Genomic DNA, 57,671 nt, shown 5'->3' on the forward strand with positions numbered 1-57,671 from the left:
CCTGCCACCCTACTCGAATTGGCTGGCGGTCAGTTTAATAAACTAGACTGGTCAAACTGTGCTGTAGTATTGATCGATTTTCAGAATGAATATGTTGACGGTGCTATGCCTCTAGGGGAGCTAGGCGCTGCCGCTACTGCTAATGCACGTTTGCTACTAGACAAAGCTAGAGAGCGTGCTGTGCCTATTTTTCATATTGCCCATCACGGCGCAGCTAATGGCAATGTCTTTGACCCCTTATCAGCTAACGTAGCTATTGTTGATAGTTTGCAGCCACTAGATAGCGAAAAAACTATTACTAAGCAGCACCCTAATGCTTTTTATGATACTGCGCTACAGAGCCTTATTAAAGCTACGGGTAAGCAACAGCTTATCTTTGCCGGCTTTATGAGTCATATGTGCATTAGCTCTAGTGTAAGAGCCGCTTTTGACTTAGGTTTTGAAAGTTTTGTTTGTCATGATGCTTGTGCCACTCGTGACTTGCCTAATGTTACAGGAAAAACCATCGCTGCCAATATCGTCCACGATACCGCCATGGCGGCGCTACATGACCGATTTGCAGAGTTATTAGCGACTGATGATTTAGTTAATAGCTAGGGTTTGACTCACTATAATGGTCGCAGTGTGCAACAGAGATGCTTAAAATTATTACCTAACCCTTGCTGACTGCGCACTGCTGTTTTGATATGCTACACTGCCGTAATTGCTTAATTAGTATAAAAACCAAACATTCTAATAAGGACAATAATAGATGAATATTAAACTAACTGATTATTTACCAAAAACTCATACCCAAAAAATACTAAAAAAAGAAGCCAATGATAAAGACTCAGCTTGCTTAGTAGTATTAGTTGACGATAAGAAAAATATCTTAGCCCAATCTGCGCTAAGTGACTATCAACAACGTATTGAGCAACTGATCGAAGTGTCTCATTTCACTGGTAAAGCTTGTGAAACAGTCGCTGATTATGCTTTAGCTGGTGATAAAAAAACCACTAAACAAAACCCATTACAGTTGCTATTAGTAGGCGTAGGTAATGTTGATAAGCTTGACAACGCGGCGCTACAAAAAATCGCTAACACTATCTATCAAAGCACGCAAAAGCGAGTAACTTCTATTACTGTGGCTTTGGCTGATAGCTTACAAGATAGTGAGTTCGGTCAATTTGCTCTTAATCTATTAGCTGCTACTTACCGTTTTGATAAGTACAAGTCAGAAAAAGCAACGCCCGTATTAACTGATATCTATCTATTGGCTGATGCTAATTTGCAGCCTGCGCTAGACTTTGCACAAGCCGTATTCGCCGGTCAAACTTTGACTCGTGATGTGGCTAATGAGCCGGGTAATATTTGTTTCCCAGCTTATATGGCAGAGCAAGCACAAGCCTTAGCCAAAGAGCATTCTGATGTGTTAAAGGTGACGGTATTAGGTGAAGCTGAGATGGAAGCCTTAGGTATGGGCTGCTTTTTGTCAGTGTCACGAGGCTCTACTAAAGAGGGCCAGCTGGTCATCATGGAGTATCAAGGCAAGTCAAAATTCAGTGCAAAAGCTACTCCTAACAGTGCCGCAAAAGTTAGCGGTAGCCTCAAAGCTATTGCTGATAAGCTACCACTTAAAGGCGCTGGCAAAAAAGCTAATAAAGCTGCCAGCCAAGATAGCCAAGTGGTCAACGATGATGCCCCGATCGTCCTAGTCGGTAAAGGCGTCACATTTGACTCAGGTGGTATCTCCATCAAGCCAGGTGCGGCTATGGATGAGATGAAATTCGATATGGGCGGTTCTGCTGCAGTATTAGGTACTCTAAAAGCCTTGTGTGAATCTCGTCTGCCTATCAACGTTGTCGGCGCCCTAGCTTGTGCTGAGAACATGCCTTCAGGTGATGCCACCCGTCCTGGTGATATCGTCACAGCCATGAATGGCAAAACAGTCGAAATCCTTAATACTGACGCTGAAGGCCGTTTAGTACTAGCGGATACTTTATGCTATGTACAACGCTATCAGCCCAAAGCTATTATCGATGTGGCTACTTTGACTGGGGCTTGTGTAGTGGCGCTTGGTCATGTGCGTTCAGCCGTATTCAGTAACGATGAAGATGTACTGTTTGCATTAGAAAACGCTAGCAATCAGTCTGGTGATTTGGTCTGGCACATGCCGATGGATGACGCTTATCAGTCGCTAATTGACTCGCCTATCGCTGATGTGCAAAACATCGGTGGCAAAAGTGCTGGGGCAACAACAGCTGCTTGCTTTTTATTGCGTTTCATTGAAGAAGGTCAAGCATGGGCGCATTTAGACATCGCTGGTACTGCTTGGATTTCTGGTGCACAAAAAGCAGCTACTGGTCGTCCAGTGCCACTATTTATGCAGTATCTAAAGAACGCTGCGGATATGGCATAACGGTTTATGTCGACCCATCAAACTACTGTAAATAATGCGACTAATGGCAATAAGCTACCGGTTAGCTTTTATGTCCTGAGCGACCATAAGGCAGAAGATTTTTTAGGCTTTATCAGTCAGCTGGTCCAAACAGCGCTGAATAAAAGCAATCAGTCCTTATTGTTACTAATCGATAATGAGTCTTTGCTTAATGAGCTTGATGAGGCGTTATGGTCGCAACAAGCCGTTAGCTTTATTCCGCATCAGTTATTAATAGCTAGCGCTACTGCACCTGCCACTGATGATTTGCTGGCGCCAGTGCTCTTAGGCGATTACTTGCCGAGTCAGTTTAAGGGCATTGTCCTTAATACCACTACTCGTGCGGTGAACGACTTTATGAGCACTACTAGCAACACTTTACCGACTCGTATTTTGGAGATTATCAAACCTGATACTACCAGCATGCAACAAGGTCGAGAAAAGTATAAGCGCTATCAACAGTTGGACTATGAGCTTACTCACTTTAAAGTTTGATTTTTAGCTTTTATTTTTAATGTTAATTATAAAACGCCAGTCATGGCGTTTTTTTATGGCTGAATAAAACCTCGCTAGCGCTTTTATTTACCTAAATATTAAGCGATCAAATAATTGTTTTTAGTTGAAGCGGCGATAGTGATTAGAAATTTTTATCGCTTAAACCTAACTTACGCAATGCAGTCGATCAGCCTTTATCAGTCACAGAATTGATTTCTTTATTTTTCTACTTTTCTATTGTTATAGTCATGGAGTCTAACGTTAGGCTAATATCATAAAAAATGCTAATATCTTCCGCTTATTACTAATGTCTGTTATTAACTGAGTTATAGGGGTAAAAATGCGTTCATTGATTGCGATGTACCAGCGAATAGGGCTAGTACCACTAATTGTTATTGGCTTAATATTAGGTGTTTTAATTGGTTGGTTGGCACCTAGTGCTGGTATTGCCTTAGGAATATTAGGTACACTGTTCGTGGGTGCGCTAAAAGCAGTTGCACCGATATTGGTATTTATCTTAGTGATGGCAGCTATCTGTCAGCATCGTAGTGAGAGCGAAGTCTACGTCAAACCAGTGCTAGTGATGTATCTTTTCGGCACTTTTTTGGCAGCTCTAATCGCTGTAGGTGCAAGCTTCTTATTCCCCACAGAATTGGTGTTTATCAGTGGGGATGCTGTTGAGCAAATTCCACCAGCCAACCTAAAGGAAGTGTTAGGCAACTTATTACTTAGCCTCGTAGCCAATCCTGTTAATGCCATCGCCAATGCCAACTACATCGGCATCTTAGCTTGGGCAATCATTATAGGCTTTGCCTTACGTCAGGCCAGCGAAACCACCCGTACTGCCGTGGTTGATTTCTCTGAAGCTATTTCACAAGTTGTAAAATGGGTCATTGCTCTAGCACCTTTCGGTATCTTAGGCTTAGTCGCTAATACTGTAGCAGAAACTGGCTTTGCTGCCTTAGCTGGTTATGGGCGAATTTTACTAGTAATGATTGGTTGTATGCTATTTATAGCTTTAGTGGTCAACCCCATTATCGTATTCGTAAAAACGGGCAAAAACCCTTACCCCTTGGTGTTTACTTGCTTAAGTGAGTCTGGAATTACGGCCTTCTTTACTCGCAGCTCTGCGGCTAATATCCCTGTAAACATGAACCTTGCCCAGAAGCTAGGCCTGCACGAAGAAACTTATTCGGTGACGATTCCACTTGGTGCCACCATTAATATGGCCGGTGCAGCGATTACTATTAATGTGCTCACCCTAGCAGCGGCTCATACTTTAGGTATTGAAGTTAGCTTTGCCTCCGCTTTATTATTAAGCTTAGTGGCAACGATTAGTGCTTGTGGTGCCTCTGGTGTGCCCGGTGGTTCGCTACTTCTAATTCCGCTTGCTGCTAGCTTATTTAGTATCCCAAATGACATTGCCATCCAAGTGGTTGCTATAGGCTTTATCATCGGCGTAGTACAAGACTCAGCTGAGACCGCATTGAACTCATCAACAGACGTGTTATTTACTGCTGCTGCTGATCCAAAATATGCGCGCTGATCCCTGTTGAAAAATAGTGACTAGATTGCGAAAGTTATGGTAATAATAAAAGAGCATTTGATGCTCTTTTTTTTATCTAAATTTTGTACAACGCTTTCTATCGTCCAGCTTAATACTGTTGTTATAAATAAAAAACATCATATGCAGTAAGGGTTTTACACTTAACAAAACGGTACATGGCAGAATGAGTGAGTGGCAAAAACGCAGTTATACTGCAGCTGCTTAGCTCTGCATCTTAGATTTTCTAAGCCTGTTAATAGCACTTACTTATAGCGCTTATTTATAAGAGACCATAATGTCTTGCTACCCTAACCAGTTATGGAAAGGGGTTTTACCTATTATTAAAAGAAGTTAACATGAGCATTACTAGAAAAATGAACATTGCCAGCTTCACCTTAGCTACATCTTATATTACTCGTACTACTCCAATTACTCATATAACTGCCGTAGCGATAGGAGGGCTGATTATATGAGTATCAACGATCATACTCTACCCGAGCCTGTAGTCTCAGGCTTACCTATCTGGAAGCTACTGGCTTTCACTTTGGCAGGCTTCCTCGCTATCATGACCGAAACCATGCCAGCAGGCCTACTACCACAAATAAGTGAGTCGTTAGGCGTGTCTAAAGCGCTAGCGGGTCAGCTGATAACTTTCTATGCCTTGGGCTCAGTGCTAGCGGCTATTCCGGTCATCGCTGCTACTCGCAGCTGGAACCGCAGACGGCTGTTTATGTTGGCTGTTGGTGCTTTATTAATATTTAATATTGTCACCACGTTATCTAGCAACTATATCATTATCATAGTGGCCCGCTTCGCTGCAGGTATGGCAGCTGGGGTGATATGGGGTCTATTACCCGGTTACGTATTACGTATGGTGGCAAGTGATATGCGTGGCCGTGCCTTAGCCATTACTGGTGTAGGTCAACCTATTGCACTAGCCCTCGGCATTCCATTAGGCACTTGGTTGGGTATGTTATTTGACTGGCGCGGGGTGTTCTGGATCATGTCAGCGCTCACCTTGTTATTATTATTGTGGATACGCTTAGCGATACCAGACTTTGCTGGTCAATCGGTTAAACAGCGCTTGCCTATTAAGCAGATTTTTTTGATGCCAGGTATCCGTCCTGTATTAGTTACGGTGTTTGTATGGATATCGGCCCATAATCTACTCTACACTTACATCGAGCCTTTCTTGGCTTCAGTCGGGCTAGAACAGAGAGTTGACGCTGTTCTATTGCTATTTGGCATCACTGCCATGCTGGGTATTTGGCTCACTGGATTGCTGGTCGATCACTGGCTACGTGCTATGGCATTGATAGGTCTGAGCGGGTTTGCAGTAGCTGCACTAATACTGGGCTTCTCTGGCGGCTCGGCGGCAATCGTACTAATAGGTATAGCGCTATGGGGCATTACTTTTGGCGGCGCACCGATAATGCTACAAACGGCACTAGCAGGCGCAGCGGGTAAGAATGCAGATGTGGCACAGTCTATGTTTGTGACTATATTTAATTTAGCAGTTGCTGGTGGTGGTATCGCTGGGGCCTTACTATTGCAACATATTGGCGCCGTATCCTTCCCTTGGGCAGTGCTTGCTCTCGCCTTGATAGGCTTGTGTATAGTATGGAGCGCTAGAGTGAATGGCTTTCGAGCTAAGTAGTCATACAGGCAGGGTAGTTTTGCTGTAATTGCATAGCTAGCTTGAGTTTCATAGCTATTTAAAGCCGTTATTTATAAAATAAGAAAGGGCCAATAAGGCCCTTTTGCTTTGGGTAAAAATAACAAACCTAGGGCAAGCTTAGCCGCCGGCTTACTTTAAACTAGTCACTTCTATTTCAATCATCGTCGTATCGTTATTCCATTGACGCTTATACTGACGCAGCTGCTCGACTTCCTCTAACAGCTCTAGTATCAAACCAATCGCTGGTACGCTAGCTTCAAAGTCGCGACTAAGTCGTGAAGCACGGCGCACAGTACTGAGCTGATAACCGCTAAACTGCTGACTTTCAGGAATGTCATATTCAATGATGCTTTCTTCGATTAGAGCGACTACCCACTGTGGCTCTTGACCACAAGCAGATACTAGCTCATCAAAGCTCATAATAATGTCGGTTAATTCAGGCGAGTGTTTCATATTATTATCCTCGTTGCTTTTGATATTAACGTTTTGCACTAATTTTATTGTATGCTCGTTATAGTCACTGCCAGCGACTTCTAACGGCTGATGCTAGTCTCAGAAAAGGCTTGTTTTAACTGCTCATAAGCCTGTTTATCAGCATCGCTACTGACTTCTGGATTAACAATATTCAAGGTTAAAAATAGATCACCAGCTTGTTTAGCAGGAATACCTTTGCCTTTTAGGCGCAGATTGCTACCTGACTTGCTGTTGCTAGGGATAGTGACACCTAGAGTTCCGCTCGGAGTAGTGAGGTTTATCTTTTCACCAAGCGCGGCTTCCCACGGAGTAATATTGACCGTTTGATAGACATTAGCGCCTTCTAAGCGAATATTATCCGCATGAGTGATTTTTACCTTTAAGAATAAATCACCGTTTTTGCCTTTTCCACTACCTGCGGCCCCTTGCCCGCCTAAACGGATTTGCTTACCATCAGTAATGCCTTTAGGTATTTTAATCTTTAAGGTTTTGTTATCGTAATTTACGCTGCCATCAGGTTGGCGTACTGGCACATTTAGTTTAATACTATAGTCGTCACCGTTATAAACTGAAGCCAAGTCAACATTGATCTCTGCATGTTGGTCTTGGCCTTTGCTATCTTGGCTACCAAAGCCCGCACCGAACTGATCAAAGCCGCCGCGCTGCTGCCCCCCTGTTTGACCACGCGCACCATGACCAAACGCTGAAAAGATATCATCAAAGCGAAAGCTGCCTTCGCCAAAAGCTTGCCCTTCACCGAACTGACCTTTCATATCGTCCCAACGGAAACCGCCCGGTTGTCCAGCACCTGACTGACCACCGAATCCACCGCCTTGGCCTGCAAATGGATTATTTAGCATGGCGTCATATTCAGCCCGCTTATCTTTATCTCTGATGGTTTCATAAGCGTTATTAATAACCGCAATCTTACTATCAGCATCTGGATCTTTGCTGACATCAGGGTGGTACTCACGCACTAGCTTGCGATATCTTTTCTTAATATCAGCATCTGTAGCATCTTTTTTGACCCCTAAGATTTCATAATAATTCTTTTCTGCCATGATGATTTTCCTTTTATTTTTATGCTTATGTCGATAGTTTTGAGTTGAGCGTTTTTAGGGTGATGACTCTCATGTTTTGCATGGGCTATGTTTATATCTATAGCTATAGCATACCGCAATGCACCCTTAGTTTATGTTGATAAAAATTAAACGCTAAAAATTAATTTTAAGTATGGCCGCTATATAAATAATAGTAATTATATTTGGCACTCTATCTAATTTTACAATCAGCATGACTATAAAATTCTCTATAAATAGCTAATTCAATTGCCAACCCTCTATTTATAGAGAAATAATATTAGCAAATACCTTATATCTCAAAATTATTTTTATAAAATATTTATCTTTAAATGCATTTTACAAACTCGTAAGGATATAGCAGGCTTTCTCTAGTAAAATAGTTATATTATTCAGGCTCATAGGGAGTGTGAATATTGTAGGCAAGAACATCTGTCTATTTCGTTAATTGTAAAAAGGTATTAAATGTCTTATTTAATCAAGTCTCTAGTTATTACTTTATCACTGTTGTTAACGACTACTGTTTTTGCCGCTAATACTAGTTATTATGGTAAAAAGTTCCATGGTAAACGCACAGCTAGTGGTAGCATCTTCAATATGAACTCTTTAACGGCTGCGCACAAAACGCTGCCGTTTGGTACGAAGGTACAAGTAACTAATAACAAGACGAAGCAGAGCGTGATAGTAAAAATCACTGATAGAGGCCCTTATGCTCGGGGACGAATTCTCGATTTGTCTAAAGCGGCTGCTGGTAAAATAAACTGCGAGCTTTGTACGACTAGTATGAAGATACTATCTTACGGTGATGGTAAATACCGTAGGCAATAACGTAGAAAAGGGGGAGAGCTGACGCTCTCCCCCTTTTTATTTATTAAGCAAAAAACCCTTACTCAAATTCAGCTTCCATTTCTTCAAGAGTAGTCATCGCCATTAGCAAGCTCTCTTCGTGATCACTATGCTGCTGTTGCAATGCTGTCTGCTCATCAAGCAATTTTAATAAATCTGCTTTGCGACCTTCTTCATACAGCTCAGTATCAGCCAGTTGCGTCTCCAAATTAACTAGCTTTTGCTCAATCTTAGCTAGCGACTTTTCAGTATCCTCAATATTACGACGAATAGGGGCAGTAAGTTTGCGCTGATCAGCAGCCAATTTGCGCTGCTCCTCTTTAGTCAACGAAGAAACTGCGGTATTTTCAGCTAATTTAGAATTCGCGAATTTTTTTTTAGACGATTTAGATTTATCAGGGTTGCCATTGCCCGATTCATTATCTGTTTCACGTGAAACACTATCTTTATCGATGAATTTTTTGTTAGCTTTTTTGTTTTTGCCTTTTTTATTAGCGCCTTTATCTGAAGAATTTTCTTGCTTGCGCTTTTCAGACAGCCACTTGCCGTAGTCGCTGATATCGCCATCAAACTCATCGATCTGACCGTCATGCACTAGATATAACTCATCGCAGACATTAGCGATTAGCTCACGATCATGCGAGACTAATACTACTGCCCCTTGAAAACCTTGCAAAGCTACCGTTAGTGCCTGACGCATTTGTAAATCTAAATGGTTGGTTGGCTCATCGAGAACTAGGACGTTAGGACGTTGCCAGACAATCAATGCCAAAGTTAGACGGGCGCGTTCACCTCCTGAGAATAGCTTGCTAGGGGTGTCAATACGTTCACCGCGAAAATCAAAGCTGCCTAAGAATGAGCGCAATTGGGCATCAGAGGTCTTACCAGCCAGACGGCGTAACATTTCTATAGGCGTAGCTTCAGCATCTAGAGCATCCATTTGATGCTGATTGAAGTAGCCGAGCTTTAGAGTATCAGAAACTTGATACGTCCCTGTCAACACCCCTAACTCACCAACCAAAGCTTTAATCAATGTTGACTTACCAGCACCGTTCATCCCCAGCAAGCCGAGACGAGTATCAGGAGTCACTTGCACATTAGCGTTATACAATAGTGGCGTTGTGCTATAGCCAATGTCTGCTTTGCTTAATTCAATCAACGGCGAACTCATGTGAGCAGGCTCGTAGAATTGAAAAGAGAATGGGTTATCGGCCATCATAGGTGATAGCTCAGCCATACGCTCCAGCTGCTTAATACGGCTCTGTGCTTGTTTGGCTTTACTAGCTTTGGCACGGAAACGGCGAATAAAGTCATCCAAATGTGCTTTAGTCGCTTCTTGCTTCTCAAAGGCTTGCTGCTGCTGCGCCATACGCTCATGACGAGTACGAATAAACTGCTGATAGTTACCGGTATACAGAGTGATCTGCTGTTGTTCTACATGCAGGATGTGACCAACTGTAGCATCCAAGAACGCCTGATCATGTGAGATTACGATCACCAAACCGGTAAACGAATTGATCCAAGTCTCAAGCCATAGAATCGCATCTAAGTCCAAATGGTTAGTTGGCTCATCGAGTAACATCAAGTCAGCACGACTCATTAGGGTTTTCGCTAGGTTTAAGCGCATACGCCAGCCCCCAGAGAAGCCTTCTACTGGCAAATCATGCTGAGCCGTATTAAAGCCAAGCCCCGCCATAATTTGCGCCGCTTTAGTAGGAGTGCGATAGCCATCAATCTCATCAAACTGCTGATGCAACACCCCAATTTGATCATCACTAACACTACTCAAGTCACTCAAAGCTTCGTTGAGCGTATACCACTGCTCATCACCACCTAGTACGTAATCGATCGCGGTTTGGCTACTAGCGCCTACTTCCTGCGCCATATGTGCCACATGCCAGCTATCAGGAATACTAACTTCACCCTTATCAAGCGTCACTTCTGTATCGCCAGTGCCCATCTGCGTTAGTAATAAGGCAAACAAGGTTGATTTGCCAGTACCGTTATTGCCGGTTAAACCAATTTTGTGATTGGGGTGCAGCTGAAAACTGGCACCTGAAAATAATTCACGGCCATCACGGCGAACACTAACGTCTTTAAATTCGATCATAGGGGTTTTTATCTCAAGGGTATTAGAAAAAGCAGTTACTAAAGGTAAAAGCAGGTTTAAGAGCCTCTTTACTAAGCAGCTCTTAAAGGTAAAAGACATAAAATCAGATAATTACTGACTATTATTTCAAACGCCCGCCCTATAGGCAAACAATTAAACAACTATTTCAATTTTAAGCCATTAATGAAGGCGAACTAGACGGTTTTCAACGCTAATGACTGATAATTGGTTGCTAATACTGCCTATTAACGACCGTTATTAGATCTAGTGATTAGCAATCATTGTTAGCTCTAGCTACTCGTAACCGTTATTAACCGCTATTAACTATGTCTAATAGACTTGACAAATTAACCACAGCCCCAATTATGATATACTAGGCGATGTTGAATAATCATAGCAAGGCACTACTAATAGCTATTGATTTATCAAAGCTGTGCTGTAGTCTAAATAAAAATTATAGATAAGGCAGATGCCTTGGCCAGCTATTATCAGATAAAAATAGGGGCAGGACTATTTGTTGCCGCAACTTTATTAAAGGTGCCCTTAGAAGACTCGTATAGAGAGTTCTAACTTGCAGCTATTGTAGAATCAGCATCTTAGAAACACTGTGTACTAAAAAGGTCTAAGTACCCTAGTCGAGTGTTCAATATGCCTAATAAGAGTTTATTAATAGCAATATATTATTGATTAGATCTGCTTTACTAAATTTTATTGCTCCATCAAATACTATCTAACCGAATTATTTGCGCCGTTAGGATCTACTAGGTACCAATAGCTGTTATTTATTGATAATGGCTAAATACATACTATAGTTTCCTAAGCGTCTTTTACGGTAGCTACTGAGGTAATCATGACCGAAACAATCAGCCAGTACGACCCAAGCTCAAATCAGCCTATCGATCCGACCATATTAAGCTTGACCAATAGTGCTGCCCAAAAAGTGCGTCGTTTGCGTGAAGAGGAAGGCGATGCTGACCTGATGCTACGAGTCTATGTTACCGGTGGTGGCTGTTCGGGCTTCTCATATGGCTTTAACTTTGCCAATGATGTTAATGAAGACGACGCTAATTTTGATAATGGTGACGTGACTTTAGTGGTGGACTCGCTAAGCTATCAGTATTTACAAGGCTCCACGGTAGATTATACCGAAGGCTTAGAGGGGGCACGATTTGTAGTGCAAAACCCTAATGCTACTACTACTTGTGGCTGTGGCTCTTCATTCTCTATATAGAGCGATAATTACTGATTAGCTTTGAGAAACTGGTCATATACTGTGATAAATAATCAGCCTAGTTGCTATACCCTTTAAGCATCTACTTTTAGCATCTATTTTAGGTATTTGCTTAGCAAGTAGATGCTTTTTTTATAACTCTTATTAGCATAGCTTTTAATTGCTAGCTACTGGCTTATATACCTCGGCTATTGGCTGATTGAATAACCATTATTTATGATATAAATACAGTCAACATAGCATAACTAAAGCTTACTGGATTTGTAATTTCGCATAGTGTTTAGTTGTGCTTTGGGCTAAACTGACTGCATTATTTCACCTTAATAACTCCTCTTTTTGAGTAACTTTTTATTAGCCTTTACGCTGATATAACCTATAACAATAGATGAATACTATGAGTAATTTCGCAAGTACTTTTGTTGATTTCAAAATCCCTGATTGGTTCGATAGCGAGCACTTAGTAGGTATGCTGCGTGGTATCGAGAAAGAAGGGTTGCGAGTTAGGCCTGATGGTTATTTGGCACAGACTCCTCACCCAGCCAAACTTGGCTCAAAATTAACTCACCCATTCATTACTACTGATTACTCAGAAAGTTTACTTGAGCTAATTACTGACCCCAAAGATACGCCAAAAGATACTTTAGCGATGTTACGTCAGCTCCACGTTTTGGTCTATCAAGCACTACCTGAAGGTGAGCTGATGTGGCCGTTATCTATGCCTTGCATGCTGTCCTCTAACGATGAAGATATCCCGTTAGCAGACTACGGTAGCTCGAATACTGGCAAGCTAAAGACTTTGTATCGCAGCGGACTAGGTATTCGTTATGGTCGCCGCATGCAGACTATTGCTGGCCTGCATTACAATTTATCTTTTGGTGATGGGCTGTTTAAATACTGGCAAGAACACACTCAGGAACAACCCTCTCAGTCATTTTTAGAGTTCAAAAACGATAAGTATTTAGGCCTAATTCGCAATTTTAAGCGCCTAACTAGCTTATTGTTATACTTATTAGGTGCTAGCCCTAGCGTCTGTCCGTGTTTTATTGCTGGCCGCGAACATGATTTAGAATTGCTCAATGACTCCACTTACTATAAGCCCACGGCTACTAGCTTACGTATGGGCAAGCTTGGCTATACCAATAGCGTGCAGGAACATCTAGATATTCGTTATAACCATTTACCTGAGTATGTCGAAGGCTTACGCCGTGCCATTCAAACTCCGCATGAGAGCTTTAAAAAATTGGGCTTAAATGATGCTGATGGTAATCCTATTCAGATCAATGATCATATTCTACAAATAGAGAATGAATACTACAGTCCTATTCGCCCCAAACAAATCACTGATCGCGGCGAGACGCCTACTGAAGCACTAGAACGTCGTGGCATTGCGTATGTTGAGTTCCGGGCAATCGATTTAGATCCTTATAGTGATGTCGGTATTCGCCTCTCGAGTGCATGTTTCTTAGAAGTAATGGCCCTGTATTGCTTACTAAATAACTCTCCTGATCTTATGCCTGCAGAGGAAGAAGAGCTAGCAATCAACCTTGAACGGGTGGTCAATGAAGGTCGTCTTGAAGGTTTGCATGTGCTAAATAATGGCTCAGAGCAGTTACTACAAAGCTGGATGTTGACGCATTTAACTAATATGCAACCGCTAGCAGCATTACTTGATGCTCATTATGGTGGTAACGATTACCGTGCTGCTGTGGCACTAATGCAAGGCAAAGCTGGTAATTCTGAGTCGACTATCTCCGCACAAGTGAATGCTGATAGCAAACGCTTAGGTAGCCTATGGCAACTAGGCTTTACTTTAGCCAATCAGCATCGTGACTCTCTATTGCAGCAAACGCTTAGCCCGCATACCCAAGCTAAGTACGAAGTCCTAGCCGAAAAATCAGTACTGCAACAAGCTGAGCTTGAGTCCTCTGAGAGCGAAGACTTTATGGAATTTTTGCAGCAGTATCGCTAGACTATGAATAGTTGCTAGATTATTAGTAATGACTAGACTATTAATACTAGTTAACCTACTAATAATTAAAGCTCAAAACCCACTTTATTTTATAAGAGTATTGACTAAATGCATCGTCTGACCACTTATCGCAGTTTGCAAGTATTTTTAGTGTTAATGACGATAGTAGGCATGAGCTTTGCGCTGTTTTTTTTACAAAGTCACTTAGGTCTGACCCCTTGTCCGCTGTGTATTTTTCAGCGTATTGGTCTGATGGTAATGGGTGGTTTTGCATTGATTGCCGCCCTATTTAATCCTAAGTCTAAAGCGATTAGATTGATATTATGGCTGGGAAGTTTAGCGGGTATTGTGTGGGCAACAGTGATAGCGGGGCGTCATGTTTGGCTACAACATCTGCCACCTGATCAAGTGCCCTCTTGTGGTCCTGGTCTTGATTACTGGCTTGATACTTTGCCTATGAAGCAAGTGCTTAATGAGGTTCTAGCTGGTTCTGGCGAGTGTGCTTTAGTTGACTGGTCGTTCTTAGGGCTGAGTATTCCTGAACTGTCTTTAATTTTATTCAGCTTTTTGTTAATCGCTCATATACTAATTTTTTGGCGCATTATTAAACCTCGTTAGTAATAGTTATGGCGCTAGATCTTATTGATAGCAATAACTAACCATTCATCAATAAGCGCTCGTTAATGGGCACTTATTCATAAGCTTTTTATCTAAACCTCTGTTTAAGACAACTATCCATCCAATTAGCAGCTACGTTAGAACTCGCTGGCGAATATTTTTGCTTAGCGAGTATTTTTGCTTAGCCAAATTAGATTACATAGCAAGATTGAGCGGCAATAGAGACAACAAAAACAACACAGAAACCACAGTGGTATTTGTTACCTTATAATGATTTATTATTGTCTAAAATGCTTAAATAAAAACGTCTGTTGTTCATCTACTTTGTAATTATAAAGTGATATGAATTTGAGCGATTTTAACTCGATATAGTGATGTTGATTACTAGAATTATGCGGTAATACTCAGCTAATAACTGCAAAGTATGGACTGCTAATTGCCTACTACTGGTGTGATAATGAAACATTATTATTGTTCTCAAAGGGTCACGACTAGGCTTGCTCCTATTAATAAGAGCTTTGGTCGCCTAGCGTTGTCTCTATCTTTTTGTGTAGTGCTGTTTGGCTGCGATAGTCAATCGACCTCTACGGCTGCTGCAGAAGACAAAATAGCGGCTAAGGCCAATCAGGAAATTACTGCAGAAATAGCCATTCAAGCCCCAATATCTACTAGCCAAACTGATGACCACGAAGGTACTTCGCTTTTAGATGCCGCTAGCAATGATAGAAAACCTGTAAAAAGAAGCGCGCCGATGATTTCAGAAAAACGCGCTGACAGTGCCTTGCAAGCGGTATTAATCGGTGATTACATGGGGATGTTATCTTGTAAAAATTGTGAAGGGATTAGTTTAACGCTTAATCTGCGTGCAGATGGAACTATGCAAAAGACCAGCTTTTATAGAAGTCCTCAGCAGATCAGGCCACCGGTGGTTGAGTCTGGTATCTATCGCCAAGATGATAATATGATTACTGTGGTCTATGATGAAGAGAACGTTGAGAATTATGTTATTCAAGATAATCATCTAGTGCTATTAGATGCTGATAAACAACCTGATCCTGATTACACTTTATCGCGTAAATAATAAGCTGCTTTAAGCGCTCGCTAGTTAGCACCTTTATTTAAATTATGTTTTATAATAATTTTTACTGGTTTTGCTGCTAGGGTTCAAAAAAACTCTATTCTCATTAACGCCTTACTGACGCTTTGTTACTAGGCGTTTTTTATTGGCTAGCTATTAGAGAAGTTATTAATGAGTTACAATAACTCGGCGGTGTTGCCGTGTCGATTAGAGCAGTGTGTACTAATGACTATTCAACACGCCCTAAAATATTTTATCGTACTACAATCTCATTGCTATACCCTTATCCCATACATCCATTTCATTTAGCGCGGTACATCAATGCATATTCATATTCTTGGTATTTGTGGCACTTTTATGGGGTCATTGGCCCTACTAGCACGTGGCCTTGGTCATACAGTGACTGGCTCAGATGCCAATGTCTATCCTCCTATGTCCACCCAGCTTGAACGTGCTGGTGTGATCATTAACGAAGGCTACTTAGTGCAACATTTACAACCAGCCCCAGATTTAGTAGTAGTGGGTAATGCAATGAAACGCGGCATGGATGTGATTGAGTATATGTTAGATACAGGTCTGCGCTACACTTCAGGCCCACAGTTTTTGTCTGAGCAAGTATTGCAGTCGCGTCATGTGATAGCGGTCGCTGGTACTCACGGTAAGACCACGACGACGACGATGCTAGCGTGGATACTCCATTATGCAGGTATAGATGCTGGGTTCTTGATCGGTGGCGTGCCTCTAGTCAATACTACTGATGAGCATTTACAACAAGTATTCGCTCATAGTAGCTACTTAGGAGCAGAGTCTTTAGAGACGGCCGATACTCAGTCAGCGCTTGACGGCTACTTTCTCATTGAAGCCGATGAATATGATTGTGCGTTCTTTGATAAGCGTTCTAAGTTCGTTCATTATCGTCCACGTACCGTTATCTTAAACAACCTAGAATTTGATCATGCTGATATTTTCGCTGATTTAAATGCTATTCAAACCCAGTTCCATCATATGCTACGTATGATTCCTAGTACTGGCAGAATCATCATGCCAGCGCAGACGGCTAGTTTAGAAGATACTCTAGCTAGAGGCGTTTGGACGCCTGTTTGGCGTACGGCGATAACCGAACAACAGGCCGGCGCTAATAAGTATAAGCAAGGTGAAAACCTTAAAGAAGCTGAAAATATCGATTGGCAAGCAGAGCTGATCAACGAAGATGGCAGTCAGTTTAAAGTTAGCTTTAATCAAAATGCCAGTAGCAGCAGTAGCAGCAGTAGCAGTAGCAGTAGCAGCAATAGCAATAGCAATAGCAATAATGACAATAACCGCTCTGATACTAGTAGCGATGCTCAACTATCTGCTAGCGTCGACTGGTCAATGAGTGGTATTCATAATGTTAATAATGCTTTAGTAGCGATAGCCGCCGCTTATAATGTCGGTGTCGATATTACTACTGCTTGTGCCGCTTTGTCGGCCTTCGCTGGTATTAAGCGTCGTATGGAGCTGATTGGTGAAGTTAACGATATTTTAGTGTTTGATGATTTCGCTCATCACCCAACGGCTATTAATACTACTTTAGATGGTGCTAAAAAGAAGCTGACCGGCAGACGAGTTTGGGCCATCATTGAGCCGCGTAGTAATACTATGAAAATGGGTATTCATCAGGATAGCTTAGCGCAGTCAGCAGTGCTTGCAGATCACACTTTATGGTATGAACCTGCTGGTCTTGAATGGGGGCTTAGAGAGGTTATCGAGCAAGCTAACTTAAATACTACTGCTAATAACGTCGATGAAAGTATCAGTGAAAATACAGATAGTCGCCAACCTAAGCAACAAGTCCTAAGCAGTGTAGAAGCCATTATTGAATACCTTTGCACTCATGCGCAGGCAAATGATGCTATCGTCATTATGTCGAACGGTGGTTTTGAAGGGATTCATCAGCGTCTATTAACCGCGTTACAGTCACCATCTGCCTAAATTCAATAGCTTGAGACTTACTAGTGAAGGATTAGTGGCTAATTTCTTATAAGATTGCTACTGAAATAGCAGTAGCTGTAAATAATTGGCCACTACCAACAGCGTCATTCTTTTATAAGGATGGCGCTGTTTTGCAATCGGCTTATGATACTAGTGCTGACTTATAGCAACATACAATCCTTACCCCTATTAACCTTTTTACTGCTTCTGTTACTCGCCATTTACGTACTTTACTTGAAAAATAGCAAATACTTAGTTTTTCTCACATAGCCCCTACACAGGTAACATTTTGCACTTACTATTGATCTTGCCGAGTGTTTACAATAGCTTTATCAAATTTATAAACTTAGTCTTAAAGTAAACCACACTAAAAGTAATAGAAAATTAATTGAATTTTTAGTTAATAATATTAAATATTAGGAGAATAATAATGAGCTTTATTTGGATGATTATTGTAGGGTTAGTTGCCGGTCTATTAGCACGTGCCATTAAACCTGGTAACGACGCTATGGGTTGGATTATGACCATCATTTTAGGTATCGTTGGTGCAATGCTAGGTGGTTTTGTTGCCGGACTTATCGGTATCAATGCTGATGGTGGCTTCACAGGTCTGATCTTCTCAGTAATCGGTGCAATTCTATTGCTATTCTTGTATGAGATGATTATGAACAGACGCCGTATATAATTGGCTGCTGTTGTATTAGTTTTGACTACGATATATCGTTAATTAAAAATATTAAGCTCTCAGTAATTAGTCTTAATTAAATAGTTATTCGTTTAATAAAAGGACCTTATCTCTATAAGGTCCTTTTTGCTTTTAGCGACTTGTGTTAGCTACTTAGACCTATATCATCAGTTACTGCTAGCAGATGTTGATAAATATTACTTTTGTCCCCATTTACTTTATAATAAACCCCCCGTTTTATTAGTATTCCCGTCTGTCCGTATTTTTGAGGTGAGCCGTATGGCATTACTCCCGATCTTAAACTATCCTGACCCACGCCTACGCACTCTTGCTAAGCCGGTCAAAGAAGTCAATGATAAAATAAAAACCTTAATCACTGATATGATTGAGACTATGTATGACGCTGAAGGCATTGGTCTTGCAGCATCACAAGTTGATCAGCATATTCAACTGATCGTCATGGATTTGTCTGAAAACAAAGACACTCCAATGGTGTTTATCAATCCAAAAGTGACCCCTTTAGTAGAAGAAAAGCAGCCATACGAAGAAGGCTGTCTTTCTGTGCCTGATGTTTACGATAAGGTTGAGCGTCCTATTAAAGTACGTATCGAAGCTTTGGATGAAAACGGTCAAGCTGTAGATATAGAAGCTGAAGGCCTGCTAGCAGTTTGTATTCAACATGAAATGGATCACCTAAATGGGGTTATCTTTGTTGATTACTTGTCTAATCTTAAGCAGAATCGTGCCCGTGACAAAGTGCGTAAAGTACTTAAGATTCGTGAAAAGCAGTTAGAAAATCAGGCACAGCCTAGCAATGTCTAACGACCTGTAAGGTTATTTATCTTTAGTAAAATTAGCGTTTGTTTCTGACAATGAGTCTAGTAGCTGTATTTAAGGCTTACGTCTGGTGCCTAATGCGGCTTAGGGTTGTCAAAAAATAGCGCTGGCCAGCTATGCACTTCATTGACTATCTGCGTAATTTCATCTTTTATTAAAGGTCTTGCTATATGATCAAAATTGACCAATATTTTGACCCTGCCAGTTGGCAAAAATTCACTAAAGCTGCTCAAGGCCGTGAAACTCCGTTTTTGGTGGTTGATTTAAGCCGTATCAAAACTCAATACAATGAGATGGTTGGGCTATTTCCGAAAGCTAAGATTCATTATGCAATGAAAGCTAGCCCTGCGGTTGAAGTGATTAATCTACTTGCTGATTTAGGCTCGAACTTTGACTGTGCTTCTGTTTATGAGCTGGATCGGGTACTTAATTGTGATGTTGATGCCAGCCGAATTTCTTATGGCAACACTATTAAAAAAGCTAAAGATGTCAAATATTCCTATGAAAAAGGGGTACGCTTGTATGCCACTGACTCTGAGGCTGACCTAAAAAACATCGCTGAATATGCCCCAGGCTCCAAGGTATTCGTACGTATTCTAGTACAAGGTTCAGATACTGCTGAATGGCCACTATCACGTAAATTCGGCTGTCACCCTGATATGGCAATTGATTTACTGATTCAAGCACGTGATCTTGGTTTAGTACCTTATGGTATTTCTTTCCATGTCGGCAGTCAGCAAAAAGACGTCGCCGCATGGGATGATGCGCTTGCTAAAGTTAAGTATATGTTTGACTGGATGAGCAACGAAGAAGGCATCAAGCTACAGATGATTAATCTGGGTGGCGGTTTTCCTGCTAATTATCTAAGTGAAGTCAATCCGATCCAAGTTTATGCGCAAGAAGTAAAGCGCTATCTGACTGATGATTATAATGAGCAAGATATGCCAGAAATCATTCTTGAGCCTGGTCGCTCATTAGTGGGTGGTTCAGGGGTATTAGTGAGTGATGTGGTACTGATATCTCGCAAGTCGCATACCGATTTGGTGCGTTGGGTCTATACCGATGTCGGTCTGTTCCAAGGCTTGATTGAGACTTTAGGCGAAGCGATCAAATATCCGCTCTATACGCCTAAAATGGAAACTTCTACTAATGCAGGCACTGTGGTATTAGCAGGTCCAACTTGTGATTCTGCTGATATTATGTATGAAGAAACTGGCTATCAATTGCCGCAAGAGCTAGAGATTGGCGATAAGATCTACTGGCTTACTACTGGTGCTTATACTAATTCTTATTCTTCTATTGAGTTTAATGGCTTTCCGCCATTAGAAGTAGTCTACGTTGATTAATCCCTGATCAATCGTGGTCAATAAAAAGCGCGGTGCTGTTATTAATAGCATCGCGCTTTTTTATTTGAAAAATTTAGCAGTATTAAGTCAAGCACTAGTCATTAAGACCCAACACATCTTGCATGTTATATTGACCGGCTTTTTGTTGAACGATCCAAGTAGTAGCTCGAACAGCACCAGCAGCAAAAGTCATGCGTGCTCGTGCTCGGTGAGTGATTTCCACCACTTCGCCATCAGCGATAAACATCACCGTATGATCGCCGATGATTTCGCCACCACGAATAGCATGGATACCAATAGTTCCTGGTTTGCGTGCGCCTGTCTGCCCTTCTCGTCCGTACACCGCCACTTCTTTTAAATCCTGACCACGTGCTTCAGCCACAGCTTCGGCCATCATATATGCTGTACCGGATGGCGCATCAATCTTATGCTTATGATGGGCTTCGATGATTTCTACATCAGCATTAGTACCAAACGCTTTAGCGGCTAATCCTAGTAGCTTTAGCGATAAGTTAACGCCAGTAGAATAGTTACCAGCATAAACAATAGCAATATGCTTACTGGCCTCGGTCAATACTTGCTCTTGCTGCTCGTTAAAGCCAGTAGTACCAATCACCATAGCGACTTTATGCTCAGCACAAATCTGCATATTTTTCTCGGTAGCTTCCGGCAAGCTAAAATCAATCAACACGTCAATGTCATTAATGACAGCGACTAAGTCATCGACAATTTTTACTTCAATGCGACCTATCGATGCCACTTCACCAGCATCAGCACCAACCAGACTTGAGCCTTGGCGTTCTATAGCAGCGCTAAGAGTGGTCTGCGGATTGTCTTGTACTGCCTCAATCAACATGCGACCCATACGGCCCCCAGCTCCGATAACACCGATATTTATGAGCTCGCCAGCCATTTTTTTATTTAATTTTTTACTCATTTTTATTCCTTAAATTCTAATTTTGGAAAATAATTATTGTTGATAATATTGCTGAATATCATAGCATGAATTGATTTTACTGCCTTTAGCAAAAATGCTTATTAGAAGAACTTGGCTTATAAGACTATCAGTCGTTAGTTTTTATCTCAGTGAAAATAAAAAGCCCCATAGTTTCACGTGAAACCATGGGGCTTAAGATAAGAGCTTTTTGCAGTCTGCTGGCTAGTCGAACAAGTCACCAATCTTTTTAAAGAAAGACTTCTTGTGCGGTGACTGCTTATGATGACTATCGCCATCTAAAGTATCTTGGAACTGACGCAGTAAATCTTTTTGCTCGCGATTTAGATTAACTGGGGTCTCAATGATTACTCGGCAGATCAAGTCGCCTTTCATAGTCGTACGCACTGGCGTTACGCCTTTGCCACGAACACGTAGCAGTTTACCACTTTGAGTACCTTCAGCGATTTTGATATTTACTTTGCCATCTAAGGTAGGAATTTCGACTTCTTTGCCGAGTGCGGCATCAGTGATACTCACTGGCACATCCATATATAGATCGGCGCCTTGGCGAGTGAAGACATTGTGCGGCTTAACCCGTACTTCAACGTATAGATCACCGTTTTGTACTCCTGCACCGCCTGCTTCGCCTTCACCTGCTAGACGGACGCGATCACCATCATCTACGCCTGCTGGAATAGAAACTTCTAGATTGCGAGACTTGTCTTTAACACCATTACCATGACAGTCAGGACATGGGTTTTTGATTTGTTTACCAGAGCCGCCACACTGTGGGCAAGCTTGCTGTACCGCAAAAAAGCCCTGTTGCATACGGACTTGACCTTGGCCATGACAAGTTTGGCAAGTGACTACATCTGAGGCATTTTTAGCGCCTTTACCATCACAAGTGCCACAAGGCGCTGGTGCCGTAAAGCTAACTTCTTTTTTGCAGCCACGTACCGCTTCTTCAAGAGTGAGCTCAAGCACATAGCGCAAGTCCGAACCTCGGCGTGAACGACTACCGCCGCCGCCACGAGATTGGCCAAAGATATCGCCAAAGTTCCCAAAGATATCGCCAAAGATGTCTTGGAAGTTGCCGGCACCTGCACCGCCAAATCCGCCACCACCCATACCGTTTTCAAAAGCAGCATGGCCCATACGATCATATGCTGAGCGCTTATCGCTATCACTCAGGACTTCATAAGCCATAGAGGCTTCTTTAAATTTTTCTTCTGCATCAGGGTCATCAGAGTTGCGATCTGGATGATATTTCATCGCCAGTTTACGATAAGAGCGTTTGATCTCTTTACTGTCTGCAGTCTTGCTGACGCCTAATACCTCATAAAAATCGCGCTTACTCATGGGTTCTCCTCTTGTCATTATCGAGCCACCGACTGGCCTATTTATTGACCATAACCTCAGTCATGTCATCAACGTCCCTATTTATACAGCACTATGCTCACTAATGTTTCACATGAAACGTAGTTATAGAGGCTATAACTGCTTATGCTTTAATTACAGTATAAAATAGGGTTTGTTTTATGAATGCTGATAGCTGATTGATGGGATAATGATTAATCAAATCAATTAATAAAAGTTTGCGCTCTTAATGGAGATGCTGCACTGATTTATCAAGCGCTCGGCTGATGAATTTTTATATTAAACCGCTATAACCTCATTAGTAGCTATTCAAATCTGTCAAAAACCTCCTAAAGAGAGGCCTAAGTGAGCAAGGTATATCTTTACTATTGTTATCGATGTAGAAAACATTTTTGTCAGGATACTGTTTTTATTTAGGCTTAACTGTATCAAACTTAAAAAACAATAGTTCCTGACAGTCAACATGATGGGCATCGTGATAGTTGACATGACAGACATCGTGATAATTAACATGACAGACATCTTTATAATTGCCAGCTCACCTCAGCTATTCGTAGCTGTAACACCTCTAGTCGTGCTAATATTTATCGCCCTATTGCTGCACAAAAAACTATAGACACCTGTATAAGAGAGCACTATTTATGAAAAAGCTGATTGCATTGATTATGTTACTGATAGTCATCGTTGTAGCTGTATATGCGGGATCACCTTACTATAGCGCTTATCAATTAAAAAAAGCTTACGATGCTAAAGACGGTGCCACTATCGCTGCGGCGATTGATTATGAGCAACTGCGCCCTAGTATGCAAACGCAGTTGACTAGCAAGTTTGCTAATACTATGACTTATTATCCGCTAGTTGCAGAGCTGGGTGGCGAGCCTCTTACTCAAGCTGGTAATACCTTTATTACTCAAGCAGTAGACGGGGCTATCAACGCAGAAAATATAGAAAAACTTATTAATACTCAGGGCCAAGCCAATACTGCTACTAAGGAGCTTGCCGCTGCTTGGGCCATTGCTAGTAATCAGGTTGATCTAAAGAACCTAATTCGTGATTTGATTATCCAACGTGGTGATGTTGATGCTGTAGTGAAGAATCAAATGCAGCAGATCATGGAAAAGCAAGCGGACGAGCTTGAGCAACAAGTGGCGCAAGGCGAAGATAGTAATAAGCCAAGCTTAAGCTATTGTGGTATCAATTGTTTTACTATTAGTGGTCAAGTCAAGGGTTATCCACTGACCATTGAGATGCAACGTGAAGGCTTTATTAATTGGAAAATCGTTAATGTAGTGTTGCCGTAAATTGCTGGTAAAAACCTATTAGTTGATTAATGCTGGTTAACAGCTATTCATTGGTATTAGCAACACTATAAAAACAGCGCCGCATAAATAAAGGTTTATGCGGCGCTGTCGCTTATTGAGGTAGCTAGAAGATCAGCTGATTAGTCTACACCCAAGAATTCTAAGAACTCCGGACTCTCAAAGCTAGCTTGGAATAATACCCCATCATCACGATAGATAGCTGGGGTGGCGATCACAGCTAAGCCAGCAGCTTTTTCACGATTAGGGCTGACATAATCAGTACTACAGCTGGCTGGTGCTGGGGTCATTTTTCCGGTTAACATAGCTTTATCTAAGGCAAGGCGGCGACTGCTATCATCTGCCTGACACCAAATTCCACGCATTTGGTTAGGCGACTGCTCATAGATAGGATAGCCAATAGTTTTTACCGTCACCCCTTTTTTATTGAGACTCTGCATCTGCTTGTGGAGCAAACGGCAGTACGGACAATTGACATCAGTGGCTACGTAGATTACGGCTTTTTCAGCGCTAGTAGCTGGATAAGTAATCAGTTGCGCTTGATCTAAGCTGCTAAACACCGACTGGTTTTTTAACTTTTCAAAATTATCATCTAAGCCAGTGAACTGACCTTTATCTATCACCGATATCTCACCATCAGTCACATATTGTCCATCATCCGATATTAAAAACGGCACACCCTCTAGCGTTGCACCCCAAATCACACCAGGTACTGCGGTGTAGAAGAATGGCGTCTTGGCACTCATATTCTTCAGCGCACTCATATTAGCCAGCATAGAATTTTTAGTAGCAGCGCTAATAGGCTTACCTGTTTGGGTACTATTGCTACGCACAGGGATAGTATTAACCAGACGCTTGCTAGGATTTTTTTGTAGCTCGCCTTGGATCACGTATTTGCCATCAGCAGTAAGGTGCAGTGGGGGCTGCCCTACTAAATCAATTTGATACATATTCGGTAACTTTGAGGGAGTGATAGCCACAATCTGGGTTTTGATACCGACTTCAGTCAGTACTTTACGCAAATGCGCATCAACAGTACTGCTCACACTAGTAATTACCTTAGACGCAGTTTGCAAGTTTTGGCTACTGCTGTTAGTCGGTGTGGGTTGAGCGCAAGCACTAGTTGATAATAGTATAGCGCTAACAATGGCGAGGGATTTGAATGCAGGTAGTTTCACAGAAAAGGTCCTATCAAATTTTAATAAATAACAACTTTTTTAATCAGCATTGAGATAAGCGTCAACTATTAACAGCTATAAATAGTATATAAAAAAGTAGAATAAATAGATGATAAGACTGTAGCACAGTAGTTTATTTTTATAAGGGCTGAGCCTAGGATAGATGGCTTAGTTTGCAAATATGCTACTTGAGCTTAAGAGACAAGTAACAGATGCTAAGAATTTAGGATAACTAACGGCTGATGATGTACAACTAATAGTAGTTTATGTTTAATAATCTTTGGCTAATCGTTCCTAGCTGATAGTTCCTAGCTAATAGTGACTGACAAACAATAACGGCAGCTCGTTCACATCATTAGAGAACGGCTGCCGTTAGTTTTAGAGAAATCTAGTAAAACTTATTAAAATTTAGCGACTTCTTCTGCTGTCAAAAAGCGACTATCGCCTTTTTCTAGACCGTCTAAAGTGATATGACCGACACTAGAGCGATGTAGCGCCACTACTCTGTTGCCAAAGTAGCCCATCATGCGTTTGACTTGATGATACTTACCTTGCTCTAACGTCAGACGGGCATGAGTCTCATCGATGAATTCAAGTACTGCTGGCTTAGTCTCTTCATGATCACCCTCTAGTAAGATACCTTCGGCAACCTCAGCTACTGCATTCGCTTGCGCTTCACTGTCCATAGCATCGGCTAACGTAAGCTCATAGACCTTGGCATGTTCACGTTTTGGACTAGTGACACGGTGTAACCATTTACCATCATCACTAATTAGCAACGCCCCAGTAGTATCCACATCTAGACGACCGGCCATGCGCAAGCTGCCGCTTTCTGGCACTGCAATCAACTCAGTCACGATAGGATGATCTTTCACTTTTAGGGTACATTCAAAGCCTTCAGGCTTATGCAATAGAATGTAGCGATTGCCAGTAGCTACTGATAGTGGCTCATTGGCCCACATGATTTCGTCATTGACGATATCGACATGCAAGCCGACATCTTTGATGACTTGGTCATTGACAGTGACTTCGCCGGCGTGCAAGATTCTTTTTGATTCTTTGCGTGACAGCTCAGTGGCTTTACTAATAAATTTATCTAAACGCATGCTATTTGCTACCTTGGATATCATAATGTTTTGTTATAGTGGAGAATAAATTGATCCTGTACCGAATATTGGCAACAGCGATAATAAAACAAGTTTAGCATATTCAACCTAAACCTAGGTATATCACCTAAAAGATTACTAGTTATAAAACACTAAGTTATTGAACTATGAGTTATCAAACCTTACAAAGCGCGGTTACTGCCCGCCTTGAAATCAAAAAATCTGAATTCATCACTTATGCTTATCCAGTGACTTCACGTGAGCAAGCTATGTTTCACGTGGAACAGATGCGTGAGCAATATGCTGATGCGCGTCATCACTGCTGGGCTTATATTATTGGTGATCCTGATAATACTACTAGTGCTGGCTTCGATGATGATGGCGAACCGAGTGGTACTGCTGGCCGACCGATACTCAATGTTCTACAGCATAAGTCTATTGGTAATATTATTGTCATTGTGGTGCGCTATTTCGGTGGTATCAAGTTAGGCGCAGGCGGACTGACACGGGCCTATGCTGGCTCTGCACAAGCGGCAGTCGATGCTATGCAACTCTGTCCCTATGTGCCTATGACGCAACTACAAATCCTAGCGCAGTTCGCTACTGAAGGCCAATGTCGTTATATAGTTGAGAGCTTAAACGGCACTATCGACTCGGTGGATTATAGTAAAGAGGTACGGTTATCAGTAACCATCGCTGAGGCTGATATTGAAGCCCTTAAACAACGCCTTGCTATGGATGGGCAGGTTTTAACAAGTGCTGAGTAGGGCGTTCACCAAAAAATATTGGAACCTTGCTCATAGATTAGTATGATAGTGAGTAACAAAAGCGCTAGCACCTTGATGTTTATTTTAAAATTTAATTGATTCGCTATTATTGTTTCACGTGAAACCTTATATATAAATCCATTTGAATAAATTCATATAGTAATCAGCTCGCTCCCTCTTATTTCACTCCACCATTTTCGATGCCCTTCTATGAATAACTTTATCTACAATGAATTCAAGCCCCCGTTTTGGCTAACTAATCCACATCTACAAAGCATTTTGCCTAAGTTTTTTGCGCCAAAAACGCCGACCTACAGACGTATTGTCAAAAAAGACTCGCTGGCTGAGAGCGATATCGCTTATGATTTTTATGATGCTCATCCAGTAGCTAGCAGCACTAGTGAAATACTTGAGCAGACGCCTCTGATCGTATTGTTCCACGGTATGGAAGGTAGTAGCGACAGCCATTATGCGCGCGCATTGGCTCATCAGATGCATGCCCAAGGCTGGCACTTCGTAGTCGCCCACTTTCGTAGCTGTGGTGGTATTCCTGCCAGCGGTCGAGTATTTTATAATGCTGGTGATACTGCCGAAGTGCATCACACCTTACAGACCTTAGCTCAAAATTATAGCAACATCTATGCCGTTGGCGTCTCGCTAGGCGGTAATGCGCTGGCTAAATATATGGGAGAGTATGGCGATAAGGCTTTGTGTTTAGGTGCAGCAGTAATCTCCGCTCCAGTAGATATGTCATCAGCGGCTATCACTATGCATAGCTTCTTGAGTCACCGCATTTATACGCCTTATCTGCTCAATCCTATTATCAAAAAAGCACTAGCAAATGAAATTAGCGCAGAGGAGATAGCTTCTATAAAGGCCGTCAATCGCATTAGTGACTTTGACGATATCTTCACCGCCCCTAGGCATGGCTATCGCTCTAATAATGACTATTATTACTCATCCTCTGCCCTGCCTCACTTGCGGAATGTGACTCGTCCCTTACTGCTTATCAGCGCCAAAGACGATCCCTTTATTGGCTTTACCGCTACCGCAAATGATGTCTCTGACAGCGTCACTATTATCGAAACTGCGCACGGTGGTCATATCGGTTATTTGCGTTATCGCTCTGATAAAGACAAGTCCCCTCACCTCTATAAAAAATCAAGATTCGATATCAATTGGGTACCCGAAACCGTTAGTGCTTATTTTAATTATATTGGCGTGGCCTCTATTAAGTAGCAACTAATAGGCAATAGACGCCTACTTGCTACCGCTCTACTCCCAAAAATCTAATACCTTTATGTTTGTTGAGATCTGTTATGTATCCTTTTATTCGTTATACCTCCACTATCATCAACGCTATAGTACAAGTCAAGAAGGGCAATACCTTAAGCTTCGATGACGTTAGCGAGATTACTCTACGCTGTCGTTTGACCGATATCGATAATTTTTTAGAGATGAATAACGGCCGAGTGTTGACCCTTTATGACATGGGTCGTACTGACTTTGCGGTACGTACTGGACTTGGTAAGCAGCTGCTCAAGCAGCGTTGGGGTTTAGTAGTGGCTGGCAGTACTATCCAATATCGTAAGCGCATCCGTGCCTTTCAAAAGGTAACTATGAAGACCAAAATCGTTGGCTTCGATGCGCGTTGGATCTATGTAGAGCAGTCTATGTGGGTCAAGGGCAAACCTTGCTCATCGGCGCTATTACGAACGGGTGTTACAGAAGGCGGTAAGGTAATTGCCACTGAGCGTGTGCTGGCAGCTTTAGGTAGATCAGATTGGGATAAACAACCTGAGCCGTGGGTACAAGATTGGATAGATGGTGATAAGACTCATCGTTGGCCGCCTATGGGTTGAGAGATTAGAGCCATAATTTAGTTATTCTAAATTATGGCTCTACACATTATCTAAGCATACTTAAATCGATACTCTTCAACTTTTTGTAATATCTCATCTACCGTGCCCTTTAACTCTGAACCCATACGTAAATACTCCTGATGACGTTCGTCTTTTAACAAGAAGACTGTAGCGTAATAAATGGGTTTAAATTGTTCTTTTAGATGTACGAAACTATTAATTAACTCATAAATCATCTCTAATTGACCTTTCTGTAGCAAAAGTATTAGCAATTTTTCAAATAAATCAAATGACATTGAACTTTCTTCAAACTTAAACTCTTTATTTTTCAATATTTCTATACTGTTTTTAAAATTCTCGAACTCATCAAACCATAACTGTATATGTGCTTGGAAAACCATAAATATAGCACTATCGAACTTTGCTTCTGAATTTGTTTCATTAACTATTATTCTACCAATATTTTTTGCACTCGTATAATCTGTGTCGACTATGTTTACCAATAGCATTAAACGACTCATGGAAGATTTTGCTGATTCTTGAAGAATATTAGAAATTACTTTATCTTTTAACTCTATATCTTTACTAAAAAACTCATAGACAATGTCTGATACTATTAATTTTTGAGCAGAACCAATATCTAATTTTAATATTTCTTCAATATTATTTTTTGCATCCTCATATTTTTTAAGTTCTACATTGGAGAAGAAGCTTTCTAGATTGCTCTTATAAACGTCCCATTCTTCAGATTTAATTAAATTGCTATAGTATGGGTCTAAGAAAATATTTACGCCAGCTTTTAAAGTTTTGTCTATATACTCACTAGCTAGCAAAGCATTTATGTATACTTCCTTAGTTCTTTGTAATTTAAAACCGTCAGCACCATCTAAGTCTATATAAGGCATAGCTATTTCAGCCAACTTAATATTTAGCTCATTTCTATCATACCAACTCTCTAAAAACCTTGTGAGCCACAAAACACGACGCTTATCCTTTTGATTACCATAGCGCATGAGATACCAAATATTAAAAAACCTTTCTTTGACAATATACAGATGATTTTTGGTATTGGTTTCTATTTTATCCACTATCCATTGCTGTTGTAGCTTTACCAACTGCGCTGATACCGTCTTACTTGGCAAGCGAGTTTGTTCCGCGATTTCTTTAGTACTCATCGCATCCCAGTTCATCGCTATCACATGTACGATAGCTTTTTGTTGGCGTGATAAATCATCCATTCGATGTTTATACAAAGGCGTAGTTTTATCAATCGTTTCTTCTAAATAAGCGTAACTATTTTCTTTTGCACCTTCCATAATAATCTGGAACAGTAATACTATAGTACGAGGTACGCCATCAGTAAGACGTCTGACCGCTTCAATACGTTCAGGATGCTTAGTAATAATCTCTTCTATAGTATTTACGGCGTCTTCACTAGTTTGCTTTGCCAAAGAGCGTAATAGCTCATGCATTTCTATTTCATTAATTGGCTTTAAATTAACCAGTTTAAAGAATTGGTAGAAAGGTGCTGCACCATCGAAATGAGCTTCAAGCAATTGGCTAGAGCCACCAATAAGACGGATCTGTGGATGTAAACTTAGAACTTCACGAAGCTGGGCATGTTCAATTTCATCAAAGTCTTTGAATAACTCGCCTAAATTATCAACGAAGACAATAATTTTCTGCTTGTTCTCGTCTAAACTATTTTGTATCAAATCCCATGCTACCTCAGCACTATCGTCTAAGTTAGAGATTTGCTCAAATAGCTCTGCGTATAAATCAGAATTCTGCTCCGCAAGCTTTTCAGCAATACGTAACCAAAAAGTAAATAGCGATAATATGCCATATTCTTCTTCATTAAGTAGAATAGGAATCAGCCATTTATTTAACTTTTCATCTTCAGCAACTTCGTGCGCTAGAAGTGATAGCAACGTAGTCTTGCCAGCCCCACGCACACCTTGAATAAGATAGTGTATCTCAGGATATTGCATAGAGCCTGTCTGAATATCTTTCCAAATACGCTGATACTCTTTTTTACGTATGCTAAATCCAGCTTTTAACACTTCACTATCAACATTCTGCGTGTTGTATAGCAATACTGAATTACTCACAGGCATGATAGTATTAGCTTCCATAGCGACCCCACCAGCGTTTTAATAGAGGAGAAGTGAATTGGTAAATATCGTCATCTGGTTGATAGAGATAACCGTCATGTAAGAGACAGTTAATAACGTATCTACTGTTTATAGTGTCTTTAAAATCACTATGCTGTGATAAATTAAATATCTCTCCATACGTCACATCAGTATTATCTCTGCTAACTAAGTCTAAGACTTGTTTGGCGTAACTACGCTCACTGCTTTCTAAACGATTTAATCTATCACGCCAATGAGAAAAAACTGTTTTCATATCTGGGCTGAATAGGTTGTCTATAGCTACCTTTATATCGCTATACTCTATCTGGCGTTCTTCCTCATCAAAAATATCAATAAGCTGACTGCATACTAGCCCTAAGTAATAAGGCATGTTCCAACCTACGCCATCAATAATAGCTTGTTGAGCCTCTATATTTAAAATAATATTGGGGCAATGTTTTTTGAGATAAAAATTTATGAACTCCATAGCTTGAGCATCTTTGAAAGGTCGGACACTCATATTGACCAACATATTAATCAAATCAGTAACGGCAAGCTTCTCAGCTAATGTATCTAGTCCTATCGAGCCTGTTAATATGAACTGAACTTTTTCATTGAACTCTGGATCCTGACATAATGCACGGATGCCTGACAAGAACTGTTCTACCCCTTTTTTACCCTGTTCTTCAGATATTCTTTCAAGCACATCAGGAAATTCGTCAATCGCAATAATGATAGTATCTTCACTTAATTTTAGACTCTCATATAATACATCTCGAATCATTTCATAAGTAATTAGCTTAGGTACACCTTTATCTTCACCTAATTCAACTTCGAGATTGGTTGGACTAACTGATAAGCTAAAGTTAATACTCCTCGCCCATTCTGAAAGCTTATTCTTTATTTTTTCAGATTTTTTAATGTGTTCGGAGCGGTATATTTCGCGTAGCATTTTTTGATAAAAGCTTTGCTCACTATCACAAGCTTGCACAAAAACATATATGACAGCATAACCTGAGTTGGGATTATTCTTGATATGAGTAATCATAGATGATTTGCCTACTCGTCTAGGCGCAAGCAACAATATATGAGCACCGTCTGACAAATGTCTCCATAGCTTTTTTTCATCAGCAGGTCTTGGAAAATAATCGTCACCTGTTACTATATTTCCTGTACTCATATCTAAATTCCTATTTGACTACAAAGTTATAGTCATAATACTTAACTACAAATCCATAGTCAAAACTTTTAACTACAAATCTGTAGTTAACTCTGTTGAAAACAGCAAAGGGTGACTTGGGATGCGGTTTAGCCCTGATTGTAGCGGATATACTTAGCTCGACACTGTGTTGCGGGGACTTAGGCAGGCGAGATATCGAGACAACAGGAGCACGACTGCCTATTAGTCACCGCCACAGTGGCAGCTAAGATAGTAGCGTAAAGCGGGAATAGCTACTCATTTAACCCCGTCCGAAACTTCTTATAATCACTAGCTGTCTGTTTTACCGCCTCAATCATCGGCACATGACCAATATTTGGCATCATGATAACCTCTGCTTGCGGGATGATATCTTTAATGAGCTCAGTCGTCTCAGGCTTGATAACCCGATCCTTATCTCCCCAAACCACCAACGTTGGAATATCATACTGAGCGATGACTTTGGCGCGTTCCTCTACATTATCCATGACGATTTGCTCAAGGATTTTGGCATCTAGCTCTTTATTAGCGATTCTCTCTTGTGCAAACACCGCTTTTACCGACTTTGGTATATAGGGCGGCTTATACATAACAAAATTATATAAGCCATAAATATCTTCTGTCTTAGTGATCAGTAGCGGATTATTCTCAAGCGTCGCGCCCTCAAGCGATTTTGGCAATCCTGCTGACCAAAACCCTGCGCTGTCTATCAGCCATAGACTCTTGACATCTTGCGGATACTTGGCAGCATAAGCCACACTGATCGCGCCGCCCATCGAGTTACCAGCGACGTGAATGTTAGAAGCCACACCTTTGGCTTGCAACAGCTCATGCAAACGCTCAGCTTGAGCATCAGCGCGATAATCGGCCGCCATTGGCTTACTAGAATTACCAAAACCGAGTAAATCAGGAATAATAAGGTGATAGCTGTCTAATTGATTCGCTATGCGCGTAAAGTTGTCTTTATTACCGCCAAAGCCATGAATCAGTAGTAAAGGCTCGCCAGTCACATTGACATTCTCAGCGTAAGTTAATTTATCACCTGAGGCTAAAGTAAAGGTCTTTATATCAAGATCTGATTTATTACGTTCGTACTGCACGAGCTTTTGAGTGGTAGAAACAGCGAGGGTATTAGGAGCAGTCGTACAACCTACGACTGACACACTAAAGATAGTGGCGAGAGCTAAACGTGTTAATAGCATTAAAAATCTTCCTACAAATGAATTTTAATGACAATCTTAAAGGTAAACTCCTGCTTAGACTTTTTAATTTATAACTTCGTAGTCAAAACATTATTCCTCTGTATTAATAAACAACACTACCGCTGAACTGATTACCTTTTTAATCAAGATAGAATGAATGATGTCATTTATAATAAGCGTTTTTATCGTAAATTGAAAAGCCAACCGAAAACAACTGGAATGGCATAAAAGGATGCACCTTGAGTAACCCTAGTACTCCCACTGACAAACGGCGTGACCTTACCAAAGGATCAATCCCTAAAACCATGCTGTTGTTCGCACTGCCAACACTGGGATCGTCGGCCCTACAGTCGTTAAACGGATCGATCAATGCCATTTGGGTAGGTCGATTTTTAGGTGAAGAAGCGTTGGCGGCCACGGCGAATGGCAATATATTGATGTTTATACTGATCTCCTTCGTTTTTGGTTTCGGTATGGCATCCACTATCTTGATTGGTCAAGCAATGGGCAGCCGCGACGATACTATGGTCAAGAGAACCATGGGGACAGCGCTAGGTAGTATTATTCCAATAAGTATAATAGTGGCGGCTGGCGGCTGGATATTTGCGCCGGTGCTACTTGATCTGCTGGGTACGCCTCCTAGTGCTGTAGATCTTGCTCTGACTTATATGCGGATGATCTTTATTGCGATGCCTACTACTTTAACGTTTACGTTAATAATGATGGCATTGCGTGGTACTGGCGATTCCACGACGCCGCTTTGGTTTATCATTATATCGGTCATTATTGACCTGATTTTGACCCCAACGCTCATTTTGGGATTAGGCCCCTTTCCCGAATGGGGCATATTTGGCGCAGCCTTTGCCACCGCTGTCGCAAACACCCTAGCGCTTATTGGCATGGTCATCACCATGTACTTTCGTGGCTCTATACTGGCACTTAAGATGCCGGAGCTTCGCTTTTTGCGCGCTAACCGAAACATCATGAAATCAATGGTGTCAAAAGGCTTGCCAATGGGCCTGCAGATGATCGTCATCTCTTCAGCGGCGTTGACTATGCTGTCGTTGATAAACCGTGAAGGTGTACAGACGACAGCCGCTTATAGCGCCACCCAACAGCTTTGGACCTACGTGCAGATGCCCGCTATGGCGTTAAGTGCCGCGGCTAGTGCCATGGCTGCCCAGAACATCGGTGCTAATCAATGGAATAGGATTTCGGGCATCACCCGCTGGGGGCTTATTTTTAACTTAGTACTGACAGGTTTTATTATTGTGCTGCTGACTATTTTTGATGAAAACCTTCTTGGGTTTTTTCTTGGCAGTGACAGTAAAGCCATACCGATCGGGCGCCATATCCAAATAGTGGCGACATGGGGCTATCTGTTCTTTGGCGTAGCACAGGTGCTGTTCGGTACCATGCGGGCGAACGGCTACGTGATTTGGCCGCTGATCGTTATGGTCATTTCAATGTACCCCGTGCGTCTTGGATTCGCTTTCGGGCTTTCTCCCCTACTGGGAACGGATGCGCTTTGGTGGTCGTTTCCAGCAGGCATGGTAGCCACTGCCCTAATGGGGTTAGGACTATATATGCACGGTGGCTGGCGCCAAGGCAAAAATCTATCTGCAGAAGAAGCGGCGCAAAGGTCTGAAGCGTTTCGTGCTAATACCGGCACTAGCGCGTCATGTCGCGATATTTTACCGACCACTTCATGGAAGCGCTCCCCTCTACGTCGTGTGGTGAACTTGCATCGCAGAATTCATAGAATTCATAGAATCCATCAACTCAATAAATCTAAACGCTAGTAGCGTAGTCCATATTAGTAGTCTGCAATAAAAATTCTACTGCTGCTGGCGCATGGATAGCAGTAGTATCAAATATGGGGATTGGGCGGTCTGCTGGTTTGATTAGCAGTCCAATCTCAGTACAGCCTAATATTATGCCCTCAGCAACTTGCGTAGCCCGCTGCTTAAGCACTGCAATGTAGCGACAATATAACAGTCATGTGAGTTAGCTAATATTTGCTGTTGGCATAGTTTTGCATAGATAATACGATGCATCTCAGTCATAGTGAACTAAGTATCCAATAGCACTATAATCTTAATCTTTAGTAGATTAAAACCATGATAACTAACTATCAAAATATCAAATTGAGTGCAATTATGTCCGCATCCCCTACCTTTAGAATACGTACCCGCCGTAAGTATTATCGACTAATCTTCACTGGCCTGATGGCAATGATGATGTCACTGATTATCTCAGCGGCCCTTATTACCGTAAAAACGGGCATTCATGATGGGTTTTTTATGATCTTATTGCAGTCGTGGGGATTGGCCTTTGTCTTTGCTTGGCCAAGCGCTTATGTCTGCGCCTACTTTGTGCAGGAGCACGTCCTGAGTCGGATTGAGTTTTATTGAATGGGTTCCATACTAAGCAGAAACTTTAGGAAGCAACGGTGATGAAATTACACTTTTCACTACTGGCAAATTACAATGCCGTTATGAATCAAAAGATCAATGATATTCTTGCTGGCCTTTCCGAGGATGCTCTATGGAAGGATAACCAGGCATTTTTTCGCTCCATATTAGGGACGCTAAACCATCTAATGGCTGGCGACTTACTGTGGTTAAGACGTTTTACTGCCGATGCTAACCTTGTAGATATCGATGTCAGTGACTCCGCTCAAACCTCGCAATCTTTAGCAGACTTCCCTTCCATAACCACACTTACCCAAACCTTATATCTTAGTAAATCAGAGTTTATTAATAACAGACAAGCGCTAGATAAGCTCATCATTGAGTTCATTGAACAAACCCTAGAAAGAGATTATGCAAAAGTATTAACTTATATTAATACTAAAAACTTAGTGTATAACAAACCCTTTTCGATGCTCCTTCAGCACTTTTTTAACCACCAAACTCATCATCGTGGGCAAGTAACGACGCTACTAAATCAAGCTGGTATTGATATTGGTGAGACAGATTTATTGATGTTGATTGCTGATGTTTGATTGTTATTTTTGACTATTGTTTTTAATTATTGTTATGAGTGAATAATCATATAGGCTGCAGTCGATACACCCTATATGATTAAAACAAAACCACTAACCTATTAATCTACCCGCCATACTCTCGCTGCTGCAAAGCACTCAACGGTCTCATATGACTAAGCTCAATCACTTAAGCTCAACTGATTGAGCTTAAGTGACTAAGTTTAAGTGGCTAAGTTTAAGTGGCTAAGTTTAAGGGCCTAGGATCAACCAATTAAGCTGCTACAACCTTGTTCTTTAAACAAGCCACACGATGTTCTAAAGTGCCTTCTAACACCGGTTTAATCTGAGCACATTCTGCATCAGCTATTGGACATCGGGTACGAAAAACGCAGCCTGACGGTGGATTAATCGGACTTGGTAAATCACCTTCTAACAACTGAATAGTTTTATTACGCTCAGCAATAGGATCAGGTAACGGCACAGCCGACATCAGCGCTTGGGTATAAGGATGGGTCGGGTTGCCATACACCGCTTTGTCCACGCCAAGCTCAACAGCGTTACCCAAGTACATAACGAGCACACGATCAGCAATATGCTTGACCACTGATAAATCGTGAGCGATAAAGATCAGTGCCAGCCCCATCTCTTGTTGTACGTCTTGTAATAAGTTAATGACCTGCGCTTGAATGGAGACATCCAGAGCGGAAACTGGCTCATCACAGATGATGATTTTGGGTTTCAATATCAGGGCGCGCGCAATACCAATACGCTGACACTGACCGCCTGAAAACTCATGTGGATAGCGGTTGATCTGATTAGATAGCAGACCAACCTTTTTCATAATAGCGCGTACTTCACTTTGCACTTCAGGCTTTTTCATTTTTGGATAATAAGTGCGTAGTGGCTCAGCGATAATATCACCTACCGTCATGCGCGGATTAAGCGACGCTAACGGGTCTTGAAAGATCATTTGAATGTCTTTACGCTTGATTCTCATGGTCTTTTTAGAAGCACCGACCATCTCTTCATCATAGAACTTAATACTGCCAGAATCAGCTTGGATCAAGCCGATAATAGTCCGAGCAAGCGTTGATTTACCACAGCCCGACTCTCCTACTACGCCTAAGGTCTCGCCAGCAAACAACTCAAACGATACGCCATTGACTGCTTTTAGAGTGGCAGGCTTTTGCCAAAAGTAAGCCCCTTGCTGTTTAATATTAAAAGTCGTATGTACGTCCTTTACTTTTAGCAACGGGATTTGATGAGTGCTATTAGTGCTAATTGAATCTTGTGTGGTGATAGTCATACCTTACCCCTCTATCCCTGAAGCAGTGTTAGTGATGCTAGTCGCTGAGGCGTCAATTTGGATTTCAGGTTGCCAGTGACAGGCGCGCTGACGCTCATGTGGTAAAAACTCCAGCGGCGGCGGCGTATCACGGCAAATATCCATCGCATGCCCACAGCGCTCATAAAAAGGACAACCGGCAGGTAAGTCTAACAGGTTTGGTGGACTGCCCGGAATAGTCTCAAGCTTGCCCCCTTTATCATCCAAACGTGGAATAGCCTTCAGTAGCCCTATAGTATAAGGATGAGTAGGCGTATAAAAAATCTCATCGGTTTGCCCATAGGCCATCGTGCGACCTGCATACATCACTAGCACTCGATCACAAATGCCAGCGACCACTCCTAAATCATGGGTAATCATAATAATGGTCGTGCCAAAATCACGTTTTAGCTCGTTTAACAGCACCATAATCTGCGCTTGCACTGTGACATCAAGGGCGGTCGTTGGCTCATCGGCAACCAATAACTTGGGCCGACATAGCAGCGCCATCGCAATCATAACTCGCTGGCGCATACCACCTGAGAACTCATGCGGATACATGTTAATACGCTTTTTGGCCTCTGGAATCTTAACCGCATCCAACATTCGTACTGACTCAGCCCACGCTTCTTTTTTGCTCATGCCTTTATGCAAGGTCAATACTTCAGCAAGCTGATTGCCTATCTTCATATAAGGATTCAAGGAAGTCATTGGATCTTGAAAAATCATAGCGATTTGTTCAGCGCGAATTTTATTCAGTGCTTTTTGTGACAAGCCAAGCAGCTCATTGCCTTCAAAGAGTACCGAACCTTTTGCGTGACCATTATTGGCAAGCAGTCCCATAATGGCAAACGCAGTCTGCGATTTACCTGAGCCGGACTCACCAACGATACCTAAGGTCTCGCCTTGGTGCAGGTTGAAATTTAAGCCATTAACGGCCGTTACTAGTCCATCTTCAGTAGTGAACTGAACCGATAAATCTTTAACGGCTAATAGACTGTCTGCAGGGTTACGCTGATGGTGAAAGACCGAATCAGCGCCTGTATTAATAATAGTAGAGTCTATTTTTATAGGTGTACTATTAACATTGTGAGTTGCCATGATGTCAGCCTCCTAACGGTCTTTGGGATCAAACGCATCACGCAGTCCATCGCCAATAAAGTTAAAGCAAAATAAAGTAATAACCAAAAAAACTGAAGGAATCAAAATCTGCCAAGGCGCTACTTGCATAGTTTTAGAGCCTTCTTGCAACAGCGCGCCCCAACTGGTCATCGGCTCTTGCACCCCTAGACCTAAGAAGCTTAAAAATGACTCAAACAAAATCATCGTTGGTACTAATAAAGAGGCATAGACCACTACCACACCTAGTACATTAGGTACGATATGACGCAGGATAATATTAAAGCCTGAAACCCCGCCGACATGCGCCGCTTCAATAAACTCTTTACTCTTCAAACTAAGGGTCTGTCCACGGACGATACGGGCAACATCTAACCAAGAGACTAGCCCAATTGCCACAAAGATTAAGATAAGGTTACGTCCAAAGATGGTAACCAATAAGATCACAAAGAACATAAAAGGAAAGGCGCTTAGAATCTCTAATACTCGCATCATCACCGAGTCAACCTTGCCCCCTAAGTACCCTGAGGTCGCTCCATATATGGTCCCAAAAATCACTGCCACTGTAGCGCCAGCTATCCCAACTAATAACGAGATGCGACCACCGACCGCGGTTCGCACTAATAAGTCGCGACCGAGTGTATCGGTACCGAAGTAATGCTTATTATCGATAGCAGGGGCAGCTTGCATAAAGTTCCAGTCGGTCTCAGCATAGCCAAAAGGCGCTAGCATCGGCACGAATATAACAAAAGCCCCAATCAGTAATAATATAAATAGGCTGGCGACCGCGGCCTTATTACGATAAAAACGGCGCTTGGCATCTTGCAAAAGACTGCGGCCTTTAATTTCCTTGGCCGGCTCGTCTAGTAGAGCGGTTGGCTTATCTGCTGTAAGGCTCATAGTCGTCCTTGTAATCATTTATTTAACATAGCAATGAATAGAATGTGTAAAACGGCAATGAAGTACTAGTCATACTGTTGCATGCCCTAGTCCAATATCACACTTAGTATTGAATTTTTGGATCAATTACCGCGTACAGAATATCGACGATAGCGTTAAAAGTAATAGTCAACACGCCCACCAAGATAGTCAAACTAAGCACCACACCATAATCTCGATTAAGCGCACCATTGACGAATAACTGTCCGATACCTGGCAGACCAAAAATAGTCTCAATCACGATAGAGCCCGTGATAATACCGACAAAGGCTGGGCCTAAATAGGAGATAACCGGCAGCATAGCGGGTCGTAATGCATGCTTCATCACGATTTGGCGCATCGGTAGGCCTTTTGATTTTGCGGTGCGAATATATTGACTGTTCATCACCTCAATCATCGAGCCCCTCATGATGCGGGCGATACTGGCAACGTAAGCCAGCGCCAAAGCGGTGACTGGTAATACTAGATTAGGAAGCGCCCCATCATTCCAGCCCCCTGCTGGTAACCATTGCAAAAGAATGGCAAAAATAAGTACTAGTAATGGCGCTTTTACAAAGCTTGGAATCACCACCCCAGTCATTGCAAAGGCCATGAGCACGTAGTCTAGCCAAGAGTTTTGTTTTAGTGCCGCAATAATGCCAAAGGCCAACCCCAATACTAATGCTAGTATAAAAGCATATAAGCCTAGCTCCATAGATACTGGAAACGACTGCGACAGTAGCTCATTGACGGTATGGTCTTTATACTTAAAAGACGGTCCAAAATCGCCCACTGCCAGCTGCTTTAGGTAATTAATATACTGTAACCACATGGGATCGTTGAGGTGATACTTCGCTTCAATATTAGCCATAACCGCTGGCGGCAAATTACGCTCACCAGTGAAAGGGCTGCCTGGTGCTAAACGCATCATAAAGAAGGACACGGTTATCAGCACAAATAAGGTCGGGATTGCCTCTAAGATGCGTCGGAAAATTAGTTTTAGCATAAGGCCTCTTTTATCATGATCATAGTGCTCATTCCTAAGCTTAGCGGCAGACAAATAACGACAGCAAAGCCAATGCCCAGTTAGCTATCAAATAGTCAACTTCAAGGGACTCAACTTACTTGTACTACCTGAAATCAGAGCTTTTTAAACTGCAAAAATTTCATCCATCAAGCCTAAAAAAAACGGCAATGAAGAATGAAACTAATGAGAAATAGGAAATAATACTAAAAATATTCAGTGACTGTTTATAAGCTATCCAATGGCCTATCTTGCACTATAAAACTATAAACAGCTGCAACTCGCAGTCGCTGATAGGGCTATGAATCAGGTTTAATCTTCTTCATAGCCCCTAGCTACTATCGGCATATGACTGCTATACCTAAAGAGATCAGTGTTTGGCGATGGATAGATCTTTGCCTTGCCAGTTACCTAAGATATCTTGGCTTGGGAAGCCAACGACATAAGGCTTAATTAAACGTGGGCTGACATAATGGTACATGTTCAACAGAGGCATATCTTGATCAAGCTGCACTTCGGCCTGTTTGTATATACCGCCACGCTGCTCAGGGGTGACACCCGCTTGCAAGGTTTTCGCCATTAAGCTATCAAAGTTAGCGCTATTGTATTTACCATAGTTACCACTGTTATCGGATTTGAGAATATTTAAGAATGCTGATGGCTCATTATAATCGCCACACCAGCCCGCACGTGCGATTTGGTAATCACCATTACGACGGGTATCCAAATAAGTCTTCCATTCTTTATTAGTCAAAGTCACATCAACGAAACCAAGTGCTTGCTTCCATAATGACGTAGCGGCCACCGCAGTCTTTTTGTGGTTATCGTTAGTATTATATAGCAGCTCGAATTTAAGCGGCTTGCTGTCGCTGTAGCCTGCTTCGTTGAGCAGTTTTTTGGCTTCAGCAATACGTTTTTCTTTATCCCAAGTCGACCACTCTGGTACGTTTTTAACATCACCATTAGTGGCAGGCGGTGTCAATTGATACGCCGCAGTCTGGCCTTGACCGATTACCTTATCTACAATAGTGTCACGATCCAACGCCAAGGCTAAGGCGCGGCGCACTTTAGGATCATTAAACGGTGGCTTAACGGTATTAAACTCATAATAATAAGTACAAAGATAAGGCGCTACTCTAAGCTGATCGCCGAGCTGCTCTTTGAGAGACGCAAATTGCTCAGTCGGCACGTCATTGTAAGTGATGTCGATCTCGCCGGCCTGATAGCGTGCAACATCCGTGGTGCTAGAAGGAATCGCTAGCATAGTGATCTTATTAATAGTAGTGTTCGCATCGTCGTAATAAGAGGGGTTACGGGTTAAGACGATCTTGTCATTGACTTGCCACTGGCTAGGCTTATAAGGACCATTCACTACGATATTTGCAGGATCTGTCCATTTATCACCAAAGGCCTCAACCGTCTTTTTATGAACCGGCTTGACCGAATTGTGGATCAGCATGTCTGGGAAATAAGGTACTGGCTGTGACAAAGTAATCTGCAAAGTCTTATCGTCGATAGCCTTTACTCCAAGGGTATCAAGAGCGGCTTTGCCATCTACGATTTGATCGGCACCGACTACTTTGGCATCGACTAAATAACTTGCATACGGTGAGGCAGTATTAGGATCGACTAAGCGGCGCATACTATAGGCAAAGTCCTCTGCCGTTACTGGATCCCCATTCGACCATTTAGCATCACGTAGCTTAAACGTCCATACTTTATTATCCTCGCTCTCCCAACTGGTCGCTATGCCGGGAATGGTTTTGCCTTCAGCATCAGTATTAGTCAAGCCTTCAAATATCTGACGGTCAATATTGGATTCAGGAACCCCAGATACCTTGTGTGGATCCAGTGATTCTGGCTCCGCAGCATTGTTAACCACTAGCTCTTGAGTATCAGCAAGTACACTAGGATCAACAGCAGCTGATTTACTGGCGTTATTATCAGTTGCAGACTTATCGCTACAGCCAGTCATAGACATGGCGAGCACAAGAGCAGTAGGCAGAAAAAAAGTATTGAATAGGTGGTTAGGATTTTGCATCATGTAATGACCTAGCTAGCAGGTGGCTGGGGCAGATCGACTAAGTTGTAGTCAACCTCTTAAGTTTAATATATCCGTATATTGCCTTTATTAACTAAGTATCATCAGTATAGCTGGCAGCGCTACCGTTCTGTGTTGAAGCCTTAATTTATAACTATCAGTAATAAGCTGATAATCAAAAGTTAGCCATTCTAATTGAGATAATCTTAGGTAACTATTAGTAACAAATAGGACAACTATTAGTAATAAAAAACGAAGCAAATGTCAACAGATTTTAATATTGTTATGCTAGCCACTCCTAAAATCAGCTTATAAGCGCCGCACAATTAACAGATAAAAACCGTCTACAACTCTATTAATAAAGTAGTCATCGCTCCCCTTTATCCGCTCGTAACACAGCCCCTTTGTCCTTGATAAAAATCTTACCCTTATGCTATTAGCTTGATAGTAAATACAATAAATTATTATATAAGCTATTGAAAATAAACACTATTAAGTTAATACTTTCGACAAGGTACTAGATATTAAAGTAGAAAATAGAATTAAAACAGTGTCGTCTACTATAAACTTTGAGCCAATATCACCTTCTAATAATCATACTTTTATAATGTAAAAAACAGCTGTTATCCACTCTCACAAAAAGTTAGCCTATTGCTTATTTTCAACTTATTTATTTTTGTACAAATTTGAAAAATTAAACATAGAAAATTCTATCTGTAACAATCATAGCGCCTAAAAGCGCTGTCGACTCATTTTTAGCGCTCTAAAAGAGCTAATAGTATTGTTCAATACCTCAATGGCACCCCTATTAATCAAATAGTATTTATTACTACTGGTAGTATTTATTGCTGTAGCTTCTGGCGGTAGACTATCATCAGCACTACTGCAAAATGCTACTGCACTATTAACTAGGGCTTTATAAACTTTAGTATGCTATTAATATAAAAAACAGCTAAGATAAGCTAAATAATCTTTTATTTAGAGAGCGCTATGAGTCAACCACGACGTAGCATTGAGCAACTGCTTAAGGAGGGTAGCTTACCCTTATCTCATGCTGATACAGCAGCTCTAAAGTTGGAAGTTTATCCTCCTAAACACACTTGGCTTGCGTTCTTTGATAAAGCGGCATTGATTATTGGCTCAGTAGCGCTAGTATTAGCTCTAGTATTCTTTATCGCCTATAACTGGCAAAACATGAGCCACACTGGCAAATTCGCTTTAGTCGAAGGAGCTTTAGTTGTCACTATAGCGCTCTACATAATTCTCTGTTTTAAACAACGATTTCAGCTCGTACTGCAATTACTACTGCTTATAGCTAGTATCATCACTGGTAGTTTATTGGCGTTATTTGGTCAGGTTTACCAAACTGGCGCTGATACTTGGCAGCTGTTCTTTAATTGGGCGCTATTGATTATTCCTTGGGTGCTCATTGCTCGCCTGCCTGCACTTTGGCTGTTATGGCTTGGGCTCATAAATGCCAGCCTGATACTCTATATCGACGTGGCAGCTATTGTATTTGCAGATTATATTTATCAAGATATCTTGCAGCTGAGTATCCTAGCTATCTTCAATTTAGTAGCCCTAATTCTATGGCTGTCTACTTTAGAGAATAAACCCAGTTCTGATTCAAGCTTATATAAACCAACGCTATTAACAACCGCTGCTACTAAAGCTGCTATTTCTCAAACAGCGTCGCCCACTAAGTCCAGTTTGCACTGGAGTACTTATGTGGTGGGCTTGCTAAGCACTTATTTCATTACTCATCTAGCCATTATCACTATCTTTGACGATATCAAAACGCTACCGTTACTCGTTACTTTGTCGCTATGGGCAAGCTGGTGTGGCTTTATGCTTTGGCGCTTTTATCGGCAGCGCAGTGACTTATTAATGCTGACTTATCTATGCGGCTCTGTGATTACAGTAGTTATGTTCTGGACGGGCAAGTTGCTGCTCGATGATTGGGAAGCTGGTGGCTTTTTATTGCTAGCGCTATTATTGATTGCCATGAGTTCAGCGATGGTAGTTTGGCTACGACGCCTTGCCCGCTTAGATAAGAGGGGTCAGCAGTCTGAGCTGCTGGCACAAATGCAAAGTGAGAATGTAAAGTGACAATATAAAGTGACAATATAAAGTGACTATGCGAGGTGACTATGAATAACTATGATCAGACGCTTGCGCAGTTGCAACAGCTAGGCCTGATCGCGCCTAACCCTATTGTAGATAGCCGTAACCCTAGAGATAGCGATGCCACTGTTTTGGCTGATAACCTTGCTAACCCAGCTGATGATAATGACAGTACGTCTTGGTTTATCCACTTATTTTTTGGCTTTAGTGGGGTGTTATCGAGCATATTTTTGGTTGGGTTTTTATCCCTGATACTGTATCAAGCAGAGGTCTTTGACAGCTCACTACTACAATTGCTGGTCGGCATAATACTGAGTGCTATAGCTTTTACTTTATTTAAAAATAAAAAATCTGCGGATAATACTTTTTGGAACAGTTTGGCCTTTGCTTTGAGTGGCGCAGGACAGCTATATTTGATGTTTGCCTTATTTGGCAGTGAGATAACCCAACCGCTGAGCCTTTGGCTGTTTTTACTGATCCAAGTCATCATGACTCTTGTTATGCCTAATTTTATTTATCGACTGCTCAGTAGTGCGGTGGTATTGGGCGTAATAGTCTATTTGCTTAGCTTTTACCAACTGCCTGAACTGAGCTTAGCACTATTAGCCCTAGTCACTATTATGGCGAATTTGCAACGCTATTGGTTAATAAGTTACCTACCGATTCGATGGCGTGCAGGGGCTTTTGATATCAGTAAAGCGCTGAGCTATGCTTCTGCCTTTGTGCTACTTATCTTTTCTATCTATATTTTCGCTGGCGACTACAACGTCCAATTTATCAGTAATAAATTTAGCTATAATTACTATATGGCGCAAGGGCTGTTGGTAATGGTCAGCTTATATGGCGCTCACCTTATTCTTCAGCGCTACCAGATGAAACTACTGTCTTTTAAATCGCCCTCACAACCTGACATTATTATCGTCTGCGTCATCATTATCATCGGCATCATATCGGTCTATGTTTCAGGGCTATTGTCTGCCAGCATAGTAATTATTATTGGCATTGCTAATAGCCAACGGCTGCTATTGGGGGTTGGCTTGCTTGCCTTAGTGAGCTATATATTTTGGTATTACTATCAGCTCGATAGCTCTTTATTAATAAAGTCAGGCTCAATGCTTCTTATCGCTATCAGTATATTGCTGATGCGTTGGCTGCTGGTGAGTCGTTATATTGCTAGCGACTTACCTTTGACAGTCTTGCGTACAACCACTGCTAATCTACCTCCTAAAACCTCTGTTGGCACCATGGCTAACCAAGACAGCGGTAGTGATGATCAGGAGCTTCCCTCATGACTCAGCCTATTAATAACCCCCACTCTGCTGAGGGTGATACTTTAAGCCATAAGCGCAAACCAACACTTTCAAAGTTGCCTTGGTGGCAGAAACGCTCAGTGACTATCGCCATGGCGCTACTAGGATTGCTAGCAGTATTAGTCGCGATCACTATAAAAGTGATTGAACATGAAAACCATCTAGCTACTGGTAAACCAATACTGTTGCAGCTGGCTCCTGTCGATCCGCGCGGCTTTATGCAAGGTGATTATATGGCGCTCAGTTATACTATAGAGCGTGATATCTTTGATGCCCTACGACCACAATACGAGAGCTTACAGCCGCCAGCACCAGCCCTAGATTCTGAATTAGAAGGTTCTGAGCTACAGGAATCTGAGCTAGACGAATCAAGGTCGGATTTTCGTATATATGACCCTATGCAAGGTTATGTAATTGTCGCAGTGGATGAGCATAACGTCGGGCATTTTGTGCGCTTAGCTGATGGTAATAATCAGCATGACTTAGCAGCAAATGAGCGGTCTATTCATTACCGTATCCGCCGTGGTAGCGTTCAACTAGCAACCAATGCCTTCTTCTTTCAAGAAGGTCAGGCCAAAGCCTTTGAGGCAGCAGAGTATGGGTTATTCCGAGTTAACGATAAGGGCGAACCCTTATTAACGGATATGGTGGACAAAAATTATAAGGTGATTGCCTTAGATCAGCAAGATTAAAATTGTGCGCACTTTATAAGCTTTGGCTGATCCTAGGCTATGGGCCAAACCCCTAAAAACAGTGGTCTGAGGATATCAAAGCGCTGTTTTTATGCTAAGGGGTATTGAACCATCATTAACCATACTGACAAAACACTTAACTAAACTGATATTGCGCTAGTTAGGCGCGACTTGCTACTGTAAACCGTGATAATTATTTAATAATAACTCAAGGAATATACTATGCGTAGCGCAACTTATGATCATTTTGGCAGACCTACTGAAGTCCTCAGCCTAGGCGATCGCCCTACTCCAGAGCCAAAAGCTAACGAAGTACGAGTGAAGACTATCTTAGCTTCTATCCATAATCATGACTTACTAACTATTCGTGGCAAATATGGCTTTAAACCTGAAATGCCAGCTATTGGTGGTTCTGAGGCGGTCGGCATTATCGATGCTGTAGGTAGCGATGTTAAAAATTTAAAAGTCGGTCAACGTGTTGCCGCCGCTAGTGTGCAAGCGACTTGGGCGGAATATTTTGTGGCCTCAGAAGACATGGTATTTCCGGTACCGGAGAGCTTAAACGATGAAATGGCGGCGCAATTGATCGCTATGCCACTCAGTGCCTTGATGCTGCTTGAGTTCCTAGAAGTAGAACGTGGCCAGTGGCTGATCCATAACGCTGCTAATGGTGCGGTCGGTAAATCCCTAGCTATGCTAGCGGCTGCTCGTGGGGTAAAAACTATCAATATAGTACGCAGTAGTGAGGCGGTGGCAGACCTAGAGGCCATTGGGATAGAGAATAATATCAATAGTGAAGATGAAGACTGGAAAGACCAAGTAAAATCAATGATTGCTGAGGATAAAATCAGTGCAGCAGTTGATTCTGTTGGTGGCGAAGACAGCGGTGCTTTATTATCACTACTGGGTCATGGCGGTACATTTGCGGTATTTGGCGCGATGTCAGGTAAGCCGATGATGCTCAACCCTACTGATATAATCTTTAAGCAGGCGACGCTAAAAGGCTTTTGGGGTAGCAAAATTAGCCAAGAGATGAGCGTAGACAACAAGCAGCGCTTAGTCGATGAGCTGATTGATAGAGCGGTTGGCGGTAAGCTACAACTGCCTGTTGAAGCGGTTTTTGATTTGGCAGATATTACCAAAGCGGTTGATGGAAAAATACAATCAGATAAAAAAGGCAAAATATTGTTAAAGCCTTAGTTGTTGCCATTGAATAAAAAAGCTCATGATTGCATGGGCTTTTTTATTTCTATAACCAGCTGTTACTGGCAGTAGCTAAAAAACACCGCAAACTAGGAATATGATTATGTCTAACCATAAAACTTTCAAAGCTTTAGTAGTCGAAGAAACTGACGACGGTGAATTTAAAAAAAGCATTCGCGAACGCAACGTCAGTGACTTGCCTGAGAATGACTTATTGATAGAGGTGCATTACTCTTCGCTAAACTATAAAGATGCCATGTCAGCATCAGGTAATAAAAGAATCACCAAGCACTATCCGCACACCCCCGGTATTGATGCGGCAGGCATAGTGGTCAGTGACAAGTCTGGCACTTTTAAAGCAGGGCAAGAGGTGGTGGTATTCGGTTATGATCTTGGCATGGATACGGATGGGGGTTTGGGTCAGATGATCTGTATCCCAGCGGACTGGGCGGTCGAATGTCCGTCTTCATTGACGATAAAAGAAGCGATGATTTACGGTACTGGCGGCTTAACCGCAGCATTAAGTATCCAAAAGTTAGAGAAAATGGGCGCAAAACCTGAAGACGGTCCAGTGGCGGTAACGGGTGCAACAGGCGGCGTCGGTAGTATCAGTATCGCAATTTTGAGTCAGCTCGGTTATGAGGTTATCGCCTTCTCTGGTAAGCCTGAGCAAAGTGATTATCTCAAAGAGCTGGGTGCGAGTGAAGTCCGTCATCGTGATACCATCAATGAGGTCGGTAATAAACCTGCTGGTCGCGAGCTATGGGCCAATGCCATTGATACGATTGGCGGTGATTATCTAGCCAATTTACTTAAGCAAACCAAAGCTGGCGGCGCAGTTACCTCTTGCGGCTTGGCGAGCGGCGCTGAGTTCTCGATGACGGTATTGCCTTTTATCACACGCGCGGTGTCCCTACTCGGTATCGATTCGGTCTATATTCCACTGGCGGATAAAAAGGCTATCTGGCAGCGTGTGGCCACCGATATGAAATTGCCTAATCTGGAGAGTTATTGTGAAGAAATTACTTTAGAGCAAACGCCTGAATACTTAGATCGCTTTATAGCGAGTAAGACGGTTGGGCGTTATGTGGTTAATTTGCGGGGTTAGGGTTTAATTTAAAGTTAGGTTTTTAGACGGTTTTTAGACTATGGCAGTACTTCTTTTGGAAGACTGCTTTTTTAATTGGTTGAAATTATGATAGTGTGCTTATGAAATAAAAAATATGATTCTACTTTGATTAGGGCATTAAAAAATTTTCGCTAAAAATATTCTAAACATGTCCTTAACTGTAAACTATCCCATACCTTTGTATTCGAGAAAAACTTAATGTCAAAAATATCATTAATAGTTGGAAATGGTTTGTCAATGAGCTTTGGATCTCAAAGTGGAATCAATTTTAAATTTAACTCACAACAGCCTTTGAACTGGAATGTAATATGTCCATCGACTGGTGGTTTATTAATGGACAATCTGCCTAGCTTAAAAAAGTTGTGGGGAAAAAATTTTAACAAACCACACTTTGATGTTTTTGGTTTTGCATTAGACAAATTTTATTGTAATTTGATTGGTATAGACTCTTGCAAAACTACTTTAGAAGCTAGACATTTTTTAACTATCGCATTTTCAGAATATAGTTTACTACAAAGTAGTAAACTGAACTCAGATTGGGCTTGGTTTCAGTGGTTTGAGCTACATCAATCTGAAATAAAAGGATCTTTATCATTTAATTATGATCTTTTACTTGAATCAGTTTTCGATAAAATAGGTATAGCTTATCATTCATCACAAGTAAACCATATTATAAATGGCATACCTCTGGTAAAACCTCATGGTTCTGTAGATTTTGAAATGGCTGATGGTATGATTGACATGCATATAGAATATCCATTAAACAACTTTATAGACTTGAATAATGCTCCAATTAAGCGATTGCAACATGATAGTCTCTTATACCCTCGGAAGCAGGCTCATTGTATTATTCCCAATGAAGCTAACAAATATAAAAATTATCAGTGGGTTTCAAAATCTAGCATAAAATTTAACCGCATTTTGAAAGAAAGCGATTACTGTATATTTATTGGGATTTCTTATCTTCCTTCTGACCAAGTCGAGATAGATCGAATCATCAATACGTTATCTGAAGATTGTGAAATTATAATAGCTAATCCGTATCCTCCTAAAAAACTTTTAGCAAAGATAAGGAATAAACGATATACAATTTGGTCTTCTTTAGATGGACCGATAGATGAAAGCGGTAACTTATATAATCTTAAATAACTAAAAAATTAGCCTATAGTATTTTACTTATCTATATCAATGCCCCAAGAAAATCACAGGAAAAACTTAGTACTTTTTTATGATAATCTAAAATCTGATTAAGGAACTTACTCCCACTCAATAATAGCCTGCTGCTTACTCGACACATTATAAGTAACCTATGACACCTCTTCGATCTTATTTATAATGCGATAGGATACCATTTCAATTAAACTATTCGACCGATCCACAGCTCACATAATATTTGAAAAATTAGCTATAAATCGTCTTTATTTCTACGTATTATTCTTTTTAGCTTTATAATTGTCCAAATATCTTTTCTACCTATCTAAGGCTCATACATGAACATCAATATAACTCTATTGTTTTCCATGCTAGCAATTATATTTTTTATCTGTTCAATATGGGAATGGGGGTTAATGTATAGAAGAAAAGCTTTTAAGTTACTAATACTCAGCGTATTTTTTGTAGTATTAAGCTACTTTTTTCAAGCTTTAGCAGTCGTAGCGTTAGCTATAAAAATAACATTTTATTATCTTTACTGGCATGATAAACAAGTACGAAGAGTATTTAATATCCAACTAATACCTTTGATTATTTATCTTATTATCCTAGCGATTTTATTAATGGCCTCTGCAAATAGTTAGTACTTTTAGCATTATCTAATTTGCAAAAGGTAGCTTGTCTTGCCAGCAAACGATGATACTTAAAGGCCAGTATAGAATATTTAAAGCATTTTATCATTTTAGCCTGAGCGAGAAAATAACGAAGCATTACTTTGTCCCAGTACAAAGGGATTTGCCTTCTTGCACATTCCAAAAGCAGTTATCCTTGTTTGACTACTAGATAGCAGCAGAAAGCGAGAATAGCTCTAAGAAATCTCAAATAATAAATATTTAACCAAAAAAAACACTCAACCAAGTTGAGTGTCCTCGCAAAACAGCAAAGCTAATTAAAAAAGCAAAGCACTTACTCTTCAATCTTCTTGTCTTCCAGTCGCAGTTTTCTACAAATGCGTTGAGCCGCCATGCCCAAAGCTTCCGTGAACGTCGGAAAGGCCAATTCTAAATTAGCGATCTCATTAACGGTCATTTTGGTCGCCAAACATGTAGCCGCCACTTGAATCACCTCAGCAGAGTAAGAACCTAGGACATGCGCGCCTAGTAGCTGTTGCGTCTGTTTATCAATGATAATCTTACAGAAGCCGTCGGTACGCCCATCCATGACCGCACGAGGTAGATTTTCATAATCGATAATCTCAACGATGCACTCATGATCTTTTTCTGCTTGCGCTTGCGTCATGCCTACCGATGCGTATTCTGGCTCAGTAAAACTACCCGTTGCTATAGCTCGCGGGGCGTACTTTTCAGCGGTATCAGATACGGCATTTTGCGCAGCAACTCGGGCTTGATGAGCCGCACTTTGGACGAACATACTGACGCCGTTGGCGTCTCCAGCGACGTACACGCCCTCTACGTTAGTCTGCAAATAGTCATCAACTTCGATGTAAGGGCCATTCACTTTAATATCAGTGGCCTCTAGATTTAGCCCTTCTAAATCAGCTGGCCAACCCACCATCAAGAACACCGCATCGGTCATCAGTGAGTCGGTTTGGTCGCCATGCTTATAGGTCACTTTTAACTGACCGTTTTCCTTGGAGATTGACTCACACCCAGTACTGGTTAGGACCTTCATGCCACGTGATTTAAAGGCCTGCTCAAGCTTACGCGATATATCAGCGTCGCTCGGCGGGCTCAAGCGGTCAGCAAACTCAATGATATCGACCTGCGCGCCAAAATCAATGAGGATGGAGGCGAGCTGGCAACCCGTTGCAGAGCCACCGACTACCGTTACCCTCTCTGGCAGTTCAGTCATTGACCATAAGTCATGGAAAGACAGTGCTAACTCATTGCCCGGAATAGAGAGCTTTTTGGGTTTGCCACCGACGGTCAAAATGATTTTGTCGGCACTAAACTGGCATCCGTCAGCAATCTCTAAAGTGTTGTTATTGACAAAATGTGCTGAACCTACCTCATCTATTACCTCAATGCCCTGATACTCAACAATCTTGGTCAGATGCCATACCTGATTAGCATGAGCGGCAACCCGATTAGCATTTTCGATGGCAGCTTTAAAATCGACGGATGGTGCATCGCCTTGTAGTCCAAATTGAGAGTACAGCGCCGTATCGGTGCGCAGACGTGCTGCTCGGGCTAGCGTTCGAACAGGCGCTGGGCCTTCATTAAACGCAGTACCACCGAGTTTATTGGCTTCAAGCAGGGTTACTTTTGCGCCAAGTTCATGCGCTCGCAATGCTGCTTGTACCCCTGCCGGCCCACCGCCAACTACGAGGACTGTTTTTTTATTATTTGGTTTATCATTATTTAATTTCTTATTCTGTGATTGATTATCTTGTTTCATATTTTTTCCAATTTAAGCTATAACTTAAGGTCTATTTGATCTGTCACACTGAGCGCTGCTGATAGCTACTGATCTATAAAAGCTGTGCTCTAGTGTCAGTGCAGATCGTCAGTAATTAAGTAAAACACACAATAATGCTGACTATTGCGCCCTTTGTGACCTTTTCTGTTAGCGTATGTTCGATATGGTAGGTTACGGTAACTCAGCTAAACCTAGTTTTAAGATAGTATTAATACGATAGGCTTTAGTCGCATTTAATAAACACACAATATGATAGCGAAGAGCTAAATTGGCTATAGAAATTTTAAGAAAAAAAAACACCCAACTAAGTTGAGTGTTTTTTTATTTCAGCTAAAAGCTAAGTGCTTAATTATTCCCACTCAATAGTAGCTGGTGGCTTGCTCGATACATCATAAGTCACCCGTGATACTTCAGCGATCTCGTTCATAATGCGATTCGATACCGTCTCAATCAAGTCATACGGCAGATGGGCAAAGCGCGCAGTCATAAAGTCTACCGTCTCAACCGCACGTAGGGCGATGACCCATGCATAACGGCGGCCATCGCCAACCACGCCGACAGATTTGATCGGTTGGAATACCGCAAAGGCTTGCGCCGTCTTCGCATACCAGCCTGATTTTTCTAACTCATCCATAAAGATCGCATCAGCTGCACGCAGAATATCAGCGAACTCTTTGGTCACTTCACCTAAGATACGTACGCCTAAACCTGGTCCTGGGAACGGATGACGGTTGATCATCTTCGCTGGTAAACCTAAAGTCAGACCCAATTTACGGACTTCATCTTTAAACAAATCACGTAACGGCTCAACCAATTCAAAGGCCAAATCATCGGGCAGACCACCCACATTATGATGGCTCTTAATCACGTGGGCTTTACCTTGATGCGACTTAGCTGATTCAATAACGTCGGGATAAATAGTGCCTTGCGCTAAGAATTCGATGACTTTACCATCGCTTTGCTCGCTGATTTCGCGCGCGCTATTGGCAAATACATCGATAAAGGTTTTACCGATAATCTTACGCTTAGCTTCTGGGTCAGACTCGCCAGCCAATGCCGTTAAGAATAACTCTTCAGCATCCACACGAATCACTTTTACGCCCATGTTTTCGGCGAATACTTGCATCACTTGATCGCCTTCATGCAGACGTAACAAGCCAGTATCGACGAACACACAAGTTAGCTGATCGCCGATGGCCTTATGCAACAATGCGGCGACCACTGAACTGTCTACCCCACCTGAAAGACCGAGCAATACTTGCTTGTCTCCGATTTGCTTTTTCAGCTGCTCAATACGCATATCGATGATGTTATCAGCCGTCCAGCTACCCGCGCAGTCGCAAATTTCATGGACAAAACGACCTAATAACGCTTGGCCTTGCGCAGTATGAGTGACTTCTGGATGGAACTGTAAACCATAATAATGGCGAGTATCATCAGCCATAATCGCTATCGGACAGCTTGGCGTGCTAGCAACGATATTGAAGCCTTGTGGCAAATCGATGACTTTATCGCCATGGCTCATCCATACATTTAGCTTGCCAGCTGTGTCTTCGATGCCGTCTGTAAGCTTGGAGGTGCTATCAATATTGATCGTCGACGCGCCAAACTCGTGGATGTCGCTAGCGTGAACCTTACCACCGAAGCGCTCTGCCATCGCTTGCATGCCGTAGCAAATACCTAATACTGGTACGCCTAACTCAAACACCGCCTCATTGATACGTGGGCTATTGTCAGCATGAACACTCTCAGGGCCACCTGACAAGATGACACCTTTGGCACCAAAGTCGATGATACGCTGAGTATCGATATCATAAGGGAACATCTCACAAAATACGCCTGAATCACGTACACGGCGAGCGATAAGCTGGCTGTACTGCGAGCCAAAATCAAGGATTAGGATGCGGTCTTCTTTAATGGTAGGTGTGGCAGCATTAGGCGTAGTGGCAGTGGTCATAAATAGATGTCCATCAATAGATAAAATTGGTGGCCTATTTTAACAAGTTTCGGGGTAGTAATGGCGGTTGGTATGATAATTAATAATGACTATTTTTATGATTGTTTTAATTATACCTTTCATGGTTACTTAGAAATAAAGGCTTTGAACAATAACCGCTTGTAGTAAATAACTTTTAGCTATTGATTTAAATGTAATTTTTGCAAATAGTAGTAAAATAATAGTCGAATCTAACTACACAATAGTGCTAAAGTGTTAAGGCAAGTTTAACAGTACCAGCTGACCATTATGCTGTTACTTCAAGTGCTCTGACCTCTATCAGCCTTTAGCCGAATCGACTAAAGTGCCTAATACCTTTAAAAAGGATGAACGATAATGAAAATGGAATTTCTATCAGGCTCAGCACTCAAAATCAGCGCACTTTCACTAGCAATCGCTGCCATTTCTTTTAGCAGCTCCACCGTGATGGCAGCTGAGTGTCAACTGGCAAGTGGCGATTCAGGGGGAGCAACCAGCTTTGGAACAGATGCTTTGGCTTGTGGTCCGAACACTAGCGCCTTTGCTGATAACGCCACTGCAGTAGGTCAAAACTCCTTTGCGGCGGCTGAAAATGCCTTGGCGATAGGTAATACTGCTTTTGCCTCTTTCGAAAACTCTATTTCGATTGGCGCTAACTCACAGGCTGATGGTATTGACGCTGTGGCACTTGGTGGCGGTGTATCTGAAAACGGTTCGCGTGCAGGTGCGCAGGCTTTAGGTAATTCGACCACGGCAATTGGTGGCGAGAGTCTAGCGAACACTCCAGGAGCAACCGCTTTGGGCTGGCAGGCTCAGGCTTCTGGCGCTATGGCTACGGCAGTTGGTCATCAAACTACTGCATCAGGTGCTCAAAGTTTTGCTGGTGCTGAAGATGCTGTTGCTTCAGGTACTAACGCTGTTGCGATTGGTAATACTGCCGTTGCTTCAGGAGAGGATGGCGTGGCTATAGGAGGAGACCGAAGTGGTGCACGTAAAACTACCGCCTCTGGCACATCTTCAACTGCTATCGGTGCGCAAGCCCAAGCCACTCAAGCAGGTGCGACTGCCGTAGGTTGGCAGTCAACTGCCAGTGCTGAGCGAGCACAAGCTTTTGGTCATTTAGCCAATGCTAGTGGTGTACGATCTACCGCTGTAGGGGAAGCGGCAGTTGCATCGGGTGAAAATGCAGTCGCCATCGGTAACCAAGCAGATTCTGGCTCTTTCGCCGATAATACTGTGGCAATTGGTAACAAAGCTACTACTGGTTTTGGCGCTAGTGGAGCGGTTTCTGTTGGCAGTATGTCAAGCGCTTCAGGTCAGCAATCAACTGCTATAGGTGAAAACGCTAAAGCATCAGCTGGTAGCTCAGTTGCTTTAGGAGCTGAATCAAGCGCATCAAATATTTTTGCAACAGCAACAGGTGTTTCATCTCAAGCTTCTAACGCATTTAGCGCGGCTTATGGATCTAGATCAATCGCATCTGGCTTGGGTTCAACAGCAGTTGGTGATTCAGCAGCAGCAACTGGTGGTAGTAGTACAGCAGTCGGTAGTGTGGCGGCAGCTGGAGAAAATTCAGCAGCATTAGGCTCGCGTGCTAATGCCTCGAATGCCAATTCAATTGCTATAGGTAGCAATTCAACCGCAGCCAGCGAAAATAGCACTGCTATTGGCTTTTTAGCTAATGCAAATGGCACTGATGCATTGGCTATAGGGGATACGGCTAATGCAACAGGAAAATCAACTACTGCAGTAGGCGGCGAATCAGTAGCAACTGGCGCAGGAACTACAGCGATTGGGTGGCAGTCAAAAGCAACGGCTGAACGCGCTCAAGCCTTTGGACACTTGGCATCAGCAACTGGTGTACGTTCAACAGCAGTAGGGGAAGCGGCAAATGCTGGCGGTTTAAACAGTATCGCTATCGGCAACCAAGCAGCAGCTGGTAGTGATAACCAGATTGCTCTTGGTGGTGCAGGTCAACTACAAGCGAGTACCGCCTCACAAGCAGGCAGTACTAATATAGTAACTACCGATGCTAACGGCACTTTAGGGACTAGCGTTACTGTACAGTCATTAGCGACTGCCAATCAGTTAGCCAATACTAATGCGCAAGTTGCAAACTTTGGGGCAGCTACCGCTAGTAACACTAGACAAATAAGTGATTTACGCAGTGAATACAACCGTCAATCAGATCGTTTAGATGAAGCCGAAGATGGGATCGCTATGGCGCTGTCGTTAGAGACTCCAGTTATTCCTTCAGGGAAGCGCTATGCTATGTCTTTCGGTACAGGTTATTATAATAGTAGCTCAGCACTGAGCACCTCGTTTGCTGGTAGACTTAGCGATAGCATGACTATCTCAGCGGGTGCAGGAGTTGGTCTTGATACCGGGAAAGTAGGCGCACGTGGTGGCGTAACTTTTGCTTGGTAAGTAGCTGATAGACATCTAGTTAATCCCTAATGTTTAGGTAGATGGGGTTAACTGGATATAACTAATCTCGATAAAACTAGCCAAAATTAATAGAAACCCTGCACTTGCAGGGTTTTTGCTAGTAGCCGAAGCAGTATTAAGTAATGGGCAATCAGTATGAAAGTCTTATCTGCCTGATTAAGATTTTATGTCATTAAAGGCAGCATGAATACGATTTAGACCCTCTATCAGCAGCGCTTGAGGGCAAGCTACATTAAGGCGCATTTTAAACTGCCCCTCATTACCGTATTGGATACCTGCACTGAGCTCGACTCTCGCAGCGCGAAGCTGGTCATAAAGAGTCTG

Annotated in this window: 47 protein-coding genes (2 of these 47 cut by a window edge); 28 read left to right on the plus strand and 19 right to left on the minus strand. The window is 42.0% G+C overall.

Annotation, left to right across the window (positions count from 1 at the left end; all coding sequences use genetic code 11):
• The 5 genes from KZA12_RS08465 to KZA12_RS08485 all read left to right on the plus strand — a co-directional run.
• Positions 1–597: the 3' portion of a cysteine hydrolase family protein gene (locus KZA12_RS08465; protein WP_218689935.1), read on the plus strand. Its footprint begins 15 nt before the window's first position; 597 of the gene's 612 nt are visible here — the last part of the coding sequence; its start codon lies beyond the left edge, outside the window; it ends in the stop codon at positions 595–597.
• A gap of 154 nt (positions 598–751) precedes the next feature.
• On the plus strand, positions 752–2,398 hold the full coding sequence (locus KZA12_RS08470) for a leucyl aminopeptidase (protein WP_218689936.1): 1,647 nt from the start codon (positions 752–754) through the stop codon (positions 2,396–2,398).
• Between the two features lie 6 nt (positions 2,399–2,404).
• Complete coding sequence (locus KZA12_RS08475) at positions 2,405–2,911, plus strand: DNA polymerase III subunit chi (protein ID WP_218689937.1); 507 nt, start codon at positions 2,405–2,407, stop codon at positions 2,909–2,911.
• 340 nt (positions 2,912–3,251) lie between these two features.
• Positions 3,252–4,457, plus strand: a complete 1,206-nt coding sequence (gene sstT / locus KZA12_RS08480; RefSeq protein WP_218689938.1) for a serine/threonine transporter SstT — start codon at positions 3,252–3,254, stop codon at positions 4,455–4,457.
• 469 nt (positions 4,458–4,926) lie between these two features.
• Positions 4,927–6,114, plus strand: a complete 1,188-nt coding sequence (locus KZA12_RS08485) for an MFS transporter (RefSeq protein WP_218689939.1) — start codon at positions 4,927–4,929, stop codon at positions 6,112–6,114.
• A gap of 150 nt (positions 6,115–6,264) precedes the next feature.
• Here KZA12_RS08485 and KZA12_RS08490 read toward each other — a convergent pair whose 3' ends face one another.
• Positions 6,265–6,588 (minus strand): chaperone modulator CbpM, encoded by a 324-nt coding sequence (locus KZA12_RS08490; RefSeq protein ID WP_201623433.1) that lies wholly within the window; start codon positions 6,586–6,588, stop codon positions 6,265–6,267.
• An 80-nt stretch (positions 6,589–6,668) separates the two neighbouring features.
• Positions 6,669–7,670 carry a DnaJ C-terminal domain-containing protein gene (locus KZA12_RS08495; RefSeq protein ID WP_201623432.1) on the minus strand — a complete coding sequence of 334 codons (1,002 nt, stop codon included), beginning with the start codon at positions 7,668–7,670 and terminating at the stop codon, positions 6,669–6,671.
• A gap of 483 nt (positions 7,671–8,153) precedes the next feature.
• On the opposite strand from KZA12_RS08495, the gene KZA12_RS08500 reads away from it, so the two are divergent.
• Positions 8,154–8,516 carry a septal ring lytic transglycosylase RlpA family protein gene (locus KZA12_RS08500; protein ID WP_201623431.1) on the plus strand — a complete coding sequence of 121 codons (363 nt, stop codon included), beginning with the start codon at positions 8,154–8,156 and terminating at the stop codon, positions 8,514–8,516.
• Positions 8,517–8,574: 58 nt separating this feature from the next.
• Here the strand turns inward: KZA12_RS08500 and KZA12_RS08505 are convergent, their stop codons facing one another.
• The gene (locus KZA12_RS08505; protein WP_218689940.1) at positions 8,575–10,644 is read right to left on the minus strand and encodes an ATP-binding cassette domain-containing protein; all 2,070 of its coding nucleotides are present in this window, start codon (positions 10,642–10,644) and stop codon (positions 8,575–8,577) included.
• A gap of 850 nt (positions 10,645–11,494) precedes the next feature.
• On the opposite strand from KZA12_RS08505, the gene erpA reads away from it, so the two are divergent.
• From erpA to KZA12_RS08545, 8 genes are all read left to right on the plus strand, one after another.
• The gene (gene erpA / locus KZA12_RS08510; protein WP_227677272.1) at positions 11,495–11,875 is read left to right on the plus strand and encodes an iron-sulfur cluster insertion protein ErpA; all 381 of its coding nucleotides are present in this window, start codon (positions 11,495–11,497) and stop codon (positions 11,873–11,875) included.
• A gap of 394 nt (positions 11,876–12,269) precedes the next feature.
• Positions 12,270–13,844 (plus strand): glutamate--cysteine ligase, encoded by a 1,575-nt coding sequence (gene gshA, locus KZA12_RS08515; protein WP_256932896.1) that lies wholly within the window; start codon positions 12,270–12,272, stop codon positions 13,842–13,844.
• 108 nt (positions 13,845–13,952) lie between these two features.
• Positions 13,953–14,462 carry a disulfide bond formation protein B gene (locus KZA12_RS08520; RefSeq protein WP_218689942.1) on the plus strand — a complete coding sequence of 170 codons (510 nt, stop codon included), beginning with the start codon at positions 13,953–13,955 and terminating at the stop codon, positions 14,460–14,462.
• Positions 14,463–14,919: 457 nt separating this feature from the next.
• Positions 14,920–15,543 (plus strand): copper resistance protein NlpE N-terminal domain-containing protein, encoded by a 624-nt coding sequence (locus KZA12_RS14905; protein ID WP_256932897.1) that lies wholly within the window; start codon positions 14,920–14,922, stop codon positions 15,541–15,543.
• A 318-nt stretch (positions 15,544–15,861) separates the two neighbouring features.
• On the plus strand, positions 15,862–17,511 hold the full coding sequence (locus KZA12_RS08530; RefSeq protein WP_218689943.1) for a Mur ligase domain-containing protein: 1,650 nt from the start codon (positions 15,862–15,864) through the stop codon (positions 17,509–17,511).
• Positions 17,512–17,941: 430 nt separating this feature from the next.
• Positions 17,942–18,196, plus strand: a complete 255-nt coding sequence (locus tag KZA12_RS08535) for a GlsB/YeaQ/YmgE family stress response membrane protein (protein WP_216581581.1) — start codon at positions 17,942–17,944, stop codon at positions 18,194–18,196.
• Positions 18,197–18,475: 279 nt separating this feature from the next.
• Positions 18,476–19,018: a peptide deformylase gene (def, locus tag KZA12_RS08540; protein ID WP_201623425.1), complete on the plus strand. Its 543-nt coding sequence runs from the start codon at positions 18,476–18,478 to the stop codon at positions 19,016–19,018.
• A 185-nt stretch (positions 19,019–19,203) separates the two neighbouring features.
• On the plus strand, positions 19,204–20,379 hold the full coding sequence (locus KZA12_RS08545; protein WP_218689944.1) for a type III PLP-dependent enzyme: 1,176 nt from the start codon (positions 19,204–19,206) through the stop codon (positions 20,377–20,379).
• Between the two features lie 94 nt (positions 20,380–20,473).
• On the opposite strand, the gene dapB is transcribed toward KZA12_RS08545, so the two are convergent.
• Positions 20,474–21,316: a 4-hydroxy-tetrahydrodipicolinate reductase gene (dapB, locus tag KZA12_RS08550; protein ID WP_218689945.1), complete on the minus strand. Its 843-nt coding sequence runs from the start codon at positions 21,314–21,316 to the stop codon at positions 20,474–20,476.
• Positions 21,317–21,538: 222 nt separating this feature from the next.
• Positions 21,539–22,675: a molecular chaperone DnaJ gene (gene dnaJ / locus KZA12_RS08555; protein WP_201623422.1), complete on the minus strand. Its 1,137-nt coding sequence runs from the start codon at positions 22,673–22,675 to the stop codon at positions 21,539–21,541.
• Between the two features lie 659 nt (positions 22,676–23,334).
• Here dnaJ and KZA12_RS08560 point away from each other — a divergent pair.
• Positions 23,335–23,994: a DUF2939 domain-containing protein gene (locus tag KZA12_RS08560; RefSeq protein WP_201623421.1), complete on the plus strand. Its 660-nt coding sequence runs from the start codon at positions 23,335–23,337 to the stop codon at positions 23,992–23,994.
• A gap of 140 nt (positions 23,995–24,134) precedes the next feature.
• Here KZA12_RS08560 and KZA12_RS08565 read toward each other — a convergent pair whose 3' ends face one another.
• Both KZA12_RS08565 and KZA12_RS08570 read right to left on the minus strand, forming a co-directional pair.
• On the minus strand, positions 24,135–25,190 hold the full coding sequence (locus KZA12_RS08565; protein ID WP_218689946.1) for a disulfide isomerase DsbC N-terminal domain-containing protein: 1,056 nt from the start codon (positions 25,188–25,190) through the stop codon (positions 24,135–24,137).
• Between the two features lie 401 nt (positions 25,191–25,591).
• Complete coding sequence (locus KZA12_RS08570; protein WP_201623419.1) at positions 25,592–26,296, minus strand: pseudouridine synthase; 705 nt, start codon at positions 26,294–26,296, stop codon at positions 25,592–25,594.
• Between the two features lie 167 nt (positions 26,297–26,463).
• Between KZA12_RS08570 and KZA12_RS08575 the strand changes: the two genes are divergently transcribed.
• From KZA12_RS08575 to KZA12_RS08585, 3 genes are all read left to right on the plus strand, one after another.
• On the plus strand, positions 26,464–27,063 hold the full coding sequence (locus tag KZA12_RS08575) for a YigZ family protein (protein WP_218689947.1): 600 nt from the start codon (positions 26,464–26,466) through the stop codon (positions 27,061–27,063).
• 210 nt (positions 27,064–27,273) lie between these two features.
• Positions 27,274–28,302, plus strand: coding sequence for a YheT family hydrolase (locus KZA12_RS08580; RefSeq protein ID WP_218689948.1), 1,029 nt, complete (start codon positions 27,274–27,276; stop codon positions 28,300–28,302).
• 80 nt (positions 28,303–28,382) lie between these two features.
• The gene (locus KZA12_RS08585; RefSeq protein ID WP_218689949.1) at positions 28,383–28,925 is read left to right on the plus strand and encodes an acyl-CoA thioesterase; all 543 of its coding nucleotides are present in this window, start codon (positions 28,383–28,385) and stop codon (positions 28,923–28,925) included.
• Between the two features lie 50 nt (positions 28,926–28,975).
• Here KZA12_RS08585 and KZA12_RS08590 read toward each other — a convergent pair whose 3' ends face one another.
• From KZA12_RS08590 to KZA12_RS08600, 3 genes are all read right to left on the minus strand, one after another.
• Positions 28,976–31,060: a helix-turn-helix domain-containing protein gene (locus KZA12_RS08590; RefSeq protein WP_218689950.1), complete on the minus strand. Its 2,085-nt coding sequence runs from the start codon at positions 31,058–31,060 to the stop codon at positions 28,976–28,978.
• Positions 31,050–32,240, minus strand: a complete 1,191-nt coding sequence (locus tag KZA12_RS08595; RefSeq protein WP_218689951.1) for a hypothetical protein — start codon at positions 32,238–32,240, stop codon at positions 31,050–31,052. The genes KZA12_RS08590 and KZA12_RS08595 overlap by 11 nt, the downstream gene beginning before the upstream one ends.
• 272 nt (positions 32,241–32,512) lie before the next feature.
• Positions 32,513–33,460, minus strand: a complete 948-nt coding sequence (locus tag KZA12_RS08600) for an alpha/beta hydrolase (protein WP_218689952.1) — start codon at positions 33,458–33,460, stop codon at positions 32,513–32,515.
• Positions 33,461–33,699: 239 nt separating this feature from the next.
• Between KZA12_RS08600 and KZA12_RS08610 the strand changes: the two genes are divergently transcribed.
• On the plus strand, positions 33,700–35,262 hold the full coding sequence (locus tag KZA12_RS08610) for an MATE family efflux transporter (RefSeq protein WP_256932898.1): 1,563 nt from the start codon (positions 33,700–33,702) through the stop codon (positions 35,260–35,262).
• Here the strand turns inward: KZA12_RS08610 and KZA12_RS08615 are convergent.
• Entirely contained in the window at positions 35,252–35,434 is a 183-nt protein-coding gene (locus tag KZA12_RS08615; RefSeq protein ID WP_256932899.1) for a hypothetical protein, read from the minus strand. The genes KZA12_RS08610 and KZA12_RS08615 overlap by 11 nt on opposite strands.
• Positions 35,435–35,619: 185 nt before the next feature.
• Here KZA12_RS08615 and KZA12_RS08620 point away from each other — a divergent pair, with 185 nt between their 5' ends.
• Both KZA12_RS08620 and KZA12_RS08625 read left to right on the plus strand, forming a co-directional pair.
• A complete protein-coding gene (locus KZA12_RS08620; protein ID WP_201623412.1) occupies positions 35,620–35,874 on the plus strand; it encodes a DUF2798 domain-containing protein in 255 nt (84 codons plus the stop codon).
• Positions 35,875–35,915: 41 nt separating this feature from the next.
• Positions 35,916–36,467 (plus strand): DinB family protein, encoded by a 552-nt coding sequence (locus KZA12_RS08625; protein WP_218690019.1) that lies wholly within the window; start codon positions 35,916–35,918, stop codon positions 36,465–36,467.
• 253 nt (positions 36,468–36,720) lie between these two features.
• On the opposite strand, the gene oppF is transcribed toward KZA12_RS08625, so the two are convergent.
• The 5 genes from oppF to KZA12_RS08650 all read right to left on the minus strand — a co-directional run bounded on the left by oppF (position 36,721) and on the right by KZA12_RS08650 (position 42,878).
• Positions 36,721–37,755 (minus strand): murein tripeptide/oligopeptide ABC transporter ATP binding protein OppF, encoded by a 1,035-nt coding sequence (gene oppF / locus KZA12_RS08630; RefSeq protein ID WP_218689953.1) that lies wholly within the window; start codon positions 37,753–37,755, stop codon positions 36,721–36,723.
• A gap of 3 nt (positions 37,756–37,758) precedes the next feature.
• Positions 37,759–38,874: an oligopeptide ABC transporter ATP-binding protein OppD gene (oppD, locus tag KZA12_RS08635; RefSeq protein ID WP_218689954.1), complete on the minus strand. Its 1,116-nt coding sequence runs from the start codon at positions 38,872–38,874 to the stop codon at positions 37,759–37,761.
• A gap of 12 nt (positions 38,875–38,886) precedes the next feature.
• Positions 38,887–39,792 (minus strand): oligopeptide ABC transporter permease OppC, encoded by a 906-nt coding sequence (gene oppC / locus KZA12_RS08640; protein WP_201623409.1) that lies wholly within the window; start codon positions 39,790–39,792, stop codon positions 38,887–38,889.
• A gap of 103 nt (positions 39,793–39,895) precedes the next feature.
• Entirely contained in the window at positions 39,896–40,816 is a 921-nt protein-coding gene (oppB, locus tag KZA12_RS08645; protein ID WP_201623408.1) for an oligopeptide ABC transporter permease OppB, read from the minus strand.
• 388 nt (positions 40,817–41,204) lie between these two features.
• On the minus strand, positions 41,205–42,878 hold the full coding sequence (locus KZA12_RS08650) for an ABC transporter substrate-binding protein (protein WP_256932900.1): 1,674 nt from the start codon (positions 42,876–42,878) through the stop codon (positions 41,205–41,207).
• Between the two features lie 987 nt (positions 42,879–43,865).
• Between KZA12_RS08650 and KZA12_RS08655 the strand changes: the two genes are divergently transcribed.
• The 6 genes from KZA12_RS08655 to KZA12_RS08680 all read left to right on the plus strand — a co-directional run bounded on the left by KZA12_RS08655 (position 43,866) and on the right by KZA12_RS08680 (position 50,482).
• Entirely contained in the window at positions 43,866–44,984 is a 1,119-nt protein-coding gene (locus KZA12_RS08655) for a DUF2157 domain-containing protein (protein WP_218689955.1), read from the plus strand.
• 41 nt (positions 44,985–45,025) lie between these two features.
• Positions 45,026–46,291, plus strand: a complete 1,266-nt coding sequence (locus KZA12_RS08660) for a DUF4401 domain-containing protein (protein WP_218689956.1) — start codon at positions 45,026–45,028, stop codon at positions 46,289–46,291.
• A complete protein-coding gene (locus KZA12_RS08665; RefSeq protein WP_218689957.1) occupies positions 46,288–47,001 on the plus strand; it encodes a GDYXXLXY domain-containing protein in 714 nt (237 codons plus the stop codon). Before KZA12_RS08660 ends, KZA12_RS08665 begins: the two co-directional genes overlap by 4 nt.
• Positions 47,002–47,223: 222 nt before the next feature.
• A complete protein-coding gene (locus KZA12_RS08670; protein ID WP_218689958.1) occupies positions 47,224–48,201 on the plus strand; it encodes a zinc-binding dehydrogenase in 978 nt (325 codons plus the stop codon).
• A gap of 106 nt (positions 48,202–48,307) precedes the next feature.
• Positions 48,308–49,312, plus strand: a complete 1,005-nt coding sequence (locus KZA12_RS08675; protein WP_218689959.1) for a YhdH/YhfP family quinone oxidoreductase — start codon at positions 48,308–48,310, stop codon at positions 49,310–49,312.
• A 219-nt stretch (positions 49,313–49,531) separates the two neighbouring features.
• Positions 49,532–50,482, plus strand: coding sequence for a hypothetical protein (locus KZA12_RS08680; protein WP_218689960.1), 951 nt, complete (start codon positions 49,532–49,534; stop codon positions 50,480–50,482).
• Between the two features lie 969 nt (positions 50,483–51,451).
• On the opposite strand, the gene KZA12_RS08685 is transcribed toward KZA12_RS08680, so the two are convergent.
• Positions 51,452–52,903 carry an NAD(P)/FAD-dependent oxidoreductase gene (locus KZA12_RS08685; protein ID WP_218689961.1) on the minus strand — a complete coding sequence of 484 codons (1,452 nt, stop codon included), beginning with the start codon at positions 52,901–52,903 and terminating at the stop codon, positions 51,452–51,454.
• Positions 52,904–53,273: 370 nt separating this feature from the next.
• On the minus strand, positions 53,274–54,881 hold the full coding sequence (gene guaA, locus KZA12_RS08690) for a glutamine-hydrolyzing GMP synthase (RefSeq protein WP_218689962.1): 1,608 nt from the start codon (positions 54,879–54,881) through the stop codon (positions 53,274–53,276).
• A gap of 375 nt (positions 54,882–55,256) precedes the next feature.
• Here guaA and KZA12_RS08695 point away from each other — a divergent pair, with 375 nt between their 5' ends.
• Positions 55,257–57,326, plus strand: a complete 2,070-nt coding sequence (locus KZA12_RS08695) for a YadA-like family protein (protein ID WP_218689963.1) — start codon at positions 55,257–55,259, stop codon at positions 57,324–57,326.
• A 177-nt stretch (positions 57,327–57,503) separates the two neighbouring features.
• Here the strand turns inward: KZA12_RS08695 and KZA12_RS08700 are convergent, their stop codons facing one another.
• Positions 57,504–57,671, minus strand: partial view of a MalY/PatB family protein gene (locus KZA12_RS08700; protein ID WP_218689964.1) — the 3' portion only. The gene runs 993 nt beyond the window's last position; only the last 168 of its 1,161 coding nucleotides appear in the window; its start codon lies off the right edge, out of view — the gene reads right to left on this strand; its stop codon occupies positions 57,504–57,506.

It is taken from the genome of Psychrobacter sp. BF1, assembly GCF_019279065.1.
GTDB classification, from domain to species: Bacteria; Pseudomonadota; Gammaproteobacteria; order Pseudomonadales; family Moraxellaceae; genus Psychrobacter; species Psychrobacter urativorans.

What these genes read in the sequence shown, in the direction of transcription:
- KZA12_RS08695 (WP_218689963.1), top strand. Translation starts at nt 55,257, where the DNA reads ATGAAAATGGAATTTCTATCAGGCTCAGCACTCAAAATCAGCGCACTT.
- KZA12_RS08625 (WP_218690019.1), top strand. Translation starts at nt 35,916, where the DNA reads ATGAAATTACACTTTTCACTACTGGCAAATTACAATGCCGTTATGAAT.
- KZA12_RS08675 (WP_218689959.1), top strand. Translation starts at nt 48,308, where the DNA reads ATGTCTAACCATAAAACTTTCAAAGCTTTAGTAGTCGAAGAAACTGAC.
- KZA12_RS08595 (WP_218689951.1), bottom strand. Translation starts at nt 32,240, where the DNA reads ATGAGTACAGGAAATATAGTAACAGGTGACGATTATTTTCCAAGACCT.
- KZA12_RS08470 (WP_218689936.1), top strand. Translation starts at nt 752, where the DNA reads ATGAATATTAAACTAACTGATTATTTACCAAAAACTCATACCCAAAAA.
- KZA12_RS08495 (WP_201623432.1), bottom strand. Translation starts at nt 7,670, where the DNA reads ATGGCAGAAAAGAATTATTATGAAATCTTAGGGGTCAAAAAAGATGCT.
- KZA12_RS08570 (WP_201623419.1), bottom strand. Translation starts at nt 26,296, where the DNA reads ATGCGTTTAGATAAATTTATTAGTAAAGCCACTGAGCTGTCACGCAAA.
- KZA12_RS08545 (WP_218689944.1), top strand. Translation starts at nt 19,204, where the DNA reads ATGATCAAAATTGACCAATATTTTGACCCTGCCAGTTGGCAAAAATTC.
- oppB (WP_201623408.1), bottom strand. Translation starts at nt 40,816, where the DNA reads ATGCTAAAACTAATTTTCCGACGCATCTTAGAGGCAATCCCGACCTTA.
- KZA12_RS08585 (WP_218689949.1), top strand. Translation starts at nt 28,383, where the DNA reads ATGTATCCTTTTATTCGTTATACCTCCACTATCATCAACGCTATAGTA.
- dnaJ (WP_201623422.1), bottom strand. Translation starts at nt 22,675, where the DNA reads ATGAGTAAGCGCGATTTTTATGAGGTATTAGGCGTCAGCAAGACTGCA.
- KZA12_RS08650 (WP_256932900.1), bottom strand. Translation starts at nt 42,878, where the DNA reads ATGATGCAAAATCCTAACCACCTATTCAATACTTTTTTTCTGCCTACT.
- KZA12_RS08680 (WP_218689960.1), top strand. Translation starts at nt 49,532, where the DNA reads ATGTCAAAAATATCATTAATAGTTGGAAATGGTTTGTCAATGAGCTTT.
- KZA12_RS08660 (WP_218689956.1), top strand. Translation starts at nt 45,026, where the DNA reads ATGAATAACTATGATCAGACGCTTGCGCAGTTGCAACAGCTAGGCCTG.
- KZA12_RS08600 (WP_218689952.1), bottom strand. Translation starts at nt 33,460, where the DNA reads ATGCTATTAACACGTTTAGCTCTCGCCACTATCTTTAGTGTGTCAGTC.
- KZA12_RS08655 (WP_218689955.1), top strand. Translation starts at nt 43,866, where the DNA reads ATGAGTCAACCACGACGTAGCATTGAGCAACTGCTTAAGGAGGGTAGC.
- oppD (WP_218689954.1), bottom strand. Translation starts at nt 38,874, where the DNA reads ATGGCAACTCACAATGTTAATAGTACACCTATAAAAATAGACTCTACT.
- oppF (WP_218689953.1), bottom strand. Translation starts at nt 37,755, where the DNA reads ATGACTATCACCACACAAGATTCAATTAGCACTAATAGCACTCATCAA.
- KZA12_RS08505 (WP_218689940.1), bottom strand. Translation starts at nt 10,644, where the DNA reads ATGATCGAATTTAAAGACGTTAGTGTTCGCCGTGATGGCCGTGAATTA.
- KZA12_RS14905 (WP_256932897.1), top strand. Translation starts at nt 14,920, where the DNA reads ATGAAACATTATTATTGTTCTCAAAGGGTCACGACTAGGCTTGCTCCT.
- erpA (WP_227677272.1), top strand. Translation starts at nt 11,495, where the DNA reads ATGACCGAAACAATCAGCCAGTACGACCCAAGCTCAAATCAGCCTATC.
- KZA12_RS08685 (WP_218689961.1), bottom strand. Translation starts at nt 52,903, where the DNA reads ATGAAACAAGATAATCAATCACAGAATAAGAAATTAAATAATGATAAA.
- KZA12_RS08560 (WP_201623421.1), top strand. Translation starts at nt 23,335, where the DNA reads ATGAAAAAGCTGATTGCATTGATTATGTTACTGATAGTCATCGTTGTA.
- KZA12_RS08575 (WP_218689947.1), top strand. Translation starts at nt 26,464, where the DNA reads ATGAGTTATCAAACCTTACAAAGCGCGGTTACTGCCCGCCTTGAAATC.
- KZA12_RS08530 (WP_218689943.1), top strand. Translation starts at nt 15,862, where the DNA reads ATGCATATTCATATTCTTGGTATTTGTGGCACTTTTATGGGGTCATTG.
- guaA (WP_218689962.1), bottom strand. Translation starts at nt 54,881, where the DNA reads ATGACCACTGCCACTACGCCTAATGCTGCCACACCTACCATTAAAGAA.
- KZA12_RS08535 (WP_216581581.1), top strand. Translation starts at nt 17,942, where the DNA reads ATGAGCTTTATTTGGATGATTATTGTAGGGTTAGTTGCCGGTCTATTA.
- KZA12_RS08490 (WP_201623433.1), bottom strand. Translation starts at nt 6,588, where the DNA reads ATGAAACACTCGCCTGAATTAACCGACATTATTATGAGCTTTGATGAG.
- KZA12_RS08670 (WP_218689958.1), top strand. Translation starts at nt 47,224, where the DNA reads ATGCGTAGCGCAACTTATGATCATTTTGGCAGACCTACTGAAGTCCTC.
- KZA12_RS08590 (WP_218689950.1), bottom strand. Translation starts at nt 31,060, where the DNA reads ATGGAAGCTAATACTATCATGCCTGTGAGTAATTCAGTATTGCTATAC.
- KZA12_RS08620 (WP_201623412.1), top strand. Translation starts at nt 35,620, where the DNA reads ATGTCCGCATCCCCTACCTTTAGAATACGTACCCGCCGTAAGTATTAT.
- KZA12_RS08475 (WP_218689937.1), top strand. Translation starts at nt 2,405, where the DNA reads ATGTCGACCCATCAAACTACTGTAAATAATGCGACTAATGGCAATAAG.
- KZA12_RS08665 (WP_218689957.1), top strand. Translation starts at nt 46,288, where the DNA reads ATGACTCAGCCTATTAATAACCCCCACTCTGCTGAGGGTGATACTTTA.
- sstT (WP_218689938.1), top strand. Translation starts at nt 3,252, where the DNA reads ATGCGTTCATTGATTGCGATGTACCAGCGAATAGGGCTAGTACCACTA.
- KZA12_RS08580 (WP_218689948.1), top strand. Translation starts at nt 27,274, where the DNA reads ATGAATAACTTTATCTACAATGAATTCAAGCCCCCGTTTTGGCTAACT.
- dapB (WP_218689945.1), bottom strand. Translation starts at nt 21,316, where the DNA reads ATGAGTAAAAAATTAAATAAAAAAATGGCTGGCGAGCTCATAAATATC.
- oppC (WP_201623409.1), bottom strand. Translation starts at nt 39,792, where the DNA reads ATGAGCCTTACAGCAGATAAGCCAACCGCTCTACTAGACGAGCCGGCC.
- KZA12_RS08485 (WP_218689939.1), top strand. Translation starts at nt 4,927, where the DNA reads ATGAGTATCAACGATCATACTCTACCCGAGCCTGTAGTCTCAGGCTTA.
- gshA (WP_256932896.1), top strand. Translation starts at nt 12,270, where the DNA reads ATGAGTAATTTCGCAAGTACTTTTGTTGATTTCAAAATCCCTGATTGG.
- KZA12_RS08500 (WP_201623431.1), top strand. Translation starts at nt 8,154, where the DNA reads ATGTCTTATTTAATCAAGTCTCTAGTTATTACTTTATCACTGTTGTTA.
- def (WP_201623425.1), top strand. Translation starts at nt 18,476, where the DNA reads ATGGCATTACTCCCGATCTTAAACTATCCTGACCCACGCCTACGCACT.
- KZA12_RS08520 (WP_218689942.1), top strand. Translation starts at nt 13,953, where the DNA reads ATGCATCGTCTGACCACTTATCGCAGTTTGCAAGTATTTTTAGTGTTA.